At 41.3% G+C, this 41565-nt stretch carries 34 protein-coding genes (1 of these 34 running past the window's edge); 26 read left to right on the forward strand and 8 right to left on the reverse strand.

Annotated features, from left to right (window positions below):
* The 6 genes from PGZ10_RS07310 to PGZ10_RS07335 all read left to right on the forward strand — a co-directional run.
* Positions 1–161 carry the 3' portion of an aminopeptidase gene (locus tag PGZ10_RS07310; RefSeq protein ID WP_022220665.1) on the forward strand. 1240 nt of this gene lie to the left of the window's left edge, so only the last 161 of its 1401 coding nucleotides appear in the window; the start codon falls outside the window, past its left edge; the stop codon is at positions 159–161.
* Positions 162–656: 495 nt separating this feature from the next.
* A complete protein-coding gene (gene ppdK, locus PGZ10_RS07315; protein WP_117822757.1) occupies positions 657–3293 on the forward strand; it encodes a pyruvate, phosphate dikinase in 2637 nt (878 codons plus the stop codon).
* Between the two features lie 575 nt (positions 3294–3868).
* Entirely contained in the window at positions 3869–4660 is a 792-nt protein-coding gene (locus PGZ10_RS07320) for a hypothetical protein (protein ID WP_270541008.1), read from the forward strand.
* 57 nt (positions 4661–4717) lie between these two features.
* The gene (locus tag PGZ10_RS07325) at positions 4718–5308 is read left to right on the forward strand and encodes a histidine phosphatase family protein (protein WP_173826070.1); all 591 of its coding nucleotides are present in this window, start codon (positions 4718–4720) and stop codon (positions 5306–5308) included.
* 50 nt (positions 5309–5358) lie between these two features.
* Positions 5359–5892, forward strand: a complete 534-nt coding sequence (locus tag PGZ10_RS07330; RefSeq protein ID WP_270246023.1) for a prolyl-tRNA synthetase associated domain-containing protein — start codon at positions 5359–5361, stop codon at positions 5890–5892.
* A gap of 602 nt (positions 5893–6494) precedes the next feature.
* On the forward strand, positions 6495–7868 hold the full coding sequence (locus tag PGZ10_RS07335; protein WP_117834464.1) for an NAD(P)/FAD-dependent oxidoreductase: 1374 nt from the start codon (positions 6495–6497) through the stop codon (positions 7866–7868).
* A gap of 155 nt (positions 7869–8023) precedes the next feature.
* Here the strand turns inward: PGZ10_RS07335 and PGZ10_RS07340 are convergent, their stop codons facing one another.
* The gene (locus PGZ10_RS07340) at positions 8024–9352 is read right to left on the reverse strand and encodes an MATE family efflux transporter (protein WP_270541009.1); all 1329 of its coding nucleotides are present in this window, start codon (positions 9350–9352) and stop codon (positions 8024–8026) included.
* 329 nt (positions 9353–9681) lie between these two features.
* Between PGZ10_RS07340 and PGZ10_RS07345 the strand changes: the two genes are divergently transcribed.
* Together PGZ10_RS07345 and PGZ10_RS07350 are read left to right on the forward strand one after the other, a co-directional pair.
* Complete coding sequence (locus PGZ10_RS07345) at positions 9682–10380, forward strand: ABC transporter ATP-binding protein (RefSeq protein ID WP_117822769.1); 699 nt, start codon at positions 9682–9684, stop codon at positions 10378–10380.
* Positions 10381–10394: 14 nt separating this feature from the next.
* On the forward strand, positions 10395–12713 hold the full coding sequence (locus PGZ10_RS07350; RefSeq protein WP_270541010.1) for an ABC transporter permease: 2319 nt from the start codon (positions 10395–10397) through the stop codon (positions 12711–12713).
* 40 nt (positions 12714–12753) lie between these two features.
* Here PGZ10_RS07350 and PGZ10_RS07355 read toward each other — a convergent pair whose 3' ends face one another.
* Complete coding sequence (locus PGZ10_RS07355) at positions 12754–13686, reverse strand: LysR family transcriptional regulator (protein ID WP_270541011.1); 933 nt, start codon at positions 13684–13686, stop codon at positions 12754–12756.
* Positions 13687–13787: 101 nt separating this feature from the next.
* On the opposite strand from PGZ10_RS07355, the gene PGZ10_RS07360 reads away from it, so the two are divergent.
* From PGZ10_RS07360 to PGZ10_RS07370, 3 genes are all read left to right on the forward strand, one after another.
* Positions 13788–14357, forward strand: coding sequence for a chromate transporter (locus PGZ10_RS07360; RefSeq protein WP_270541012.1), 570 nt, complete (start codon positions 13788–13790; stop codon positions 14355–14357).
* On the forward strand, positions 14354–14899 hold the full coding sequence (locus tag PGZ10_RS07365; protein ID WP_270541014.1) for a chromate transporter: 546 nt from the start codon (positions 14354–14356) through the stop codon (positions 14897–14899). The genes PGZ10_RS07360 and PGZ10_RS07365 overlap by 4 nt, the downstream gene beginning before the upstream one ends.
* 272 nt (positions 14900–15171) lie before the next feature.
* Positions 15172–16860, forward strand: coding sequence for a Na/Pi cotransporter family protein (locus PGZ10_RS07370; protein ID WP_270541015.1), 1689 nt, complete (start codon positions 15172–15174; stop codon positions 16858–16860).
* 51 nt (positions 16861–16911) lie between these two features.
* On the opposite strand, the gene PGZ10_RS07375 is transcribed toward PGZ10_RS07370, so the two are convergent.
* Together PGZ10_RS07375 and PGZ10_RS07380 are read right to left on the reverse strand one after the other, a co-directional pair.
* On the reverse strand, positions 16912–18171 hold the full coding sequence (locus tag PGZ10_RS07375; RefSeq protein WP_270541016.1) for a dihydroorotase: 1260 nt from the start codon (positions 18169–18171) through the stop codon (positions 16912–16914).
* Positions 18172–18345: 174 nt separating this feature from the next.
* A complete protein-coding gene (locus PGZ10_RS07380; RefSeq protein WP_117555670.1) occupies positions 18346–19035 on the reverse strand; it encodes a DUF6198 family protein in 690 nt (229 codons plus the stop codon).
* 208 nt (positions 19036–19243) lie between these two features.
* Here PGZ10_RS07380 and PGZ10_RS07385 point away from each other — a divergent pair, with 208 nt between their 5' ends.
* From PGZ10_RS07385 to citG, 9 genes are all read left to right on the forward strand, one after another.
* Entirely contained in the window at positions 19244–20107 is an 864-nt protein-coding gene (locus tag PGZ10_RS07385) for a LysR family transcriptional regulator (RefSeq protein ID WP_270541017.1), read from the forward strand.
* Between the two features lie 94 nt (positions 20108–20201).
* Positions 20202–20741 carry a beta-class carbonic anhydrase gene (locus PGZ10_RS07390; protein ID WP_173689121.1) on the forward strand — a complete coding sequence of 180 codons (540 nt, stop codon included), beginning with the start codon at positions 20202–20204 and terminating at the stop codon, positions 20739–20741.
* A gap of 142 nt (positions 20742–20883) precedes the next feature.
* Entirely contained in the window at positions 20884–21819 is a 936-nt protein-coding gene (locus tag PGZ10_RS07395; RefSeq protein WP_270541019.1) for a LysR family transcriptional regulator, read from the forward strand.
* Positions 21820–21988: 169 nt separating this feature from the next.
* Positions 21989–23284: an SLC13 family permease gene (locus tag PGZ10_RS07400; protein ID WP_270541020.1), complete on the forward strand. Its 1296-nt coding sequence runs from the start codon at positions 21989–21991 to the stop codon at positions 23282–23284.
* Positions 23285–23370: 86 nt separating this feature from the next.
* Positions 23371–24810 (forward strand): serine hydrolase domain-containing protein, encoded by a 1440-nt coding sequence (locus PGZ10_RS07405; protein WP_270541021.1) that lies wholly within the window; start codon positions 23371–23373, stop codon positions 24808–24810.
* Between the two features lie 102 nt (positions 24811–24912).
* Positions 24913–25212: a citrate lyase acyl carrier protein gene (gene citD / locus PGZ10_RS07410; protein ID WP_044998939.1), complete on the forward strand. Its 300-nt coding sequence runs from the start codon at positions 24913–24915 to the stop codon at positions 25210–25212.
* Positions 25212–26111 carry an aldolase/citrate lyase family protein gene (locus PGZ10_RS07415; protein WP_008371977.1) on the forward strand — a complete coding sequence of 300 codons (900 nt, stop codon included), beginning with the start codon at positions 25212–25214 and terminating at the stop codon, positions 26109–26111. Before citD ends, PGZ10_RS07415 begins: the two co-directional genes overlap by 1 nt.
* A gap of 1 nt (position 26112) precedes the next feature.
* Positions 26113–27672 carry a citrate lyase subunit alpha gene (gene citF, locus PGZ10_RS07420; RefSeq protein WP_270541022.1) on the forward strand — a complete coding sequence of 520 codons (1560 nt, stop codon included), beginning with the start codon at positions 26113–26115 and terminating at the stop codon, positions 27670–27672.
* 55 nt (positions 27673–27727) lie between these two features.
* Positions 27728–28654 carry a triphosphoribosyl-dephospho-CoA synthase CitG gene (citG, locus tag PGZ10_RS07425; protein WP_270541023.1) on the forward strand — a complete coding sequence of 309 codons (927 nt, stop codon included), beginning with the start codon at positions 27728–27730 and terminating at the stop codon, positions 28652–28654.
* Between the two features lie 167 nt (positions 28655–28821).
* On the opposite strand, the gene PGZ10_RS07430 is transcribed toward citG, so the two are convergent.
* Positions 28822–29508: a response regulator transcription factor gene (locus PGZ10_RS07430; protein ID WP_008371972.1), complete on the reverse strand. Its 687-nt coding sequence runs from the start codon at positions 29506–29508 to the stop codon at positions 28822–28824.
* Between the two features lie 113 nt (positions 29509–29621).
* Here PGZ10_RS07430 and PGZ10_RS07435 point away from each other — a divergent pair, with 113 nt between their 5' ends.
* From PGZ10_RS07435 to PGZ10_RS07445, 3 genes are all read left to right on the forward strand, one after another.
* Positions 29622–31769, forward strand: a complete 2148-nt coding sequence (locus PGZ10_RS07435; protein ID WP_117822800.1) for an ATP-binding protein — start codon at positions 29622–29624, stop codon at positions 31767–31769.
* Positions 31770–31951: 182 nt separating this feature from the next.
* Positions 31952–33289: a CitMHS family transporter gene (locus PGZ10_RS07440; protein ID WP_055157528.1), complete on the forward strand. Its 1338-nt coding sequence runs from the start codon at positions 31952–31954 to the stop codon at positions 33287–33289.
* A 389-nt stretch (positions 33290–33678) separates the two neighbouring features.
* Positions 33679–34674, forward strand: coding sequence for an Rpn family recombination-promoting nuclease/putative transposase (locus tag PGZ10_RS07445; RefSeq protein WP_270541024.1), 996 nt, complete (start codon positions 33679–33681; stop codon positions 34672–34674).
* Between the two features lie 137 nt (positions 34675–34811).
* Here the strand turns inward: PGZ10_RS07445 and PGZ10_RS07450 are convergent, their stop codons facing one another.
* The gene (locus tag PGZ10_RS07450; protein WP_117834450.1) at positions 34812–35582 is read right to left on the reverse strand and encodes a hypothetical protein; all 771 of its coding nucleotides are present in this window, start codon (positions 35580–35582) and stop codon (positions 34812–34814) included.
* Between the two features lie 200 nt (positions 35583–35782).
* Here PGZ10_RS07450 and PGZ10_RS07455 point away from each other — a divergent pair, with 200 nt between their 5' ends.
* Positions 35783–36709: an alpha/beta hydrolase gene (locus PGZ10_RS07455; protein WP_270541025.1), complete on the forward strand. Its 927-nt coding sequence runs from the start codon at positions 35783–35785 to the stop codon at positions 36707–36709.
* Positions 36710–36712: 3 nt separating this feature from the next.
* Positions 36713–38533 (forward strand): DUF6320 domain-containing protein, encoded by a 1821-nt coding sequence (locus PGZ10_RS07460; RefSeq protein WP_270541026.1) that lies wholly within the window; start codon positions 36713–36715, stop codon positions 38531–38533.
* An 18-nt stretch (positions 38534–38551) separates the two neighbouring features.
* Here the strand turns inward: PGZ10_RS07460 and PGZ10_RS07465 are convergent, their stop codons facing one another.
* Together PGZ10_RS07465 and PGZ10_RS16815 are read right to left on the reverse strand one after the other, a co-directional pair.
* Positions 38552–38914 carry a helix-turn-helix domain-containing protein gene (locus PGZ10_RS07465; RefSeq protein WP_022220639.1) on the reverse strand — a complete coding sequence of 121 codons (363 nt, stop codon included), beginning with the start codon at positions 38912–38914 and terminating at the stop codon, positions 38552–38554.
* Between the two features lie 145 nt (positions 38915–39059).
* Positions 39060–39266: a helix-turn-helix domain-containing protein gene (locus PGZ10_RS16815; RefSeq protein ID WP_334304120.1), complete on the reverse strand. Its 207-nt coding sequence runs from the start codon at positions 39264–39266 to the stop codon at positions 39060–39062.
* Positions 39267–40282: 1016 nt separating this feature from the next.
* On the opposite strand from PGZ10_RS16815, the gene PGZ10_RS07470 reads away from it, so the two are divergent.
* On the forward strand, positions 40283–41565 hold a 1283-nt coding region (locus PGZ10_RS07470), incomplete at its 3' end, for an InlB B-repeat-containing protein (RefSeq protein ID WP_270541027.1).

The raw sequence follows: 41565 nt of genomic DNA on the forward strand, positions 1-41565 counted from the left end.
GCGGCGGCGGAACCATCGCATATATTATGGCAAATTATGGTATGGAAGTGATTGACAGCGGTGTTGCTGTACTTTCTATGCATGCACCTTATGAAGTCAGCAGCAAAGCTGATGTGTATGAAGCAGTAAAGGGATACAGAGCATTCCTTCTGAATATGTAAGAGATGAAAAGAACTCAGGCAAAACAATGGATACAGTCCGGTTTTGCCTGAGTTTTTTCTGATAATAACAAAATTTGTAACTGTTCAGAGCCAAGCAAAATTTCATAACACAGGTGTCAAATGCTTGCATTTGTCAGACTGTTTTTGAAATTTTATTTGGCGGATACGCCACACCGACGAAATGCGTAGCATTTTGGAGGTTGACTCTGAACAGTTACCAAAATTTTTAGTATATAAAAGAAATTTAATTACGGAGATTTTTTTTATAGAAGAAATCACTTGAAGAAATTGAACTCTTCGATAAATTCACTTTTTTTGTACGAAAAAAAGTGCATAAGGGTTGACTATCACAGTTAAAACATTTACAATATTAGTGCGGTAAAATCCGTTTTTTAAGGGCGATATAAGATATGAAAAGAGCAGACAGTTACCAGTCTGACTGTGATTTTCAAGTTTTATATATATCAATTACCAATAACGAGGAGGAATTGTAAAATGGCAACAAAATGGGTTTACATGTTTACAGAAGGTAATGCCGATATGAGAAACCTGCTTGGTGGAAAAGGCGCTAACCTTGCTGAAATGACAAACTTAGGTCTTCCAGTGCCACAGGGCTTCACAATCACAACAGAAGCTTGTACTCAGTATTATGAGGACGGAAGACAGATCAATGAAGAAATCATGGCTCAGATCATGGAAGCTATTACAAAGATGGAAGGAATCACAGGAAAGAAATTCGGTGATAAAGAGAATCCACTTCTTGTTTCCGTTCGTTCTGGTGCAAGAGCATCTATGCCTGGTATGATGGATACAATCCTGAACCTTGGTCTTAACGAAGACGTTGTCAATGTACTTGCTGAAAAATCAGGCAACCCACGTTGGGCTTGGGACTGCTACAGAAGATTTATTCAGATGTACTCTGACGTAGTTATGGAAGTAGGTAAAAAATACTTCGAAGAACTGATCGACAAGATGAAAACTGAAAGAGGCGTTAAACAGGACGTTGAACTTACAGCAGAAGATCTTCACGAATTAGCTAACCAGTTCAAGGCAGAATATAAAGAAAAAATCGGTGCTGAATTCCCGACAGATCCAAAGGAACAGTTAATGGGAGCTATCAAAGCCGTATTCCGTTCATGGGACAACCCGAGAGCAAATGTATACCGTCGTGACAACGATATCCCGTATTCATGGGGAACTGCTGTTAACGTACAGATGATGGCATTTGGTAACATGGGTGATGACTGTGGTACAGGTGTTGCATTTACACGTGACCCAGCTACAGGAAATAACGGACTGTTCGGAGAATTCCTTACAAATGCTCAGGGAGAAGACGTAGTTGCAGGTGTTCGTACACCAATGCACATTTCAGAAATGGAACAGAAATTCCCGGAAGCATTCAAACAGTTCAAAGAAGTATGCAAGACTCTGGAAACACATTACAGAGATATGCAGGATATGGAGTTTACTGTAGAACATGGTAAACTGTACATGCTTCAGACACGTAATGGTAAGAGAACAGCTCAGGCTGCTCTTAAGATTGCTTGCGATCTCGTTGATGAAGGAATGAGAACCGAAGAAGAAGCAGTTGCTATGATCGATCCTCGTAACCTTGATACACTGCTTCATCCACAGTTCGATGCAGCTGCACTGAAAGCTGCTGTACCGATGGCTAAAGCACTTGGAGCATCTCCAGGAGCTGCTTGTGGTAAGATTGTCTTCACAGCTGATGATGCTGTAGAATGGGCTGCAAGAGGAGAAAAAGTTGTTCTTGTACGTCTTGAAACATCACCGGAAGATATCACAGGTATGAAGTCTGCTCAGGGTATCCTGACAGTTCGTGGTGGTATGACATCACACGCAGCCGTTGTTGCACGTGGTATGGGAACATGCTGTGTATCTGGTTGTGGTGACATCAACATGGATGAAGAAAACAAGAAATTCACACTTGGTGGAAAAGAATACCATGAAGGAGATGCAATCTCTCTTGATGGATCTACAGGTAACATTTATGACGGAATCATCCCGACTGTAGACGCTACAATCGCAGGTGAATTCGGAAGAATCATGGGATGGGCTGACAAGTACAGAACTATGAAAGTTCGTACAAATGCTGATACACCAGCTGATGCTAAGAAAGCCCGCGAACTTGGTGCTGAAGGTATCGGACTTTGCCGTACAGAGCATATGTTCTTCGAAGGCAACAGAATTGATGCATTCCGTGAAATGATCTGCTCTGAAACAGTAGAAGAAAGAGAAGCTGCACTTGCTAAGATCCTTCCGGAACAGCAGGGAGACTTCGAAAAACTTTATGAAGCACTGGAAGGAAATCCGGTTACTATCCGTTTCCTTGATCCACCGCTTCATGAATTCGTTCCAACAGAAGAAGAAGATATCAAGAAACTTGCTGATGCACAGGGCAAATCTGTTGACCAGATCAAAGCAATCATCAGCTCTCTGCACGAATTCAACCCAATGATGGGACATCGTGGATGCCGTCTTGCTGTAACTTATCCGGAAATCGCTAAGATGCAGACAAGCGCAGTTATCCGTGCTGCTATCAATGTTAAGAAAGCTCATCCGGATTGGAATGTTAAACCGGAAATCATGATCCCGCTGGTTGGCGATATCAAAGAGCTTAAATATGTTAAGAAGTTTGTAGTAGAAACAGCTGACGCTGAAATCGCTGCTGCAGGAAGCGACCTTGAGTACGAAGTTGGTACAATGATCGAAATTCCTAGAGCTGCTCTTACAGCTGATGACATCGCAAAAGAAGCTGACTTCTTCTGCTTCGGTACAAACGACCTTACACAGATGACATACGGATTCTCACGTGATGATGCTGGTAAGTTCCTTGACGCTTACTATGACGCTAAGATCTTCGAGAACGATCCATTTGCTAAACTTGACCAGACAGGTGTTGGTAAACTTATGAAGATGGCTATCGAACTCGGAAAACCGGTTAATCCGAAACTTCACGTTGGTATCTGTGGAGAACATGGTGGAGATCCAAGCTCTGTAGAATTCTGCAACAGCATTGGTCTTGATTATGTATCTTGCTCACCATTCCGTGTACCGATCGCTCGTCTGGCTGCTGCACAGGCTGCAATCGCTCAGAAGAATGCAAAATAAGCATATTGCGTATAGCAAGAAATAAATAATAAGAGGGCGTGTGAAAAAAACTTTCGTTTTTTCACACGCTCTCTTATTTTATCTAGTTATAGATTAGAAATATTAAATTATGATTAAAATGAAAATTTTACTGTTCTTTTCAGAATATATATGATACACTGAATTCACCAAATCAAAAAATCTTTTATCAAATCATTTTTGCAAAGAGTAAATTGATTGCAAATTATTACAAGCTAAAACAAATCAAGACAGTCTAATTAAATAGGTTGATTATAATTCCAAAAAACGAAAATAAATCAAGAAGTTTCCAGAAATGGATTGATTGCATACCGGAAAAATGAAAATAAATCAAGAAGATGATGGAAATAAATTGATTGTATTCTCAAAAACTCAAAGAAAATCAAGAAGATTACAGAAATGAGTTGATTGTAATTGACAAAACTCGAAATAAATCAAGAAGATTATAGGAATAAGTTGATTATAATTTTCAAAATTCGAAATAAATCAAGAAAATTCTCGAAATGAATTGATTAGGATTTGAAAAATGGAAAAGCAAAGGAGAAATGTTTATATATATGTATGAATTAGAAAACATGCTTCTTCAGATGCAGGAACATTTGGAGAAAGTTGTTACGCAAGCTAAAGCTGATTTGAATACAACAGTACCAGAAGGACACCTCAGAATTTCAATAGATAAAAATAAGCCGCGCTATTATCAATGTATAGATGATAACAAAGGAGTCTACATTCCAAGAGATAATAAAGAATTGCCAAAGCGCCTGGCGCAAAAAGGTTATAATAAGGCAGTGGTAAAAAAGGGAGAAGCAAGGCTTAAACAAATAAAGAGAATAACAAAAAATTATTCGGATGATGAGATTGAAAAAATTTATACGTCTATGAATAAAGCAAGACAATTACTGGTAACACCGATAGAACCAACATGGGATCAGCTGCTTACAAAATGGTATGAAGAAGAATATCATGGGAAAGAGTTTAAGGAGGGAACACCATTAATTCTTACTGAGAAGGGAGAACGTGTCAGATCAAAGTCAGAGAAGATATTAGCAGATTATTTTTATAGAAAGAATATTCTTTACAAATATGAAAAGCCACTTCATCTGAAAGGGTATGGTACCGTGTATCCGGATTTTACATTTTTGTCAAGAAAGACTTACCGGGAAATATATTGGGAACATGAAGGAATGATGGATAAACAGGATTATGCAAGAGCAGCAGTGCGTAAAATTGAATCCTATCAAATAAATCATATATATCCTGGGGAGCGGTTGATCATAACTTTCGAAACAGAACAAAATATATTAAATTCAAAGATAATAGAGAATCTGATAGAAAAATATTTGTTATGAAGCTGAGGAGGATGATATAATTAACATGTTGGATTAAAGATATTTTGTGGAAAGTAGATGGATAAAGAAGAACTAGGAGAAATGATTATGGCGTTTTTTTATCTTATTAGACATGGAGAACCAGATTATGGTAATATGTTAGAAAAAGGATTTTATGGATTTGGACGTTCTTTTGCACCGCTTTCAGAAACAGGGTTTAAGCAAGCTGAAAAAACTGCAAAAGACAAGCGTTTAAAAACAGCAGAATTAATTGTATCATCGCCCTATACTAGAGCTTTACAAACGGCAGCAATTATTTCAAGAGAAACAGGTTTGAAAATTAATGTTGAAATTGATTTGCATGAATGGCAAGTTGATAAAACAAATCAAATTACTACTTCAGAAGAAGTGATTGCTTTAACAAAAGAATTTAATGATAATAAAGGAACATATCCAAAGAATCAGCAATTAAGGTGGGAAACTTTGGATGAAATGAGAAATAGGATACAGAGAGTGGCCGATAAATATGCAAATTATAATAAGGTGATTTTAGTAGGACATGATATGGCTTTTAGAACACTTACTTATATAAAGAAAATAAGACCTGCAGAAATTGTAGAATTAGAGTATTTTAGTGGGCAGAGTAAGTGTGAGTATTTTTTCTCCTAAAATATTATAATGTGGCTTGAATATACGATGAGATGGGAAGTGGAAACGAAATGGAATTAGTAAACGGAAGACCAACAGATACACAGGGCAGAATGGACAAGGAGATCCGCGTATATGACGTCCTTGATTCGCTTGGAGTCGTATACCAGAGAATCGACCACGAAGCCGCAATGACAATGGAAGCATGCGAGGAAATTGACCGGATGCTGGAGGCGACGATCTGCAAGAATCTACTTTTATGCAATCGGCAGGAGACACGGTTTTATTTACTGATGCTTCCGGGAGATAAGGTGTTTAAAACAAAGGATCTGTCAGCGCAGATCGGTTCGTCCAGACTTTCTTTTGCAAAAGCGGAGTATATGGAACAATATCTGGACATCACGCCGGGATCTTTAAGTGTGCTTGGACTGATGAATGATAAGGACAGGATGGTACGGCTTCTGATCGATGAAGATGTGCTTACAGGAGAATATATCGGATGTCATCCATGCATCAATACATCGAGTCTCAGACTTCGGACAAAAGATCTGGTGGAGAAGATTATTCCGGCAATGGAACATGAGCCGACCATTGTGAAGCTGTAAATCCGCCAGAAAACGAAAAGGGTAGCAGAAACAGCAATATAGAAACAGAAAGATTTTTGACAGTGCAAATATAAAAACTGGATAATGAAAAATATTACAAAATCTATATAAAAAAGAAAATAAATTCATGCAAAATTCATATAAAAAAAGAAAGAAACACCTTGACGAAAAGAAAGATTTCTCTTAAAATATGAAAGGTTGTGCAAAAGAAGGACAACTGCCGTGCATAATCATCTGGACACAGACGGATATACGGCAGTTTTATTATGTGACATATTAGGATTGCGGGAATTGCTTAGCAATGGAGCAATCTGATTACACCAGTGAGGGGCAAAATTTACTTTTGACACTCATATCATAAGATGTCAGGGTCAAAAGGTATTTTGACCCCTTTGATACCAGATTGCTACGTGCTTTGCACTCTCGCAATCCTCAAAAACATTCGTAATCCGCTCATTTTTCTTTGAAAAATGGCTACTTACTCATGTTTTTGGCGGGTCAAGAGGTCAAAAATCCTTTTGCAAGCAAACTTGCATCGGCTTTCTGACCTTTTGACCCTGGTATCATCATTTTATCATGCAAATAAAAGGAGAGATATACGGATGAAGTATGATGTAATTATTATCGGTGCCGGACCAGGCGGAATTTTTGCTGCTTATGAGTTGATGAAAAAGAAACCAGACTGCAAGATCGCAGTATTTGAAGAAGGTTATCCGCTGGAAAAGAGAAAATGTCCGATTGATGGCGAAAAAGTAAAGAGCTGTATCAACTGCAAACGCTGCTCGATCATGTGCGGATTTGGCGGAGCCGGAGCATTTTCAGATGGAAAATACAATATCACCAATGATTTCGGCGGAACTTTATTTGAGTATATCGGTAAAAAACAGGCTGTTGAGCTGATGAAGTACGTCGATGAGATCAATATGGAAAATGGTGGAGAAGGGACAAAACTGTACTCCACAGCCGGAACAAAATTTAAAAAGCTTTGTCTTCAGAACAAGCTGAATCTTCTGGATGCATCTGTACGTCATCTGGGAACAGATATCAATTACGTCGTTCTTCAGAATCTTTATGATCAGATGAAGGATAAAATGGACTTCTTCTTTGATGCACCGGTTGAGACAATCGAGATCACTGATGGCGGATACCGCATTATATGTGAAAATGGCACTTATGAATGTAAGAAATGTGTGGTTTCTGTCGGACGAAGCGGAAGCAAATGGATGGAAAAAGTCTGCAAGGATCTTGCAATCCCGACCAAATCAAACCGTGTGGATATTGGTGTCCGTGTAGAGCTTCCGGCAGTGATCTTCGCACACCTGACAGATGAGCTTTACGAGAGCAAGATCGTATACCGTACAGAAAAATTCGAGGACAATGTGCGTACTTTCTGTATGAATCCGAACGGTATTGTGGTAAATGAAAATACCAACGGTATCATCACAGTAAACGGACACAGCTATGAAGGAAATGAAAAAAAGACGGACAACACCAACTTTGCCCTTCTGGTTGCAAAGCATTTCTCTGAGCCATTTAAGGACAGTAACGGATATGGTGAAAGTATCGCAAGACTTTCCAATATGCTAGGCGGTGGTGTGATCGTACAGCGTTTTGGTGATCTGGTACGTGGAAGAAGAAGTACAGAAAAGCGTATTGAAGAAGGTCTGGTAACACCAACCTTATCAGCAACGCCTGGTGATCTGAGTCTGGTTCTTCCAAAGCGAATCATGGATGGAATCATTGAGATGATCTATGCTCTGGATAAGGTAGCACCTGGTACAGCAAATGACGATACCCTTCTCTATGGTGTGGAAGTAAAATTCTACAATATGGAAGTAGAGATCGATAAGAATCTGGAAAGCTGCCATAAGGGACTGTATGTGATCGGTGACGGAAGTGGTGTTACACATTCTCTGTCCCATGCATCTGCAAGTGGTGTTTATGTTGCGAGACATATTATCAGCGAAGAAGAATAGTCTGCAAATAAAAAGTCGGACTGGGATGGAAAAGTAAAATAAAGAGAAAATTAAAAACCGTAAATCCGGAGATTTGCATTATTGTAAAGAGCAAATCCGGATTTACGGTTTTTGTTGTATCGAAAAAGTAGTAGAACTTTTTGATGCAGATATGCCTAGTTTTTTATGGTTGCCTGCCGGTAAGTCATATAGGCGATCACAGCAGTTGCAAATTCGGTAATTCCGAATGCGTACCAGATTCCGGAAGCCCCGAAGATCCGGCTTAAGATAAATGCGGCCGGAATAATGATGATCGTATATCTGCACAGTGAGATGAGCAGGGACGGTGTTCCCTTTCCAAGTCCTTCGAGTGCACCAGAGCTTGTGATGGACACGGAAGAAACTAAAAATCCGAGGCTGATAATCCGAAGTGCCATTCCTCCTGCCTGAATGGTTTCCGGATTAGAACTGAACAGTGCGATCAGTGAATCCGGGAAGAGCTGGCAGTAAACGGTACCAAAGAGCATGATCCCAAGACTCAGATAAAGGGTATCGGCAAACAGGCTGTGGACACGCTTTGTCTCACCGGCACCGTAGTTGTATCCAATCAGCGGACGCATTCCCTGGATGATTCCATTTGCCGGAAGATACAGGAAGGTCTGAAGCTTGTAATAGATTCCGAGCACCACCACGTAAACCTGGGAGTAGGCGGAGAGAATCCCATTTAGTGCGGTGATAAGCAGGGATGGAAGTGCCATATTCAAAGTGGCAGGGATTCCAACCGCGTAAAGCCGTCCGGCCATGGCACGGTCTAAGTGGCAGCTTTTATGAATTTTCACCGGAAGCGGTTTGGTAAAATAAAAGGCAAGGTACAGTACCAGTGTGACAACCTGACCAAGACCGGTTGCAAGTGCAGCTCCTTCAATTCCCATTTTCGGAAACGGTCCGATTCCGAAAATCAGAAGTGGATCCAGTACGATATTGAAAATACATCCGCTCATCATGCAGATCATGGACACGCGCATCCGTCCGACTGCCTGGAAAATTTTTTCCCAGGTAATTTCAAGAGAGATTACAATGGAAAATCCAAATGCGATCCGGGAGTAGGCATTTCCCATCTGAATAACGGTCATGTCTTTTGTAAAAATCTGTAAAAATAGCGGCATTACGGCAATTGTGACTACGGTAAGAACAATACCGTGGATGACAGAGAGAAAAAGTCCCTGTGTGGCAGCTGCATCTGCTTTTTTCTGATCCTGGGCGCCAAGGAAAAAGGAGATGGCGGCATTGATTCCGATTCCAAAGCCGACACCGACTGAGGTGATAAAATTTTGGATCGGGTAGACTAAAGACAGAGCAGTCATTGCTTCTTCACTGATCCGTGCAACGAAATAGCTGTCAACAATATTATAAAGAGAGTTGACCATCATTGAAATCACCATTGGCAGAGCCATGGAAATCAGAAGTGGCAGAATCGGTTTTTCTTTCATGTAAGTCTGGTTCATAAACATTCCTCCTGATAAATGTAAAGCATAAGGTACAAAATCTGTAAAAAAGGGCAGAAGTCCGATATATAAAAAGCCACATAACTGTCGCTGTATGCAACAAGTTATGTGGCGAAAAGTAGATATCTATTTTGATATCCAGAAAAATCCACAAAGATTTTGGTATAAAATTACACAGATAGTTATTTTAAAAATTTTCCTTCCATTTGTCAATATCTTTTTTTAAAAATAACAATTAAAATATTGACAAAAAAGTAAGCCTAAACTAACATAAGTGTATGAAATATAACATTACTATGATATGAGTAACTAAAGGAAGGAGTAGAGGAATGTTTTTAGAGATTAAGGGGATCAAAAAGTCGTTTGGAACAGGCGACAGCCGGGTAAATGTTCTGAAAGGATTTGATCTGGAAATTGAAAGAGGAGAGTTTTGTGTGCTTCTGGGACCATCTGGTTCCGGAAAATCGACTCTTCTGAATATTATAGGCGGTATTGACGGGGCAGATGAAGGAAGTATTACGATTGATGGAGAACAGCTGGAGGATATGACAGAGAAGAAGCTGTCCCTGTACCGGAGAAAGCATCTGGGTTATATATTCCAGATGTACAATTTGATTCCAAACCTGACACTTAGAGAAAATATTGAAATCGGTGCTTATTTAAGTAATCGTCCGCTGGATGTGGATGAGCTGATGCAAACGCTGGGTATTTATGAACATCAGAACAAGCTGCCGAACCAGCTTTCCGGAGGACAGCAGCAGAGAACCGCGATTGGACGTGCAATTGTCAAAAATCCGGACATCCTGCTCTGTGATGAGCCAACCGGTGCGCTGGATTATAAGACATCCAAGGAAATCCTGAAGCTGATCGAAACAGTCAATCAGAAATATGGGAATACCATTATTATGGTTACCCATAACGATGCAATCAAGGATATGGCAGACCGGGTGGTAAAACTTCGTGATGGAATGATCCGCAAAAATTACTGTAATGAGCATAAACTTTCTGCAAGTGAGCTGGAATGGTAAGGAGGACGCGTGTTATGAAGAGTCCGTTGAGAAAACGGCTTCCGAGAGAACTGAAGGGAGAAATTGGAAAATACCTGGTGGTTCTGATCCTTATGATTGCAACGATTGGGTTTGTATCCGGCTTTCTGGTTGCTGACGGAAGCATGATAAAAGCATATAATGAAGGCTTTGAGAAATACAAGATTGAAGATGGAAATTTCCGGGTAAAGAAAAAAATTACCAAAGCACAACAGGAAAACATCGAGAAAAATGGTGTGACACTGTATGAAAACTTTTATCTGGAAGAGGCACTGGATAATGGAAGTACCATGCGTATTTTCAAAAACAGGAAAGAGATCAACCTGGTGTGCCTGATGGAAGGAAAGCTTCCTGAAAAAGCAGGAGAAATGGCAATTGACCGTATGTATGCGGACAATAATAAGATTTCTGTCGGAGATACACTGAAAAGTGGTTCACAAAAGTGGAAAGTCACAGGATTTGTGGCACTGTCTGACTATAGCTGCCTGTTCCAGAACAATAATGACAGCATGTTTGATGCAATCAAATTCGGGGTATCGGTTGTAACACCGGAAGAGTTTGAATCTCTGAATCAGGATAAGATTCAGTACAGTTATTCCTGGGTGTATGACAAAGCACCGGAAAATGAAAAACAGGAAAAAAAGATGTCGGAAGATCTGATGGAAGCACTGGGGGAAGAAGTCACTCTGGAGTCTTTTGTGCCACAGTATCTGAACCAGGCAATTACATTTACCGGTGATGATATGGGGAGTGACCGTGCAATGATCACAATGCTCCTCTATATGATCATTGTGATCATTGCGTTTGTATTTGGAATCACGATCAGCAATACGATCCGGAAAGAAGCAGGTGTGATCGGAACTCTGCGGGCTTCCGGGTATACAAGAAAAGAACTGATCGGACATTACATGGCACTTCCGGTGATCGTTACGCTGATCGGTGCGGTGATCGGAAATATTCTGGGTTATACAGCACTGAAAAATGTATGTGCTGGGATGTATTATGGAAGCTATAGTCTGCCGACCTATGTGACGGTGTGGAATGCAGATGCTTTTTGGATGACAACGGTGGTTCCGGTGCTGATCATGCTGGTAGTCAACTATGGAATCCTCCGTTACAAGCTGAGGCTTTCACCGCTGAAATTCCTGAGAAGAGATCTTTCTGGAAGCAGGCGGAAAAGAGCAGTCCGGCTAAGTCCGAAGCTTGGAATCTTCCATCGGTTCCGACTGCGTGTGATCTTCCAGAATATGAGCAATTACATCGTACTTTTTATTGGAATCATATTTGCGAATCTGCTTTTGTTCTTTGGACTTTTGCTGCCGTCAGTTCTTTCGCACTATCAGCAGGATATCCAGAGCAATATGCTTGCAAAATACCAGTATATGCTGGAGGTTCCGGTAAGTGCGATGAGCGGAAACAAACTGGACAGTATGCTGGAACTTTTACAGTTCTCTTATGGAACAAAGACGGAAAATGAAGATGCGGAAGCGTTCAGCGCTTACTCATTGGAAACATTGCCAAGCAAATATAAGACAGATGAAGTGATCCTGTACGGAATCAAACCGGACAGTAAATATATCGATGCAGATCTGGAGGACGGTGACGGTGTCTATATTTCCAGTGCCTATGCAGAGAAGTTTCTGTTGAAGCCGGGCGACTCGATCACGTTGAAAGAAAAATATGAACAGACAAAGTATACATTCAAGGTTAAAGGAATCTACAAATACAACGGCGGAATCTGTGTCTTTATGCCACAGAAGCAGTTAAATGATACCTTTGATCTGGGAAACGATTATTTCAGTGGATATTTTTCCGATTCGAAGATCAAGGATATTGACGGGAAATACATCGGTTCGGTGCTTGATCTGGAAGCACTGACAAAGATTTCGAGACAGCTGGATGTATCTATGGGAAATATGATGGGGATGGTCAACACTTTTGCAATCGGAATTTATATGGTCGTAATCTATCTGTTGTCCAAGATCATTATTGAGAAAAATGCACAGGCTATTTCCATGACGAAGATCCTGGGATATACCAATGGAGAGATCAGCAGGCTTTATATCTGGTCGACGACGATCGTGGTGATCATCTGTCTGCTTCTCAGCCTGCCGATTGAGAAAGCAGTTATGAATGTGCTGTTCCGGGAAATGATGCTGACTAGTATTTCCGGCTGGATCGCGCTTTGGATCGATCCAAAGATCTATGTGGAAATGTTCCTGATCGGGATCGGAACCTATGCAGTTGTGGCAATGTTAGAATATCGAAGGATTAAACATGTGCCGATGGATGAGGCACTGAAAAATGTAGAGTAAGGGAGTAAAAGAAGAGAATTAAGGTACGGATCAGGGCAGACTAAGCTGCCCTGTAGATTGCCGGGACAATTTCGCGGAGGAGAGCAAGAAGCGCCTGAAACTGTGCGTGATGATAAATATTTTTCCGATAGACAGCGCAGATGTCCCTGGTGTCATGAAAGTGATCCGGGGTAAAGAAATGAATGTCCGGAAAGGAAGTAGTCCGTGCATAAATTTCAGGAAGAAAGGCAATCCCCATCCCTCGTCTTGCAAGAGAAAAGGCAGTATTACTGCTGGTGCAGATGCAGCGGATATTTGGATGGAAAGCAGCAGTATCGCAGATCTTCCGGCTGATTTTTCCGAGATCGTGATCTTCTGAAAGCAGAATAAAAGGAACTGCAGATAACGCAGGCAAATGAATTTGAGGAGTGGCAGAGATGCCCTCCTCTTTTGGTGATGGATTGGAAAAAGGACACAGAGAGTCAGGGATTGCCAGGACAAATCTTTCCTTTACCAGAAGCTCACTCTCAAAATTGATAGTATCCGGGCTGGAAATATCGAGAATCAGATCCAGCTTGTCTTCTTCCAGCATCTGCCGCAGGATGTAGGTCGGCTGCTCAATGATCTGGATATCACAGTTCTCATACATGGAATAAAAGCGTTCCAGAACCGGTGCCAGAAGCCGTTCACTTCGGTGGGGACTGAGACCCAGCCGGATCAGTGTCCGGGAACCGGAAACGATATCACCAAGCTTCCATTCCAACTGGGTATGAGAGTGGAGGGTAGAAACTGCCCATTCATAGAAAAGGGCGCCCGCATAGGTAAGCTTCATTTCGCCACGGTTCCGCTCAAAAAGAGGGGTTCCGGTTTCTTTTTCCAGAGCCTGAATGCTTAAGGAAAGGGAAGGCTGGGAAATATAAAGCTTCTGCGCCGCTTTGGTGATACTTTTTTCTTCGGCAATGGTGATGACATATTGCAGCTGATTCCAGTTCATAAAAAATCCTCCATAGGTTTAAACTATATTTTTAATAATAAAACATATATTTTACTAATGTCAATAGAGATGATAAAGTAAAGAAACAGGAGGAAGAAGAGATGGGTAAAGAGAGAATCAAAAATGGACTGATGCTGTTTGCATTTTTCTTTAAGATAGGATGTTTTACATTTGGAGGCGGATGGAGTATTCTGGCGCAGATGGAGCAGGAGTTTGTAGATAAACGGAAGCTGATCACAAAAGAGGAACTGCTGGATATGGTTGCGGTTGGAAAGTCAGTTCCCGGAATTATGATCACCAATATCAGTATGCTGTTTGGCTATTATGTAGGTGGCTGGTTTGGAGGTGTCTGTGCAGTGCTCGGAATGACCTGTCCGGCGGTTCTGATCCTGTCGTTTGTTACTGCATTTTATAAGGTGCTGAAAAGTAATGTCTGGTGCCATGCGGCACTTCGCGGAATCCGCTGTGCGGTAGTTCCGATTATGGGAAGTGCCGCACTTTCACTGGGGAAAGAAGCGTTCCGCAGAAAATCAGCAATCCCGATCTGTGCGTTAGCACTGGTGCTCTGTGTATTTACGGATATCAGTAATGTGGTGATGATCGTAGCGGGAGTGATACTGGTGCTTTCTATAAGAGCAGTGAAAAAGACAAGAGGAGGACAGACGGCATGATCTATCTCAGACTTTTTACAGCGTTTATGAAAATTGGATTTACCAGCTTTGGAGGCATGTCAATGATTCCTGTCATCATGCAGGAGATGAAGATCAATCAGTGGATGACGGCAGAAGATCTGACTAACCTGATCGCTATCGCAGAGATGACACCGGGACCGCTTGGGATTAACTGTGCGACTTTTGCCGGGATGCAGACAGCGGGCGTTCTGGGGGGAATTGCGGCAGTCATGGGTGTACTGATGCCAGCTTATACACTGACACTCGGTGTGGCAGTGTGCTTCGCAAAGTTCCGTGGCAATGATATTATGAGCAGTATGTTAAATGTGATCAAGCCGATCTGCATCGCAATGATCCTTGCGGTGATTCTGAATTTGATGCAGGAAAATTATTTTCCAAATGCAAGGGTTGACTGGTTTGGATGTGGGATCGGGGCAGTGATGTTTTATCTGATATTAAAACGGAACTGGTCTGTACCGAAGGTGATCACTCTTGCGGCGGTGCTTGGAATGGTGGGGTATGGTGTGCTTGGAATGGCATAGATCCATGGACAAAACAAGAGAGTTATTCTTTTACATTCTTGAAGAGTTGTAAGAAGATAACTCTCTTTTTTGATGCGATTTTACATAACTATAATCATGAAAAAGAAAAAATGATAGAAGAAAGAAAATTTAACCTAAACTTAACATAGATTTGATTGGAATTGCATAGACCACAGATAAAATGGAAAATGAGCTGAAAGGGAAGACATCATTGTAAAAAGAAAGTTTAAAAGAGATTAACAAACACAGGGTAAATTGAGAGAGGAATTAACATGAACGAGAAAATTCAGATCATTTTCGGACTGCTTGGCGGTCTGGCAGTTTTTATCTATGGAATGAATATGATGAGTGAATGTCTGCAAAAGGCGGCGGGCGATAAGATGAAAAGCATTCTTGCACTTCTGACGAAGAATCCGCTTTTGGGAGTGCTTGCCGGTGCGCTCACAACCGCGGTACTCCAGAGCAGCAGTGCGACAACAGTTATGGCGATCGGTTTTGTAAGTGCGGGACTGATGAACCTGCCACAGGCAATTTCCATCATTTTTGGTGCAAATATTGGTACAACCATGACAGCACAGATTATTGCGTTTAAGATCAGTGACTATATTTATGTGATTATTTTTATAGGATTTCTGATTTCATTTGTAACAAAATCAGAAAAAGTAAAAAGTATCGGCCAGACGATTTTTGCCTTTGGTCTTCTGTTCCTTGGAATTGAGACAATGGGAGATGTCATGAAGCCATTGGCATCCAGTCCGGTATTCACAGACCTGATCGGACGGGTTGCACATATTCCGGTACTTGGTGTGGCAGTTGGTACACTTATGACGCTGGTTGTACAGAGCAGTAGTGCGACCATTGCGGTACTGCAGAACTTTGCTTCCCAGCCGGGAGCGGACGGGGTTACGAGTATACTAGGGCTTGCAGGAGCAATCCCGATTCTTTTAGGTGATAATATCGGTACAACGATCACAGCACTCCTTGCCAGTATCGGACAGTCAAAAGATGCAAAGAGAACCGCTGTGGCGCATTGTATTTTTAATATTTCCGGCTGCTTTTTGTTTATCTGGTTCGTAAAACCATTTGCGGCACTGATCCAGAACATTTCGCCGAAAGGTCCGGAGATTGAAGTGATTTCCAGACAGATTGCAAATGCACATACTGTATTTAACATCACAATGACACTGATCTGGGTATGCCTGATTAAACTGATGGTGAAGATTGTCATGACACTGATCCCGGATGGCAAAAAAGGTGTTGAAGATCCAGGCAGCCCGATTTATCTGGATGAAAATATCATCAGTCAGCCGGCAGCAGCGTTGCAGCTTGTGGCAAAAGAGATTTTCCGTATGAGTGACCAGGTAGGAGATATTCTGAAGAAAACGATTGAGCTTGTGAAAAATGAAGAAGTGAAATCCATTGACGGTCTGAAAGAAAACGGAGAACAGGTTGAACGCCTTGGAAAGTGTATTACCGAATATCTTGCAGCTTTGTTTTCTTCGGGTTCATTGACCGAGCAGCAGGCAGCGCAGACGGCGAGCCTCATGTGTGTACTCAGCGATGTGGAACGTATGGGAACCTTAAGTGTGGAAATGGCAGAATGTATGCTGGAAAGATCAGACCGGAAGTATAAATATACACCGGAAGCGATGGATGAGCTGCAGAAGAGTCTGAAGGTACTGAATAAGATGTTCTGTGATTCTCTGAAGGCACTGCAGGGAGATGATGGTATCGAACCAGGCAAGATGATGAAGCGAAAGGATAAGCTTCTGGATCTGGATATCAAGATGCGGAAAGCGCATATTGAGCGTGTCAATAAAGGAAAATGTAAGGCAAGCCTTACTGCTCCGTTTACCAATATCCTGCATCTGATCGACCGTATGGGAAACAGTTGTATCAACCTTGCGGATGTCGCGGAAAGCGGAACAAGCATGAAATACTTTATGCTGGAAGAAAAATAAGAAGATGGAAAAATCCACGGACTTTAGAAGATTCAAAGTCCGTGGATTTTTTTAATCATGATAAACGATTTTTCCACCACAGATCGTATATTTCACTTTGCCATACAAAGGAGTTCCGGTAAATGGTGAGTTGGATGAAAGGGATGCATACTCGGTTGGAGTCCAACATTCGTTTTCGTCGAAGATCACAAGGTCAGCTGCCTTTCCTTCGGCGAGCTGTCCATATGGAAGGTGGTAAAGCTTTGCCGGATTGATGGTCATCTTTTCCAGAAGCTGAATAAGAGATAAATGTCCCGGTCTTACAAGGCTTGTGATGCCAAGGGCAAGGGAAGTCTCCAGACCGATGATTCCGCTTGGGGCTTCGGTGATTGGTTTTGCTTTTTCTTCTTTGCTGTGCGGTGCATGGTCGGTGGCAATCAAGTCGATGGTTCCATCTGCCAGTCCCTGAATAATCGCCTGACGGTCCTTTTCGGTACGGAGCGGCGGATTCATTTTCGCAAGTGTTCCATGCTCAAGGACTGCGTCTTCCGTCAGTGTAAAATGATGCGGTGTGGCTTCGGCGTGAAGTTTTGCACCCATTTTCTTATAAGTACGAACCAGATCGACAGAGATACCGGAGCTGATATGCTGGATCACAACATCGGCACCGGATTTCAGTGCCAGCATGCAGTCTCTTGCAACCAGAGATTCTTCTGCAATGGAAGGAGAACCGTAGATGCCAAGCGCATCGGATACCTTTCCGTGGCTGATTCCGTTGTTGCGGATGAAAGAAGGATCTTCTTCGTGAAGGCTGACCGGTACGTTAAGCTTTGCCGCCTTTTCCATTGCGTGGAAGCAGAATTCTGCGTTTAGAAGCGGGATCCCGTCATCGGTAAATCCACATGCGCCTGCTTCTTTTAAGGCGTCCATATCGGTTTCTTCCTGCCCTTTCAGGTTGCAGGAAATCGAAGCAGCCTGGAAGATACGGATCTTTTCTTCGGAAGCACGCGAAAGGTTGTCTTTGAGAACCGGAACAGAGTCCACAGTCGGGGAAGTATTTGCCATGCAGATCACGGAAGTAAAACCGCCTTTTGCAGAGGCAAGTGCGCCGGTGTGGATGGTTTCTTTATAAGTAAATCCCGGATCACGGAAATGAACGTGGGTGTCAATCAGTCCCGGTGCAACCACAAGTCCGGCTGCGTCAAGGACTTCCTCTCCTTCTTTTGTAATCAGGGATGCCATTTCTTTGATGATGCCATTTTCAATCAGAAGATCCATTTTTTCGGAAAGTCCGGAAGCAGGATCGATGACAAGTCCGTTTTTGATAATCATAGTAGTTAAGCCTCCTTGCAGGATATTAGTCTGCTTCTAGTATACGGGATGGGAAAAAGGTTTGTCAATGCGACAGGAGAAGTTGAGAAAATAAGACTGGCTACAGAATCCAAAAGAGATTTCAGTTTTGATGTATCCGATCTGGTATGTATCAAAATTGAAATCTTTTTTCTTTTATGCATGTCTCATATTCTTTTCAAGAGCAACTCTCTTCTTCCCAGTTGCACGGTAGAATTCCACGTGTTTTCCAAGAAAACTCTGGATGGCGGAAACGGTTTTTCCAGTCAGGAATGCACAGAAGACAGTGCCGATTCCGATGCCGTAGAATCCGTGGAGGATTGCAAGGGAAAGAACCACAGTAGTCGTCAGACAGGTGAGATCGAAGGTTGTCTTAACGATTTTATAGTTCTTTTTTACAATACCGGACAGATCGCGAGGGAAGATATCCGTCGGGATGATTGGAAGCATACAGTTGTTGGCAAGGCAGATACCGAAGCACATCAGTAAGAATCCTGCCAGGAAATAAATCGTGTGAAGAGGCAGGGAGTTCGGCAGAGCCTGGATCCATGCGTTGTGTACGTCGATCATTTTTCCAAATCCGATCCCGACTACGAAAGAGAAAAGGTAGCCGGGGCAGAATGAACGCTTGAGGATCATCAGTGTAATGACAAGCAGTGTCTGGAAAATATAATTCCATGTTCCGAAACTGAACACCGGGAAGGCGATGTTAAATACAAGCGGCACTGAGGAGATCGTTGAGATCCCGAATTCGCTTTTTGACATCAGATCCACGCCGAGTGAATTGATCAGCAGGACGATGAGCAGAGCGACTTCTCCGGCCAGATGAAATTTTTTCTTATTCATAGGTACAAATCCTTCTTTCCTGATAGATAATAATTTACAATAATTTTATATTTAAGCTGTTTCTCATTATAATGAAGAAAACCGATAAAAACAAATGATTATTTTGAATGTACTAATTCTAAAATAGAATGGAATATGTTAAAATAATGGAAAGTAAAGAGTTGATTTTGAAAAATAAGATGACTGCGAAAGATAACAGAGGGAATATATGAATATCGAATATTTAAAATATTTTTCAGAGCTGGCAAAAATCCAGCATTATGGAAAGGCGGCAAAGGCACTGAATATTTCACAGCCGGGGCTCAGCCACGCAATCAAATCGTTAGAAGAAGAGTATGGAGTCCCGCTTTTTCAGAAGGAAGGGCGGAATGTGAGTCTCAGCCGCTACGGCAAAGAACTGATGAAGGATGTGGATGAAATCCTGGGAGCATATCTTCGTCTGGAAGAGCGGGCGGCAGGACTTCGGACGGAAGAGAAAACGGTGCGGATCGGCAGTGTGTATCCTCTGGCACCGGGGACGATCCCACATATGCTGAAAGAGTTTGGGGCGACATTTCCATTTATCATCTACAATCGGATGACACCGGAGATTGCAGAAGGACTTTTGGATGGAAAATATGATATCGGCTTTTGCTCGGATCTTTTGAAATCGGATGAGATCGAATATTATCCGATTCGGGATTCATATATCGCAGTAGTGGTTCCGAAGGGACATCCGCTTGAAAATAGAGAACGGATCAGTCTGAAAGAGACAGCCGGATACCCACAGATCATGTTTTCCAAGACCAGCGGTTTCCGTACTCTGCAGGAGCAGATTTTTGCAGAAGAAGGAATTAAGGTAAAGCCGGTATGTGCTGCGGAAGAGATTGAAGTTATCACAGGACTTGTGGAGAATGGGTTCGGGATTTCTGTATTGCCGTATATGGATATCGTGCGGCTGCACAATGTGGTGACGATTCCGGTGAAGACTTCAGGGTGGAATTCCAAATTCTACATTGCGAGAAGAAAGTATGGAATCCGCTCAGAGCAGGAGGAGGCATTTTTTCAGTATTGGAAAAAAGAACATCATTAAAATTCATTAAGAATCCTTGCATTTACAGAGAAAAAAAGTCTATAATCTGTTTTATGAAATATCGTTGCGAAAATCAAATGGGAGGTTACACAGGATGATAGAACAGATTGTAGAGTATAATAAGAAATTCGTGGAAAATAAAGGTTATGAGCCGTACCTGACCAGCAAGTACCCGAACAAGAAGCTTGCCGTGCTGACCTGTATGGATACCCGTCTGACAGAGCTTCTTCCGGCAGCGCTGGGACTGAAAAACGGAGATGCGAAGATTATCAAGAATGCAGGTGGAGTCATTACACATCCATACGGAAGTGTGGTCAGAAGCCTTCTGGTTGCTATCCTGGAGCTTGGTGTGGAGCAGGTTATGGTCATCGGACATACTGACTGCGGTGTACAGGGAATGGATGGAAGTGAGCTGTTAGAAGAACTGGTAGAGCGCGGAATCGACAAAGAACATATTGATATCGTAAGACACAGTGGAATTGATCTGGAAAAATGGCTGGGTGGATTTGAATCTGTAGAGAAGTCGGTAGAAGAGACTGTGCATACACTGAAGACACATCCATTGATGCCGAAGGATATTGAAATCAAGGGATTCATTATGGATTCTGAGACCGGAGAACTTACGGAAGTGTAAGGAAAAGAAATAAAGAAAAAGAGAGATCCTCACAGCAAGGTGGTGCTGTGAGGAGTTTTATGGAGGAAAAGTAAGTCTTGCGCTTTTGAAATAAAAAAGTCTATAATCTGTTTAGTGAGATCACAGGAGGATGAGGATAAAAATGGATGATTTAAAATCGTTTACCTATGTTTTAGCGGTTGCAGAGTGCAAAAGTATTTCAAAAGCTGCTGAACTTTTATATATTTCGCAGCCATCACTCAGCAGATTTATATCCAGTCTGGAACAGGAACTGGGAATTTTACTTTTCGAGCGGAAATCGAATGGAATCAATCTGACAGAGGCTGGAGAAATCTATGTTGCGTATGGAAAAGAAATCAAACGTTTGAACAGCACAATGGAGCATGAATTAAAGGAACTACAATTATCTGAAGAACAGGAAATACATGTATGCATGTCTCTAAATGCCAGTCTTTTGCTGGCAATGGAAGTTCAGGAGAAGATCAGTAAAAAATACATCGGGTGTAAAGTAACATTTTCAAATGTTATGGCTAAGGAAATCCTGACAGGCTTAAAAAACAGGACCTATGACTTGGCAATAGGTCCGGATCTGAGTGAAAAGGATTCTTCTATCGTATTTGATTTTATTGTAGAAGATTATATGTTACTTGCAGTTCCAAAGAAGTATATGATGCTTCAGAAAGCAGAAAAAAGAGAAGGTGAAAAATATCCATGGATGGATATTTCGATGATGCCGAATGAGTTTATTATCCAGGACAATTCCTGTTATGTCAGACAAGAGATCAATCAGATATTTGAAGAATATGGAAAAGAATTGAAGCCAAAGATGATCGTAAACAGTTCGATGCTTGCAATGCAGACCTTGGAGCGAGAAATGGGATTCTGTTTTATATCAGAAGTATTTCTTCCATACATAACAAATACAAAAGATATTGATTTTTTTTGCATTGGAAAAAACAAGGTAAAAAAGACGAAAACAGGTATTATATATTTGAAAAATAAAATCCTTTCCAGACAGGAAAAATACTGTATATCTGTTTTGAAAAAGAAAATAAGAAATGGAGAAATAGGGGCATAGTATGAAGCTATACCCCTATTTTCTTTTGGCATTGGTGAAAACAGTAACAGACAATTATAATAAGATTAACGTGATGAGCCGGTAAACATCATATAAGAGAAGAATGAGAGTTTTTGGAAAAGCGCACTCCGAAAAAGCTTATTGTATATGGATACGGAGGAAAAGAAAGATGAGTATGGCTACAATAGGAGCGATTCTGACATTAATAGTTTTCGTTGCAGTTCTTGCAACGCCAAAATTACCAAACTGGTTTTGTTTTTTGATCATGGCACCGATCGTTGTATTTACAGGAACAATGGATGCAGACGGAGTATATGCCGTGTTAAGCAGTTCAAGTTTTCATCTGATGGCAATTATATGTATGTTTTCAGGAATGATTGCTGCAACAGGGCTTGATATCGTAATGGGAAATGCTTTAGATAAATTAACCGGTAATGTAAGTGGAAAGAAAAAAGAAATGTTAATTTTTGCAATTCTTTATCTTGCATCAGGACTGGTATCATTTGTTCTGCAGAACAGTTATGTTGCAATGGCATTTTTGCCGGTGATTTTCAGTATAGCTAAGAAAAATAAGATCAGTCATTCAAAAATGATTTTGTTTGTAATTTATGCAAGTACTTTAGGTGGTGCTTGTACCCTGATTGGAACACCGACAAATATTTATGCAAATACAGCACTTGAAGAAGCTGGACTTTCTCTTTTTGGCATGTTTGATTTTGCCTGGGTAGGTATTCCGATTTTTATCCTGGGTGGAATCTATATGATCGTGATGAACCGCTGGTGCCCGTCTTATGAGGAAACAGTGCCAAGCAATTCAGAGATAGAGGCAGCTACAGAAATTACACCTGAGATGAAAAAGAAACAGATGGTTGTAGGAATCAGTTTCCTGTTATTTGTACTTGCTCTGATTCTGGATTCGCTTACAGATATTACAGTGAACCCGAATTTTATCGGATATGCACTGATCGCGGTTTCGGTTCTTACAACTGTTGTAAAACCAAAAGAAGTAATCACTTCATTCGGTGTTGATATGGTACTTTTCTGTGCAGGTATCAATTTGATCATTGCAGTTATGAAGAACAGTGGACTTGGGGAAGTGTTTGGAGCTGTTGTGCTGAGTATTCTTGGAGATACGAAAAATCTGTATCTGATCACAGCAGTATTGTTCCTTGGATCGGCAATTGCAACACAGTTTATGAACAATATGGCAACCGCAGGAGTACTTGCCCCGATTGGGATCTCTATTGCAGAATCAATGGGAGCAAACCCACAGGCAATTGTTCTTGCAATTGCAATCGGAGCAGGATGCTCTTTCCTGACACCGATCGCATCAGGAACAAATCAGACATTAATGATCTTTACAAACTTAAAATTTACTGACTTTGCAAAATTTGGATGGCCATTGGTTATTATCAGTTTTATATGCTGTGTAGGAATTCTTCCATTGGTATTCCCGTTCTTTTAAAAGACAGAAAAGAGTTATGTATAACAAAGGGGGCAAAATTTTGTCCCCCGTTTCCAGTTTAAAATAAAGTTAGATGAGGTGGCAGCATGAACAAAGAATTAACCTATTCAACTCCGGAAGAGGAAGGCGTATCATCAGAATATATTATTAATTTTCTGAACGAGATGGAAAAAAGAGAAGCAGAGATCCATGGAATCATGATCTTGAGAAACAATAAAGTTATATTTGAAGCATATAATGAACCGTATCGGAAGGAAATCCCACATATTGTCCATTCTTTTACAAAATGTTTTACAAATACAGCGGCGGGAATTGCATATACAAAAGGACTCATAAAGCTGGAGGATAAGGTACTTGATTATTTTCCGGAATATCGTGAGGCAGCAAATGAGTATCTTCAGAAGCTTACGATACGGAATTTACTTACGATGCGCAATGGACAGGAAAGAAGTATAGGTGGAAATGAATGGAGACCATTAAAAACCAGCTGGCTGGATGCATATTTTAAAGTACCGTTTGTAAAAGAGCCGGGAAGTGAATTTATGTATTCAAGTGGGAATTCTTATATTACGTCAGCGATCGTACAGCGTATTACAGGAAAAACATGCCATCAATTGATCGAAGAAGAACTGGCACCGTACATTGGTCTGGAGAAGTTTAGCTGGGGAGAAAGTCCGGAAGGAATCTGTTCAGGTGGAAATGGTGTGAGCATTACGGTAGAAGGAATGGCCAGACTTGGGTTACTTTATCTGAATCAAGGAAAATGGGGAGAAAAACAATTATTAAGTGCTGATTGGGTGAATCTTGCACTCGGTAAAAAAGATCCACAACCAAGGAAAGCAGGAGAAAAAGATTATAATTTTCACTGGACACATACGGGTGATATCTGGTGTGCAGATGGAATGTTTGGGCAGACCTGTGCGATTGTTCCGGAACAAAATATGGTAATTGCTATTACTGCGGCAGACAGTAATTACCTGGAGACGGAACTGATTCAAAAAGAGATTTTGGATCCGATGAAAGAAGAAAGAAATTTCGCTGAAAAGATGTGGAATGTATTAAAAAATAAAGGTCTCAGAATGTCTCTGGAAAATAAAAACAGATCTGTCAGTAACAAAATGGTTTCAGGAAATCGGAAAATAGAAATGGAACCTTTTGAGAATGAAGATAGAATAGAAAAAACAGGTCTGGAATTTTTAGAAGATAAAGTAATATTCTGGATGAAAGATAACAGAGGAACACATTTTGTAGAAGCAGGACTGGACTGTTGGATTCATGGGGAAACCTCTATGACAGGTGGATATCTGCACCATCAGTATGAGATGGATGAAATGAAAATTGCTGCATGTGCTTACTGGAAATCAGAAAATGTGTTGATGATGGAATGGCGCTATCCGGAGATGGCTTTTTTTGATCATGTGTCTTTTGAATGGAAAGAAGACAGGGTATATATGAAACGCTGGGTGAATATGAATTCACAGGCACTGGAAAGACCAGTTGTAACAGCAAAAATATGCGAATCTTAACAATTATTAAGAAAACCATAGGTGTTCCTGTAAGGTAAGAGCCCTATGATAAACACAACGAAGCAAATACTAATGCAAATGGATGTTAAGGAGGAAGCACGAATGGAAATCAAGAAACCTGCAATTGCAGGAACATTAGAATCCAGTGACTGCCAGGTAACAGTAGAAGCCGGAGAAGGAAAAGTTGATTTTTCACTAGAAAGCGCAGTGATCAATCAGTATGGAAACCAGATTAAGAAAGTAGCTTATGAAACACTGGAAAATCTGGGAATCGATAATGTAAAGCTTACAATCGTAGATAAAGGAGCCCTTGACTGTACGATCAAAGCAAGAATCGAAGCAGCTGTTTACCGTTCGGTAGGACAGATTGAAGATTTACCGTGGGGAGGTGCGATCAGATAATGAATCCGAATAAAAAAAGACTTAGAAGAACTATGATGTTTTTAAATGCACAGAAACCGGGACTGATCAAAGATCCTTATATTTACAAACCGGATTCCATCATGCTTGATCTGGAAGATGCTGTTGCAGAGAACCAGAAAGACGCAGCCAGATTTTCTCTTTATCATGCACTTAAGACCATTAACTATAGAGGATGCGAACGGGTAGTCAGAATCAACGGACTGGATACACCTTACTGGAAAGAAGATATCCGCTGTGCAGTTGCAGGTGGATGCGATGCAATCCGTATTCCAAAGACAGAATCCGCACAGGATGTAAAAGTGGTAGAAGCAGAAGTTGTTCAGGCTGAAAAAGATTTTGGACGCGAAGAAGGAAGTGTCCTGATCATGGCAGCGATCGAGTCTGCACGTGGTGTAATGCGTGCGCTTGATATCTGCGAATCTTCAGAAAGACTTTTTGGTATCGCCCTTTCCGGTGGAGATTACACCAAAGACCTTCAGACACACATCACCGGAACCGGAATCGAGCTCATGGGAGCAAGACAGAACATGGTGATCGCAGCAAGAGCAGCTGGTGTACAGTGCTTTGATACAGTATACACAGATCTGGATGATATGGATGGCTTCCGTCAGGATGTTGAAAATATCCACCTGATGGGATTCGACGGAAAATCAATCATCAACCCAAGACAGATCAACATTGTTCATGAAATCTTTACACCAAAACAGAAAGACATCATTTTTGCAGAAAAAGTTGTCCGTGAAATTGATACAAAGAAAGCACAGGGAATCGGTGTATTTACAGTAGACGGTAAGATGATCGATATCGCTTTCTATGACGGAGCAAAGAGAACAATCGAGCTTGCAAAAGCTTCAGGTGTGTATAAGGGGGATTTATAAGATGATTAACGCAGTAGGTAGAGATATCCCGGAAGAGATTTTAAAAGCAACTGGTAAAGAAGTATTTCAGGGTGTTCATCATTTTGACGGACATGTTTATAAAAAACATGGACCGGAAGTCGAATGTGTGATCAATTCCAACGGAAGCAAGATGGTAGACAGCATCCATGATGTCCTTGTAAAATGTGGAATCAAAGACGGTATGACAGTCAGCTTCCATCATCATTTCCGTGAAGGGGATTACGTTGTAAATATGGTAATGAAAGAGATCCATGATATGGGGATCAAAGACATTACGATTTGCGCAAGTTCCCTTGGAAAAGCACATGATCCTCTGGTAGAGTATATTGAAGACGGAACCATTACAAATATCCAGTCATCCGGTGTGCGTGGAAAGATCGGAGAAGCTATTTCCAATGGTAAATTAAAAGGTCTTGCGATCATGCGTTCCCACGGCGGACGTGTACGTGCCCTGGTAACAGGTGAGACACAGATCGATATCGCATTTATCGGAACTCCTACTTGTGATGAGTACGGTAACTGCCGTGGTATTGGGGGAAAATCTGACTGTGGTGTACTTTCCTACGCAATGTCAGATGCTTTCCATGCAAACAAAGTCGTAGCAATCACAGACTGCATGGTTCCGTTCCCGAATTTTCCGGCACATATTTCAATGACAAAGGTAGACTATGTTGTAGAAGTAGACCAGATCGGTGATCCGAAGAAGATCGCAACAGGTGCAGCAAAACCGACCACAGATATGAGAAAGCTGATGATGGCTGATTACTGTACACAGTTCGTTGTAAATACACCGTATTTCAAAGATGGATTCTCTTATCAGACAGGTGTCGGCGGAGCTTCTATCGCATCTACTATTTCACTTGCAAAGGTAATGAAAGAAAGAAATATCCGCATGCGTTTTGGTGTGGGTGGTCTTACAAAGCCGATGTGTGACCTTCTGATCAACGGTCAGGTAGATGCACTTCTGGATACACAGGACTTTGACCTTGCAGCCGTAGAATCTGTAAAAGATCTGCATCATTTCCGGATCAGTGCAGGTGAGTATGCGAACCCGTTCAACAAGGGTGCAGTTGTCAATAAATTGGATTTCGTAATTCTTGCAGCTTTGGAAGTTGACGTACACTTCAACTGTAACGTTGTTGTAAATTCTAATGGTATGATCACAGGAGCGCAGGGTGGACATCCGGATACAGCAGCCGGAGCAAAATGTGCCATCGTTATCGCACCGCTTCTTCAGGGAAGAACACCGGCAATCTGTACAGACGTAACAACCGTCACAACACCGGGAGAAAGTGTAGACGTTGTCATCACAGATTATGGTATTGCAATCAATCCGAAGAGACAGGATCTGATCGAAGCAATGAAAGATGTAGACCTTCCGTTTAAGACCATCGAAGAATTACGTGATATCGCTTACTCTATCGCGGGGGAACCACAGAAGGTACAGTTTGGGGATCGTGTTGTCGGTGTCATTGAAAGCCGTGACGGTACCATCATGGATGTTGTCCGTCAGATCAAGCCGTTTGAATTTGATGATTAAATTCTGATCGGAAAACTTACAGGTTATTGGCAATTGGATATAAAAGGAGAACCGTATGGGAAAGAATCAGGCAGTAGAGAAAGCAGAATACTTTGCAGAATCGATTGGCTGGATGGCGTATCAGGCGCTGCTTGAGGAAGTCTATACGGTTCCCAAACCGGGGCTTGTAGATCCGTATTCCTGTGGTGCCCACACTGATATGGATGTGCAGACCTTTGAAAGAAGTGCAGAGGCGTTGTATCCGTGGTTTGTCAGAATGGCATACCAGGGATATCAGCTGACCTGTACGCCGGAAGATCTTTTCCGTGAAATCCGTAAGACCGGAATGCTTGCGGAGGAAGCCATGTATCGGGCAACCGGACATGTGAATACACATAAAGGGATGATCTTTACCCTTGGAATATTCAGTGCGGCAGCGGGAAGATGTATCCAGGAAGACGGAACGGTTACTTTGCAATCCATCCTTCGGATGGAGCAGAAGATGACTGCCAGGATCTTAAGAGCCGAAATTGAGATGTTGGGAAAGGAACCTGCGAAAAGTAACGGTGAGAAAAATCTCGTACAATACGGGACTACAGGGATTCGTGGGGAAGCGCTTGCCGGATACCCATCTGTTTTTCATATTGCGCTTCCGGTACTGGAGGATGGACTTTTGCGGGGAATGGAGTGGAACCGGATCAAATTACAGATCCTTTTTGCACTGATGAGCCGGGTGCAGGATTCCAATATTTTATCGAGAAAGAATCCGTCAGTACTCTATCAGGTACAGATGGAAGCGATGCAGTTTCTGGAGGAAGGCGGAGCCTACTCAGAAGATGCGTTAGACAAACTGATCCGCATGGATGCGGAGTATATAAAGCGTGGTATCAGCGCGGGTGGGTGTGCCGATCTACTTGCCACCTCACTGTTTCTTGCGATGCTGTGCAATAAAATTCCAAACGAGAACGGGGCAATCCTGAACCTCTTTCCAGTTGTAAAATAGAGCGTATAATAACTGAGAACGGGAATCAAATTTTCTGCCATGAATATGGACTGCACCAGACTGGTGAGGAATAAAAAAGATGACTTTTCACAAATGAGTGGGTGAAAAGTCATCTTTTTCATTAGGAGAAGATTCAGGATGGAGCCTCTTCTTGATGAAAAGGTCGTTTACGGAACAAAACGGTATCCCAGTCCGCGGATCGTCAGGATATACGCCGGATTCTGTCTGTCGTCCTCGATCTTACCACGAAGCCGGTTGATGTAGACCATGATTGCATTGTCATCAACGGCAACCGTATTGCCCCAGACATGCTCATAGATCATGTCCTTGGTGAAAACCTGCTGCGGATGCTTCATAAAGAGCAGAAGAAGTGCAGACTCCTTGGAAGAAAGGATAAGTTCTTCGCCATTTTTGTAAAAACGCATGGTTGTGGTATCATAGCTGAATGGACCGCATTCCAGAGTATCGGAATTGTCGAGTACCAGATTCTTGTTGCGGCGGATCAGTGCTTTTACTTTAGCACCAAGTACAAGCGGTCGGAACGGCTTGGTGATATAATCATCCGCTCCAAGTGAAAGCCCGTACAGAGAATCATAGTCTTCATTACGTCCGCTGACGATCATAACCGGAGTACTGATCCCCTGATTGCGAAGCCTTTTGATAACTTCAAACCCTTCCATATCTCCCAGCATGATATCCATAAGGATCAGGTCAAATGTATGATTTTTCAGGATGGACAGCGCATCCATGCCACAGTTTACTGTTGTTGTTTCCAGCTCATTGCTGTGCATTACTTTTTCCAGCAGCTTACAGATTGCCGGATCATCATCTACGATCAGTATTTTGTCAGCCATTGAGGCAACCTCCCAAAAGTAAAAATTTCAATAAATTCTATACAACTTATAAAAAACATTATAATATTAGAAAGAGAACAAGTCAATTGATAACAAACCGGGGACGAGAATATATGAAGAAAAACAAAAAGACACTGATTGCTGCGATTCCACTTTTTTTAATCGTAATTCTTGTATTTGCAGGATTTGGTGTCTGGAAAAAGTACAGAGATACTTTGATGCAGAACCAGGAGGAACAGATGCTCCTGACAACCAGAATCCTGAGTGAAAATATGGCGATGTCCACAGAGGAATATGAGGAAAGTTTAAGCTTTCTTGCAAAAACAGCAGAGAACAGACCGCAGGATGAGGCAAAACAACTATATCGGGAATTTATAGACACACAGACCAGTTTTATCACGAATCTGTACCTGGAAGACGAACAGGGAAAGCTTTCAGAGAGTGTCAAGGATGTACAGATTGTAAGTTCACAGCTGCTCACTCAAAGCTCGGCAAAGAATAGCATTTATATGGAAAAAGATACAGGTGGGAAAATCTATAATGTATATAAGCGTGTTTTGAAGGATGGGAGAAAGATCTGTCTGATGATCGATGCGGAAAAATATTATCAGAAACTGATTTCGGGAATTCACATCGGAACGAATGGATACATTGTTGTCAAAGATGCAGAAGGAACGATCATCATGCATCCGAAGAAAGAACAATGGGGAATTCCGGTTATTGCAGGAAGGAAGAAAATGTATCCGGATCTGGATTACTCCAGTCTGGAGAAGATGATTGAGGATCAGAAGAAGAGAAAAGAAGGTATTTCTCATTATTATTCGTATTGGTGGACAAATGAAAAACGTCCGAGAGTACAGAAAATCAGTGCATATTCTCCGGTTCAGATCGGAGACAGCTTCTGGGTAGTCAGTGCGGTGATCGACTACGATGATCTGTACGAACCGATAGCTGAAGGTTTCTTGAAAATGGTATGTATTTTTGTTGGTATTTTGTTGGCTGCCGGTATTGCGGTTGTCTTATTTGGCAGAGTGATGCGTGATATGAGAAGAGCTGTGCGGGAGATCAATGATCTGAAAGAACTGAATGAGCAGTTGGAAAAAATGCATCGGAGCGAGCAGAGTATCGCACATCAGCAAAGACTTCAGATCATGGGAACTATGACAGGTGGTATCGCACATGAATTCAATAATTTTCTGACTCCGATCATGGGATATGCAGAGCTTCTGATGATGGAACTTCCGGAAGGATCAGAAGAACAGGACAGTGCAAAAGAAATTTATGAGGCTTCGGAAAAAGCAAAGGATGTAGTGCGCCAGATTTCGTCCCTGAGTCGAAAGAATGTAGAGACCGTTTATAAAAATATTTCGATAAAGAAATTCATGACGCGTGCAGAAAGGATGATGGAATCTGTCTGTACGCCTCTGATCCATATGGAAAGTGAGTTTTGTGTAGATGATGAAATGATCCTTGGAAATGCGACACAGCTGAACCAGGTGCTTTTAAATGTCTGCGTTAATGCGGTGCATGCGATTGGAAAAAATCAAGGAAATATCAGAATATCCTGCCATTCAGAAGAAAAAGAAAAACTGGCTCAGGGAGTGATTGAAAAGCTTTCGGATGTATGGAAAAAATATATCCATATCCAGGTGAAAGATAATGGGTGTGGAATGGATAAAGAGACGCTGCGTCAGATTTTTGATCCATTTTTTACAACGAAAAAAGGGGGAGAGGGTACCGGACTTGGACTGGCACTTGCGGAGCAGATTATTACTTCACATAAGGGATATATTTATGCAGAGAGCAAAAAAGGAGAAGGAAGTACCTTTCATATCTACCTTCCGGTACTGGATACAGAGCATATGCCACAGATTGTGCAGAATATTCCCAGAAAGGATTATCGGATCGTGGTGGCAGATGACAATGCAAAGGTATTGCAGCTGCTGAAAAAGAATTTTGAGAAGATCGGGATCCAGATTCAGACCTGTATGAAAAGAGAAGAACTGCAAAAATGTCTGGAACAGCAGGAGGCAGATGTACTGGTAGTAGACGAGACGATGGAGGATTGCAGTGGAGTGGATTTCTGTATGTCGCTTGCAGGCAGATATCCGGACATGCTGAAGCTTATTATTATTGATGGAGTCAGCCGTGAGGTGGCAGAGGCCCGGCAGAAAGGAATCATTGACGGATATGTAGAAAAACCGGTATCGGATACCGCAATTCTCGAGGCAATTCGGAATCGTGCCAACCAGCCGGTATAAGAAAAAAGACGCAGATATCTGTAAGGTGTAAGATAAGACAAACCCAACCTTAATACTTTTAAAGATTTACCTTAACAAAATGTAAGGAGGAATCTGTAAGAGTGTAAGGTTGGGTTTTTATAATGGAATCATCAAATAAATGGTACGAAAAAGTACCCGTACAAAAGGAAGGAGAAAATGCCATGAGTGAAGCAATGCTTGCCTTATTGGGATTTGCAACCATCATTATTGTGATTGCGTTGCTCTTAAGAAATGTAACGGTACCGGCTCTTGCATTTGTCAGTGTATCCACTGTAACAGGTGCAATCCTTGTAGCAACCGGAACATTTACGATTGAAGAAATGGGGGAATTTGTAACAGCCGGTGTAGCAGGAGTACATGGTACTGCAGCGCTGTTTATCTTCTCTGTACTTTTCTTTGGAATTATGACAGATGTAGGAATGTTCGACAAGATCATCAATGCATTGATGAAGAAAGTCGGAAGTAATGTAGTCGGTGTTGCCATGATGACCTGTATCATTGCTATGATCGGACATCTGGATGGAGGCGGTGCCTCTACATTCCTGATCACAATTCCGGCAATGCTCCCGGTTTACAAACGTCTGAATATGAGACCGACAACTCTGATGCTCATCTGTGTATCTGCAATGGGTGTAATGAATCTTCTGCCATGGGGCGGACCGACAATGCGTGCGGCTACTGTCCTTGGAATTGAACCAAATGCACTGTGGAAACAGATCATTCCAATGCAGGTTGTAGGTATTTTTATTGCACTTGGAACAGCATTTATCTGGGGAAATATCGAAAAGAAGAGAGGTGCAGGCACTTCTTCAGCAGAAAAGATCGAGTATGGCGGAATTGAAGATGAAGCCGTAACAGATGATGAAAAGAATGAGCTTGCAAGACCGAAACTCTTTGTATTCAATGTAATCGTAACACTGGTAGTGATCGTAAACCTGGTTCTTGCAAAGGTACCGTCTTACTATATCTTTATGGTAGGATGTGCAGTAGCACTTTTTGTAAACTACCCGGGTGCAAAAATGCAGGGTAAGATCATTAAATCTCATGCAGGACCGGCACTTACCATGGCATCTACGATTCTTTGTGCAGGTGTATTTCTTGGAGTGATGCAACAAACAGAGATCATGACTCATATGGCTAATGTACTTGCAAATGTAGTTCCACAGTCTATGGGAAGATTTTTACCGCTTATCGTAGGTCTGGTATCTGTACCGCTTACACTGATGTTTGATACCGATTCCTTCTTCTTCGGAATGCTTCCGGTACTGATTGGAATTGGAAATGAATTTGGTGTAAATCCGGCACATATCGCCATTGCAATGGTTGTATGCCGTAACTGTGCAACCTTTATCAGCCCGGTTGTACCGGCTACATTCCTTGGAACCGGACTTGCCGGTGTAGAGATCAAAGACCATATCAAGAACAGTTTCTTCTGGATCTGGGGCGTAAGTATTATCTGTCTGATCTCAGGTATAATTCTTGGAGTTATCAAATTCTAGTTAGATAAATAAAAAGATCCTGTATTTCATGTGATTTGTACATGGAGTACGGGATTTTTTGGATATGCATATAAAATGGTCTGATGATTGAAATGCAACGAAAGTGCTCGAAAATGTTATGCAGGGTATAAGATTTCAGGAAAATGTGATAGAGTTATTTTACTTCGATTTAGTTCTAAAATCGAAAAAGTATCTAATTAACCATAATCAGAAGGTATCTCATTTTCGGTGCTCAATTTTCGAGTAAACTCCCGACAATGAACAAAGCAAAAGAAAATATAGAAGTATGGGAGTTTGCCTTTACAAAGGATGACAGTATGTTAAAATATTTATAGTAGAAAAGTCAGATTTTCCTTTCTATATTTTTACAATGCAGAAAGGGGAATCATATGACAGAAGAAAAGAAACAATTAACAGAAAATCAGGATAGCTTTATAATGCATCCAACGGTAGATTTCTGCTTCAAAGAATTAATGGAGAATGCAAAAGTAAGACAGGGATTGATTGCGGCAATTCTAAAGAAAGATCCAGAAGAAATTCAGAAAACAAAGTTGATGCCAACAATTTTAAGGAAAGAATATCCGGAAGATAAATACGGGATTCTGGATGTAAGAGTTCTCTTGAAAAATGGAGAGCAGATGGATTTGGAAATGCAGGTGGTGCCATTTGAATTCTGGTTTCAGAGGAGCTTTTATTATCTGTCAAAGATGGTAACGGATCAAATGAAAACAGGGGATACTTATGATAGAATTAAACCGTGCATTCATGTTGGAATTTTGGACTTTAATTTCTTTGAAAATGATACCAAATGTTATCATGCGGGAATGTTCTGTGATAAAGAGACTGGAGAAGTGCTGACGGACTTGCTGCAGATTCATATTCTGGAATTGAAAAAGTTGCCACCGGAAAGTCAGAATGAAACTGGGATCATCCAGTGGATGCGATTTATGAGCGGAAAGAACAGAAAGGATTTTGCAAAGATGGCAGAGCAAAATGAATATATTAAAGAAGCTTATGAATGTCTGGAGAAGATGAGTGCAGATGAAAGAAAAAGAAGAGAATACGAAGAAAGACAAAAAATTTTGTGGGATCATAATTCGTTTATGAAAAGTGCAAAAATAATTGGGATGCGAGAAGGACGTGAAGAAGGACGTGAGGAAGGACGTAAAGAAGGACGTAAAGAAGGGTACAGGGAAGCATTAGTTTCAATTGTTATAAAAAAATTGCAAAAAGGGATGTCAGCAGAGGAAATTGCAGATTTTCTGGAAGAGGATGTCTTGACGATACAGAGAATCTATGATATTGCCAATACCTATGCACCGGAATATGATATAGAAAAAATAGTACAAAAGTTGGGAAACACATCGGGAATGAAACAAAAGTAAGAAAAGAGTAAGTCAAATCAGATAGATGAGTGATTTGACTTACTCTTTTTTCGCATGTAATTAGTTGTTGTTCACTTATAAAGTAAAAACACCATATGAGGATGCCCTAAGGCATATGCCTTAGTATGAGGAATGTTTTACTTCAAAATTTTCCGCAAAATACAAGTAATAATTCCCACCACGCAGAATGGAAAATATGCCGGGTAAAGGGAACCAAATACCAGGATACCGCCTCTGATACCGGTCAGCAACTGAACATCAGCAGGAATTGCAGCTGCGGCTAGACTGAAGAGGTAGGACAGAACATATACCAGGACAAAATAAGTAAGTCCGCGTCCGGTTCCGTGTCGGATGCCACTTAATGTGAAAAAGAACGTAGACAGCATCCAGATCAGCATAACCGCTCCGACAGTCAGATAAGCAATCAGAGTAAGATCTGGATTGGATGTCAGTGTATTGATATCTCCATAATCAGACAGCTGATTCCAGAATGAAAAAAAGGTAATCGCCAGGATGATGGCGGACATCAGAACCGGTGCCGGGCGAAGGATGAAAGTGGTCAGTTTCTCAGCGGCAGTACTTCCGGTGCGGGCAATATTCCGGATTGGAGCAGCCAGTTCTTCGGAAGAGGAATCGGGACGTCTGCGGGAATTTCTCCGTTCTGTCCGTCTGGCTGGTCTTTGGCGGTCATAATAAGAATCCTCTTCTTCATAATCATCGTCATAATCAGGAGCAAGCCTGTCTGTTTCATCGTAGTAGTCGTCAGTTTCATAATCGTTAAGGTAGTCTGTGTCGTCATAACGGTCGTCATAATCATCCTGCCCCACAGGGATCGACGGGAGATCGCCTGTATAAGTTACTTCAAAGTTGTCATCAAAATAGTCGTCTATATTTTTTTTATTATTCATAAAACAAATACACCCTCCTTGTGCATAAGTGTATGGTAACTGTTTTGACAGTCTGTGTCAAATAAATAATGAGATGATTGTGAAATCTGAAAAATTGAAAATGGGTTAATGTAGCAAAGATGGAAAGAGAAAGAGTGGTAGGGGACATCATTCTATGGTAGAATAAATCTGTATGAAAAAATAAATGAGGACAGAAAAATATGGCAATCAATATAGCAACAAAAGCAATCCTGAAAATCCTGTCTTTTGGAGGGATTGATGTAGAAGTATCAAGGCAGCTTGCGGATCTGAAAAGACTGGATCCGATGAAAATTTTTTATAAAAAAATGGATCTGCAGGTATATAACGGAGATTATGAAGTTCCGATCCGGGTATTTTTCCCGGATGAAGCATCGTGTCTGGAAAAAGATCAGATCAAGGGACGAAAGATCATGCTTTTCCTTCACGGAGGAGGATGGGCGACTGAGCATGTGGAAAATTATGAGAGAGTATGTTGCCGGATGGCACAGGCGACGGGGCAGACTGTAGCAGCAGTAGAATACCGCCTGGCGCCGGAGCACAAGTTCCCGACCGGGCTTATGGACTGTTATGCCGTGGCAAGAGCATTGTATACGCATCCGGATACAAAGCCGGAGGATATTACTCTGATTGGAGACAGTGCAGGTGGCAATCTGGTAGCTGCATTGTCCATTATGGCACGGGACCGTGGCGAATTTATGCCAAAGAGACAAATTCTGATCTATCCGGCAGTCAATAATGATTATTCAGAGAAGAGTCTGTTCTCTTCTGTAAGGGAGAACGGGCAGGATTATCTTCTGACGGCAGGCAAATTAAAAGATTATATCAATCTTTATGCAGGTTCGGAAGAGGACAAGTTAAATCCATATTTTGCACCGATTCTGGAGAAAGATCTGTCAGGACAGCCGGATACACTGATCCTGACGTCAGAATTTGATCCGCTCCGGGATGAGGGAGAAGCGTATGGAAGACGTCTTGCAGAGGCAGGTAACCGGGTGGAAGTACACCGGATCAAGGATGCACTTCACGGATATTTTGCACTGGGAATCCGGAGTCTGCATGTACAGGAAAGTTTTGAATATATCAATCATTTTCTGGAGGGGGAATAGAAAATGCCGCAGACAAATGTAAAGCACTGGAGAAGGCTGGACAATGCAGCGAAGCTTTTTCCGGCGGCGAGCAGTAAAAGGGATACCCGTGTATTCCGGTTCTACTGCGAATTGAAAGAGGATATACAGCAGGAGATCCTGCAGAAGGCGGTAGACAGGACACTGGAAAAATATCCGATCTTTCTGTCCGTGCTGCGAAAGGGACTGTTCTGGCATTATCTGGAACAGAGTAATAAAAGACCGGTTGTAAGAGAGGAGTATAAGGAGCCGTGCAGTAGCCTTTATATCCGTGATAAGAGAGATCTGCTTTTTGAAGTGACTTATTACAAAAAGAGAATCAATTTTGAGGTCTTTCATGTGCTGACGGACGGAACCGGTGCCAGTGAATTTGTACGGGAGCTGGTGAAAAATTATCTGTATCTGGCACATCATGAAGATGGACTGGAGGATGTGGTTCTGTCAGAGTATTCGGAGAGCCTTTTCGATCAGGAAGCAGATGGATTTGAAAGATATTATTCCCGCCAGGCAGACCGCAAAAAGGAGAAAAAACCGGCAGCGCATCAGCTTCGCGGAAACCGGCGTGAGCTTGGAAGCCTGCAGACGACAGAGGCAGAGATTCCGGTCGAAGAACTGAGGAATCAGGCAAAGACTTATGGTGTATCGATGACGGTATTTCTGACTGCGGTATATCTGTGTGCGATTCACCGGACAATGACAAGACGGCAGGAAAGCAAGCCGGTTGTACTGATGGTTCCGGTAAATCTGCGTAATTTCTTTCCGACCAATACAATGCTCAATTTCTTCAACTGGATCGAACCGGGATATCATTTTCAGGGTGGAAAAGAAGAGTTCACAGATGTTGTGCAAAAAGTAAATGCATGCTTTAAAGAAGAATTGACAGCGGAAAAGATGGAGAAGCGGATGAACGATTACTTCGCCTTGCAGGTGCATCCAATCCTGAAATTTGCGCCGCTGGAACTGAAAAATGTCTGTATCAATATCGGGGCAAGGACGGCAGAAAGTGATGTGACCGCTATTTTTTCCAACATGGGAATCATCCGGATGCCGGAAAGCTATGAGACGTATATCAGGTATTTTGGCGTTTATACAAGTACGCCGAAAGTAGAGCTTTGTATGTGTTCCTTCCGGGATAAGATTTATCTGGGATTTACGTCCAGATATGACTGTGATGCAATCAAAGAGAATTTTTTCCAGATTCTGAAAGAACAGGAAGTGAAAACGGAGATTCTTAAGGTGGAATATCCGGAAAGCGTCATGACAGAAGCGAAGGGGATGCAGATATTCAAAATATTTACATTCCTTTGCATGATCGCTATCGTAACGGCACTTGGCGTGGATTATAGTATTGATAAGACATTTTATTTATCGCTATTCGTTTGTGGAGGTGCATTCAGCATGTGGCTTGCGCTTGCGGTTGGATTTTTTAAACGTTATAATCTGCTGAAAAATGCCATGTGGCAGCTGATCATTGTAACAGTAGGCTGTATCATCTGGGACTGGCTGACCAGGTGGCATGGCTGGTCGATCGATTTTGTTCTTCCGGGAGTAAGTGGTCTGATTATGATTTCGATGCTGATCATATCGAGGGTGTATTATCGCCAGGCGAAGGATTATCTGGTATATTTTGTGATGGCAGCACTTTATGGAATGATCCTACCGTTTTTATTTCTGGTGACAGGAAAGGTAAAGATTGTATTTCCGTCTGTAATTTCGATTGGGATGGGAGTGCTGATGCTGATCGGACTGGTGCTTTTCAAGGGAAAAGAAATGCGTCAGGAAATGGAAAAGAATTTACATGTATAAATCGGTGGTGCCGCAAAATTATCTGGATTGATGATTTTGCGGCACCATATTTTTTGCATTTAAATATCTGACGAGTGCGGTGATCTGGATCAGAAGTTCTTCCTGATGCTTTGCATCGAGTTCTTTAAATAAAGAAAGAACTTGGAATTCAAAACGAAGCAAAGAAACAGAAGGATCCGGTTCACCAATTTCCAAAGCTTCATCTGCAGAGATGCCATACAGATTGGCAAGGGTTGCGAAAGTGGAGAGATCCGGCTCGGCAACGTTATTCTCATAACCGGACAGAGATTTTCTGTGGATACCGGTCAATTCCATCACTTGTTTCTGGGTATATTCTTTATTCTCACGGGCGTTTTTCAGAATTTTACCAATATCTTTCATGAAAATGTTCCCCCCTTCAAACATAGTATAAGTTCATTATAAATGGTCAGAGCAGGAAAAAGCAATGACAATTTATTTTGATTTTTTATCGAGATAGTCTGCGAGAGATTGAAACTGAATCAAAAGCTCTTCCTGGTGGCTGGTGTCAAATTTTTGGAAAAGAGTAAGCATTTTTCGTTCGCAGCGCGAAAGGGAAAAATGCGAGGGGGGGGGTAGAAGTCTTAATTCCTAATACTTCATCCGCAGAAAGTTGATATAAGCGGAGTAATCTGGCAAATGTGTCAAGATCTGGTTCAGCTACACTGTTCTCATAGCCGGACAGAGTCTTGCGGTTGATACCGGTCAGTTCCATTACTTTCTTCTAAGTATAAAAATTATCTTCACGTGCTGTCCGGAGAATTTCTCCTATATGTTCCATGGGCGATCGTCCTTTCGAAGATTTCATATATAATAATAATATAAGTGAAGTGGTATGTACTATTGCTATTATATAAGAAATAGACGTTAAAAAGAGTAGAATTCTTAGAAAAAGTACTAATAAATCAAAAAGTCTTAAAATTAAAGATACACATGTGCTATCATATTCAAACTTTAATCTCTAAACTTTAATTTTTCCGCCTCTGATCTCTAACGAAATAGGAATTGTGAGACTTGCGGCGCCATATTTTTTGTATGCAAAAATCTGACAAGTGCGGTGATTTGAATCAGGAGTTCTTCCTGATGTTTGGGGTCAAGTTCTTTAAATAAAGAAAGAACCTGGAATTCACATTGAGGCAGAGAGTCGGAAGAAGCTTTTCCACCAATATCTAATACTTCATCGGCAGAAATACCATAGAGATTGGCAAGAGTCGCAAAGGTTGATAGATTTGGCTCGGCAACGTTGTTCTCTTAACCAGAAAGCGATTTCCTGTGGATGCCGGTTAATTCCATTACTTGTTTTGGGTATATTTTTTATTCTCACGGGCATATTTCAGAATCTTGCCAATGTCTTTCATGAAAACGGTTTCCTTTCAAATTTACTCCTTTCTTATTATAAAGCACAAAGATAAGAAGACGCAATTTTGAAAACTATGGTTTTTTATCGAATTATTTATAAAGAATTTGCCTATTAAAATACTGAAAAATAGGGGAAATAACATTAAAAACCCACTATTATAGTGAAAGTGTTAATAAAACATTTAATTGTTTTGAAAAAGAAAAGAAAAAAATAAAATGTTTTGAAAAAAGTATGTTAAAAAGACCAGGAAGTCCTAGAAAAAGAGATAATACTGTTGACTTCTTAAAAATTAAGACTTATAATAACCAAGATAGGATACGTATGCAAAAAAGCATATAATTTTTTAAGATGAGAAAGAGAGGAAATTAGAGATGAAAAAGAGAAGAGTACTTCATCAGGCATGTGCGTTCTCTGTCGCAGTAATGCTCGTTGGAGTAAATGCTGTACCGGTTGTTGCGGCTGATAACAATAGTTCTGCTACAACTGTTGCTACAGATGAAAAAGCATTTAAAATTACAGTAACTTTCAATTACTGGGATTATGCAGTGGGTGCAGACGGACAACACTTTTTAACTAAAGAGATGACGAGCGGTGAGACTATCACGCCACCAACACTTACTGTTGAAGAGGGATATGAGTTCAAGGGATGGACAATTAATGATACGTTTTTTGATGCTACTGCCCAAATGAGTTATGAGGATATTGTAAGAGCTGCTGGTACTTCAGAGTTTGTAGCTATTCAAGCAGTTATTAAACCAGTAGAGATAAAGAAAACTGCTCATGTTGCTTTCAATGTTGATCCTGAAAAAGGAAAATTTACAGACCCGGCTGGAGCTAAAGTAGTAACTTATGATTTAGATGAAACTGACGGAAACGCGCATCCTATTCCGAAAGTGGAAGCAAAAGAAGGATATGAATTTACTGGATGGCATGTTACTGGAGCTAATGAAGCAGATTGGTCACCAGAGTCAGAAACATTTTATGTTTCAGGATTAGCATTCTATGAAAAAGACAAGAATGATGGATATGTGGCATTCGAGGCGACATTCAAAGAAAAAGAAGCTGCAGTAGAGAAAAAAGATGCTGAATTACGTGTACATTACGTTGATGTAAATTCAGACAATTATATTAAAGATAATATCCAGACCATTAAAAAGAATGGTAAAGTTGGAGAAAGCGCTGAGTTTACTGCAAAAGATCTTACAATTCCAAAAGGATACGAACTTGCAGATGATAAGTGGAGTACTTCTGTAGAATATGGTAAGGATGCAGATGTTAATGTTAATGTAAAAGCTAAAGAAGAACCAGCTGAAGAAAAAACAGTAGAAGTATATTTCAATATTGTTGATTCAGAAAAAGGATCATTCCCGGATTATGCACCATCAACAGTTGTTTCTTTCAAAGGTATTGCTGCAGACACAGACCAGCAGTTTGAAATTCCGGCAGTAAAAGCAAATGATGGATACAAGTTTACTGGATGGAAAGTTGAAGGCGCTGAAACACAGAATTGGGATGCAGATGCTAAAACATTTGGTGTGACAGGACTTGCACATTTCCCAGAAGGATCTAATGTTGGTTATGTAACAATTACACCTGAATTTGAAAAAGTTGAAGAAACACCGGCTGTAGCAGTAGCAAATGCAACAGTTGTAAT

The organism is Coprococcus sp. AF102-57, assembly GCF_027686195.1.
In the GTDB taxonomy this organism is placed as follows: Bacteria; Bacillota; Clostridia; order Lachnospirales; family Lachnospiraceae; genus Allocoprococcus; species Allocoprococcus comes.

Bases quoted from the DNA above. Each gene is read 5' to 3' on its own strand.
- ppdK (WP_117822757.1), top strand. From the start codon at position 657: ATGGCAACAAAATGGGTTTACATGTTTACAGAAGGTAATGCCGATATG.
- PGZ10_RS07320 (WP_270541008.1), top strand. From the start codon at position 3,869: ATGTATGAATTAGAAAACATGCTTCTTCAGATGCAGGAACATTTGGAG.
- PGZ10_RS07325 (WP_173826070.1), top strand. From the start codon at position 4,718: ATGGATAAAGAAGAACTAGGAGAAATGATTATGGCGTTTTTTTATCTT.
- PGZ10_RS07330 (WP_270246023.1), top strand. From the start codon at position 5,359: ATGGAATTAGTAAACGGAAGACCAACAGATACACAGGGCAGAATGGAC.
- PGZ10_RS07335 (WP_117834464.1), top strand. From the start codon at position 6,495: ATGAAGTATGATGTAATTATTATCGGTGCCGGACCAGGCGGAATTTTT.
- PGZ10_RS07340 (WP_270541009.1), bottom strand. From the start codon at position 9,352: ATGAACCAGACTTACATGAAAGAAAAACCGATTCTGCCACTTCTGATT.
- PGZ10_RS07345 (WP_117822769.1), top strand. From the start codon at position 9,682: ATGTTTTTAGAGATTAAGGGGATCAAAAAGTCGTTTGGAACAGGCGAC.
- PGZ10_RS07350 (WP_270541010.1), top strand. From the start codon at position 10,395: ATGAAGAGTCCGTTGAGAAAACGGCTTCCGAGAGAACTGAAGGGAGAA.
- PGZ10_RS07355 (WP_270541011.1), bottom strand. From the start codon at position 13,686: ATGAACTGGAATCAGCTGCAATATGTCATCACCATTGCCGAAGAAAAA.
- PGZ10_RS07360 (WP_270541012.1), top strand. From the start codon at position 13,788: ATGGGTAAAGAGAGAATCAAAAATGGACTGATGCTGTTTGCATTTTTC.
- PGZ10_RS07365 (WP_270541014.1), top strand. From the start codon at position 14,354: ATGATCTATCTCAGACTTTTTACAGCGTTTATGAAAATTGGATTTACC.
- PGZ10_RS07370 (WP_270541015.1), top strand. From the start codon at position 15,172: ATGAACGAGAAAATTCAGATCATTTTCGGACTGCTTGGCGGTCTGGCA.
- PGZ10_RS07375 (WP_270541016.1), bottom strand. From the start codon at position 18,171: ATGATTATCAAAAACGGACTTGTCATCGATCCTGCTTCCGGACTTTCC.
- PGZ10_RS07380 (WP_117555670.1), bottom strand. From the start codon at position 19,035: ATGAATAAGAAAAAATTTCATCTGGCCGGAGAAGTCGCTCTGCTCATC.
- PGZ10_RS07385 (WP_270541017.1), top strand. From the start codon at position 19,244: ATGAATATCGAATATTTAAAATATTTTTCAGAGCTGGCAAAAATCCAG.
- PGZ10_RS07390 (WP_173689121.1), top strand. From the start codon at position 20,202: ATGATAGAACAGATTGTAGAGTATAATAAGAAATTCGTGGAAAATAAA.
- PGZ10_RS07395 (WP_270541019.1), top strand. From the start codon at position 20,884: ATGGATGATTTAAAATCGTTTACCTATGTTTTAGCGGTTGCAGAGTGC.
- PGZ10_RS07400 (WP_270541020.1), top strand. From the start codon at position 21,989: ATGAGTATGGCTACAATAGGAGCGATTCTGACATTAATAGTTTTCGTT.
- PGZ10_RS07405 (WP_270541021.1), top strand. From the start codon at position 23,371: ATGAACAAAGAATTAACCTATTCAACTCCGGAAGAGGAAGGCGTATCA.
- citD (WP_044998939.1), top strand. From the start codon at position 24,913: ATGGAAATCAAGAAACCTGCAATTGCAGGAACATTAGAATCCAGTGAC.
- PGZ10_RS07415 (WP_008371977.1), top strand. From the start codon at position 25,212: ATGAATCCGAATAAAAAAAGACTTAGAAGAACTATGATGTTTTTAAAT.
- citF (WP_270541022.1), top strand. From the start codon at position 26,113: ATGATTAACGCAGTAGGTAGAGATATCCCGGAAGAGATTTTAAAAGCA.
- citG (WP_270541023.1), top strand. From the start codon at position 27,728: ATGGGAAAGAATCAGGCAGTAGAGAAAGCAGAATACTTTGCAGAATCG.
- PGZ10_RS07430 (WP_008371972.1), bottom strand. From the start codon at position 29,508: ATGGCTGACAAAATACTGATCGTAGATGATGATCCGGCAATCTGTAAG.
- PGZ10_RS07435 (WP_117822800.1), top strand. From the start codon at position 29,622: ATGAAGAAAAACAAAAAGACACTGATTGCTGCGATTCCACTTTTTTTA.
- PGZ10_RS07440 (WP_055157528.1), top strand. From the start codon at position 31,952: ATGAGTGAAGCAATGCTTGCCTTATTGGGATTTGCAACCATCATTATT.
- PGZ10_RS07445 (WP_270541024.1), top strand. From the start codon at position 33,679: ATGACAGAAGAAAAGAAACAATTAACAGAAAATCAGGATAGCTTTATA.
- PGZ10_RS07450 (WP_117834450.1), bottom strand. From the start codon at position 35,582: ATGAATAATAAAAAAAATATAGACGACTATTTTGATGACAACTTTGAA.
- PGZ10_RS07455 (WP_270541025.1), top strand. From the start codon at position 35,783: ATGGCAATCAATATAGCAACAAAAGCAATCCTGAAAATCCTGTCTTTT.
- PGZ10_RS07460 (WP_270541026.1), top strand. From the start codon at position 36,713: ATGCCGCAGACAAATGTAAAGCACTGGAGAAGGCTGGACAATGCAGCG.
- PGZ10_RS07465 (WP_022220639.1), bottom strand. From the start codon at position 38,914: ATGAAAGATATTGGTAAAATTCTGAAAAACGCCCGTGAGAATAAAGAA.
- PGZ10_RS16815 (WP_334304120.1), bottom strand. From the start codon at position 39,266: ATGGAACTGACCGGTATCAACCGCAAGACTCTGTCCGGCTATGAGAAC.